Genomic DNA, 57,671 nt, shown 5'->3' on the forward strand with positions numbered 1-57,671 from the left:
CAGGCTCATAACCTGAAGGCCGCAGGTTCAAATCCTGCCCCCGCAACCAAATCAGAAATAGCCCCGTCTCCGACGGGGCTTTTTGCGTTTAAAGCCAGTGAAAGCCGGGAAAGACAAAGTCATCCCAATAAAGTCACGACGCCAGCAAATCCATATCCCAATATCGTGATAGCAAAGAATTTTGTCGCCCCGCGGCAAACTGATAGAAGCTCAAGCGAAACTATCTCAACGGAGACCGTGATGAAGCTCTATTACAAACCCGGCGCATGTTCATTGGCACCCCACATCGTGCTCAGCGAAGCGGGCTTTTCCTACGACCTTGAAGTGGTCGATCTCAAGGAAAAGAAGACAGCAAGTGGTGCCGACTACCTGAAAATCAATCCTCGTGGTGCAGTACCTGCTATCGAGGTTGAATCCGGTGTCGTGATTACGCAGAATGCAGCAATTCTGCAGTATATCGGTGATCATTCTGATGTTGCAGCCTTCAAGCCTGCCTATGGCACGATTGAACGTGCCCGTTTGCAGGAAGCGCTCGGCTTCTGCGGCGATCTGCATACAGCGTTCGGCGGTCTGTTTGCGCCCAATTTGGCTGAAGAAGCAAAGGCCACAGTGGTTGTCTCCATCAATCGTCGTATGGGGCAGCTTGAAACGATGCTTTCGAGCGACCAGGACTTCTGGCTTGGGGCCGATTTTACGCAACCCGATGCCTATGTATCCGTCATCATCGGTTGGGGCCTCATGATGAAGGTCGATCTTACGGCCTATCCGAAGGCCCTTGCTCTGCGCGAACGCGTCATGGCGCGCCCTGCCACCCGAAAGGCCCTCAAAGAAGAAGGCCTGCTCTAGAGCGCATTCCGAAAAGTGTGAAACGGTTTTCGGACAAAGATGCGCGTTAAATCAGATAATCAGAGTGCCGATCTGATCCAATCAGATCGAAACGCGCTCTAAGCACTCAAAGCCCGGTGGCAAACTGTCGCCGGGTTTTTTGATTCCGAAGCGATGAATTGAGCTTTGCTTGCACACACTCAATGAAAACGACGGTGCGGCAGCTCTAACTATTCTCAGGAACGTGCGACGGGTTCGGTGTCAGGGCGTTCGATGAAGGGGCAGCTTCAGCTGTCTGAGCTGTGGCTGCAGCCGTGCCTTCCAGTTCGAATTTATCGACATGCATTGACTCGTTCTTGCGCCATCCCCCATGAAGATAAAGCGCGCCAGCCATAAGCATCGTCGAAAGCATGGCAACAGGGAAGCTGAGCCACAGGGCATCCGGTCCGAGCCAGTCTCTCATACCGACGGCAACACCAAGTCGCACCGGATACATCGAAACAAACAGAATGATAAGCGGCCACATAACCTGGCCATTGGCTCGGACGGTACCAAACAGGACCATGGAAACGCCAAAGGCGATAAAGCCCCATGTTGCGATCTTGCCGATGTGCTGACCTATCGGAATGGCAGGGCTGTCAGCACCCAGGAATATCTGCATGGCTTGCCTGTCCGCGGTGAGTAGAACAACAACGAGAATACCGGTCATCAGGATTGCATAGAAAACTCCGATGCGAGTAATGCGGCTGACGCGGTCCCACTTGCCTGCGCCAATATTTTGCGCTGCCATGGCGCTTACCGCTGCGCCAAGCGCCATGGCTGGCATCTGAACATAGGTCCATAATTGTTGTGTTGCGCCGAAGGCTGCGGTCGTGTTGACGCCTTCCTGATTGACCAATCGCATCATTGTCAGCATGGCGCTTGATACCACGATCATCTGGATACCCATCGGAAGTCCTTTGCTGAAAATCAGCTTCAAGACCTTGAGGTCTGGCACCAGAAGCCAAAGCTCCTGTCCCTTGAGACGCAAAGGCAAATCTCGGCGATAGACATAGATGAGCATGGCAGCGAGGCTGATATAATTGGCTACGGCTGTGGCGAGTGCTGAGCCTGATATGCCGAGCGCGGGAATAGGACCGATCCCAAGAATAAGCAGCGGGTTAAGTGCTATGTCGAGGATGACGGCGAGACCCATGAACATGAGCGGAGTCATGGAATCGCCACTGCCGCGCAGCGCCATCATCAGAATGGTCTGCATGAGAATGGCAGGCATCGCGACGAAGGTTACCTGCAGGAAGGCGCGCGCCAATGGCTCGATGGTTTCGGGCGTTCCGAGAAGCCCCAACACAGAAGGCGCAAGAAACCAGCCAACGATTGAGACTATGATGCTGACCGGAATGAATGCGCCCAGCGTTGTGCCTGTGATGGCGCGCGCTGTTTCTATATCGCGGCGTCCGAAAGACTGACCAATGAGAATAGTTGATGCCATCCCAAAGCCAAAGACAAAGGCTGTTAGCAAAAACATCACCAGATTGCCGTTGGTGGTCGCGGCAAGCGCATCTGTCCCGAGCAGCTGTCCGATCCAGATTGTGTCAATGGAGCCGTTTGCTGATTGCAGGATCGAAGATCCGAGTGTGGGCAGAGCAAAGAGCAACAATGCTTGATTGATAGGCGCTGTCGTCAGATCAATGGTGTTTTTCATCCGGCCTCAATCTGGTTCGCCTGTGTTGCAGCTTCACAAGCATCGATAATGCTTCCAAGTTTCAAACAATTCAAATCGCTATCTTGAACGATTGAGTTGAATTGCAGTCAAGAAACAACAAAACCAATGTTTTGGCTTTAAAATGAACGTTTGGCTGCTATCTTGTGCCGGAATCAGGCCGGGCCTCTTTAGTCAATGCTCTGCTTCGTCTGCAAGAATATCGATTTTGGAATGGATGGTATGATCTCTCGTCTTCTCGTGGCCGGCATGACATTGGCGTTTGCAACCTCTGCGAATGGTCAAGCACACACTACCCCATCAACTCAACCCGATAAGTTCATCCCCGTTTCGCAGGTCAGTGGTGTTGATATTGTGCGCTTAGCAGAACTGCCGAAAGTTCCGAAAAAGAGTCACGAAGCGGAATCCTGTGATACCCCAGCCAGCAAAACTCCAAGTGTCGAGGCGCGCGCGGTTGAACAGCAGGGCTGGACCGTAACCGGTGAAGCGAAACTTGGTTCTCTGCAGGCTGTCAGCTTCGTGGCCGACATGGAACAAGGAACGAGCGGATCGTGCCTGTTGAAGGAAGGCAATCTTGCCTTTTATGAAGACGGCAAACTTGTTGCACTTGCATATGCGGCCAAAAATGCCGCGCTCAGTCTGGGTCGTGTTGAACAGAATGGCGACGGCCTGCGCATTTGGGACGGCGACTGGGTACAGCAGCCGGTTGCTGATGTGAAGCTGGTTGGTGGCAAAGGTATCATTATCACCGCATTACCGGGCGAAGAGAAATTCTGTTCCGGCCAGGTGACGGTACCTAATATTTATCGACTGCCGATTAGTCTGGCGCGTATCATGCTCAATGAACATGGCTGGCAGCCAGAAGAAAGCAAGGATGAGCTGGACATCATATCGAAGGGTTTGCGAGAGATGGGTATCAGCGAGGTTGATGGCTGCTCAGGAACCGGCTTCGGCTATTGCGGCTTCTCCTATAAGAATGCTGACCACAGCCTGTCTGTCACAACGGTAGGTGATACGCCATCGGTCCTGTCTTATGATGTGAAGTGCTCGAATTGAGCGTAATGCGCATCTCGAAAAGTGCGAAGCGGTTTTGCAGAACAAGATGCGCGCAAAACAGATTGATAGAGCAGTTCCAGCGGTTCAATGAAAACTGGAAATGCTCTAATGCGTGCATCTCAACAAGTTGAGGGCACTGATCTAATCAGCCACGATCTTTGCTTTCACGAAGACATCGTAGCGGGTGCTTTTACCGAGAATCTGATGGGAGGGCTTGCGTAGCCCTGCCATCGGCTCTGCACGCAAGGGCCATTTGAGCACGACGCGATTTTGCGCATGCTCCAGCGCGACCTGCATCAGCTTCTCAGAGTCTGCGTCGGTGCCGACGATCTCGCGGATTTGGCGCATTTCCTTTTTGACCAGTGCTGAATTCCCTCGCGGTGGGTGCATGGGATCAACCAGAACGACCATTGGCTTCAATTCCGGTATCAGCAGGCAGGAATCGCCATGTAATAGCGTCATGCGCGCCACGGTTTCCGCATACTGACCGCCTTCAGCTGCAGCGCGCGCCAGCCCTTCAGCCAGCAGACTGTGCATTTTCTCTGATCGCTCTATCAGCGTTACTTTCGCCCCCAGTGCGGCGAGCAGAAAAGCGTCGCGGCCAAGACCGGCTGTTGCATCCACGATGTCTGGCGTGATGCCACTTACAAGACCCGCCGCCTTTGCCAGAGCCTGTCCGCGCCCCTCGCCAGAACGAAAGCGATGCCCGACGGCACCGCCGACAAAATCAACAACCAGTTCCGATGTGTCTATTTTCTGCGACATGGGTATTTCCGAAACATAGCCATTGTTAGAAAGGGCAAGGGGCCGTGAATTGCACATGCCGACCATCCGGGTGATGGAAAGCGACTACTTCTGCGTGAAGAAGCAAGCGGTCTGCAGCGCCAAGTGCCTCACCTTCGGCATAAAACTCATCACCGAGAATAACATGTCCCAGCGCTTTCATGTGAACGCGCAGTTGATGAGTACGACCGGTCAGCGGAAACAACTGAATCCTCGTGCTCTTTTCATGACGTTCCAGCACCTGCCAGCGTGTCTGGGCTGGCTTGCCGTTATCAAGATCGACCCGATGACGCGGTTTATTGTCCGGATCGATTGCCAGTGGCAGATCGATCAGTCCCTCGTCTTGTTCCACCCGACCCCAAACCTCGGCAATGTAGCGCTTCTCTGTTGTGCGCGCTTCAAACTGCGCTGCAATAGCGGCGTGGGCTTTGCGATTGAGCGACATGAGCACGAGACCGGACGTGTCCTTGTCCAGACGATTGATCATCAAAGCTTTTGGAAACTGTTTTTGGGCGCGTGTGGCCAGGCTGTCAGAAAGCGCCGGATGACGTCCGGGCACGGATAACAGTCCGCTTGGCTTATCCAGAACCAGAATATCCGCATCGCGATGGATGATCGAAACATACGGCTCTAGCGGCGGATTATAAACGGGAGAAATATCAGACAACACACTCATGTCGGTCATCTAGCATGGTTTGGCTCTCTACGAGAAGCGCGAAGACCGCGTAATTGAGTATGCTGAACTGGCGCGGTTTGGCCATGAGTGAGCTATGCTGAGAGTTAGTGTCGATAACGAATTTGCCGCGTCGTTGAGCATGACTCATATATAGTTTATCTTCATAAGCAGTACCTTAATAAACGGATCCTTTCGGATATGATGGTATGACTGTCATTGTTGCTGCAACAGTAGAGAATATTAATGTCCATCAAGGATGACGCTGCGCTGAGCCAGTTGAAAGACGAGTTGGAGCGGCTGCGGCTCGACTTAGAAAACAAAGAAAAGCTCATCAATGAGCAGGCGCAAACGCTTTCACACTTCAAAAAAATATATGGGCAATCTTCTATTGTCGCTCAAATCGGTATCTGGGAGTGTACATTACCCGACGAGGCGTTGACGTGGTCAGACTATGTCTATGATATATTTGAGCTTCCACGGGGCGCGCCGCTTAACCGATCTCAGACACTGGATTGCTATACCGAGAGTTCCCGGCAGGAGCTACAAAAGCGCAGGTCGGGTGCCATAGCAGAATGCAGCGGTTTCACACTGGAAGCCGAAATAACAACATTCCGTGGTAACAAGCGCTGGATACGGATCACGGCTTCTATCGAATGTCAGGATAACGTGCCGGTTCGAATTTTTGGTATGAAGCAAGATATCACAGATCAGAAAGCTTTGTTTGACCGCATCATATATCTCGCCGAATATGATCAAATGACGGGACTGGCCAATAAAAGCCAGTTCCATTTAAAACTGACTTCAGCGTTGGAATATGCGGCCATCGACAGCAAATCTGGATTTCTTTTGCTTATCGATCTGGATGGGTTCAAAAGTATAAATGACGATTATGGTCACCTCGCTGGTGATGCGTGTATCAAGACGATGGGTGAGCGCCTTAGTGCAATAAATCACACAGGCAACAGTATTTTCAGAATAGGTGGAGATGAGTTCGCAGTTATCGCGCCGAGCTCTTATGATAAAGAAGCGGCTGAAAAGCTTGCACAAATCATAATTGAACGTCTCTGTGAACCGATAAAGTTTGGCAATAAAATGTTAAAGCTCGGAGCATCAATTGGCATAGCAGAGATATCAGGAGATTCTGCATCCAGTGTCTTTATCAATGCGGATACGGCGCTTTATTCTGCTAAGGCTGCGGGAAAGACGACATTTCGTTGTTATCAGCCGGGCATGAAAAGCGGCCCATCCCGAATTGAATTTTGATCAGAGTTGAGTTTCTGCTGTCAATTGTTGTGTGCTGTCTTAGCTTATAAGGCGAGTGTGTTTTGAAACGGCTCGTATTGCTGCAACAAGGGAGAAAGCGAATGTCACAGTTGAATGTAGCTGTTCTGGTTGGAAGCCTGAGAAAAGATTCGTTTAATCGCCGAGTGGCTTTGGGGTTGAGTTCCGTTGTGCCGAAGGACATGACTCTAAGGAGCATTGAGATCGGCGATTTGCCGCTTTATAATCCTGATCTAGATGAGAATACGCCACCCGCAGAATGGATGCGGTTTCGATCAGAAGTGAGTAAGACAAATGCCGTTCTTTTCGTGACACCAGAATATAATCGATCTGTGCCGGGTGCTTTGAAGAACGCAATCGATGTGGGGTCGCGTCCTTACGGTCAGAGTGTCTGGAGCGGAAAGCCTGCAGCGATTATCAGCGGTTCGCCGGGAAATATTTCTGCCTTTGGCGCCAATCATCATCTGCGGCAATCGCTGGTATTCCTCGATATGCCGACCTTGCAACAGCCCGAGGCTTATCTCGCGCATGTTGATAAACTCGTTGATGAAAGCGGCAAGCTTATGCCTGATACGGCAAAGTTCTTAGGCGAATTCCTCAAAGCATTTGATCGATTTGCCCAGAAGAATATTTGAGGTTTCGGTAACGGAATCTCGCATATCGGGTGTGCTGCATGGGGACCTCAGAACGACAGGATGCTGTCTTCTATTTATTTTCCCTTATTTTTGGTTCTCGTCAGTCCCACTAAGGAATATTCGATATTCTATCTAGCCGCAGATTTACAGTCACCAGAGATGTTCAAGCCGCGCACTCCGCTATCGGCAACTGCACGACGAGCCGGATGGCAGGGGGGTATGTATCATACACAAACAGTTGCGGATCACTTCGTCAGGTTAATCTAGATGGAGATGCCGCAAGCTTGGCCTGTATTGGAAATTGTCAGTTAGCGGTGCAGCTTAAATCGGGCGAATAGAATGCGTTGTCTTTGGAATATTGGCTTCAATAGAAAGGTGGCGGGATTAAAACTTGCGGTGGAGTTTCCCTCACGTCGCATTTCAAGGGTATTCCGCATCTGCGGACGTGCCAGCATCCTCTGGATTTGCGTCTGTTGACAGTGTTTACGTGCGGCCCTAATTTATATTCAAGAATTCTTAAATACATATTTTAGTTTTCATGGTGATATGATGATTACACGCCGCCAAATCTGGCTGGGCGCCACTGCAGCTGCAGTTGGTATGTCGATGCAGTCACGATTGGGTAAGGCTGCTGGTTCGTCGGCTGGTGCTGCTGGGTTTTGGTATCCTGAAGAAACAGAACCACATGAGCGCACCTTCATGCAATGGCCGGTGAATCCCGCTGTGCATGACGATCCCGATTTTCTTTATGATATTCAGATAACTATAGCGAAAATCGCCAACACAATCGCGGATTTTGAACCAGTGGTAATGCTAGCGGCGGCACAGCACCATCGTGCAGTCCGCAAACTGGTTTCCGGCAAAGTTGAATTATGGGACATTCCGACCGACGATTTGTGGTGTCGCGATTCCGGCCCGTCCTTTGTTGTCAATGGCAAGGGAGGTCTGGCTGTCACACAGTTCAACTTCAACGGCTGGGGTAACAAGCAGACCCACGGCGCAGATGGCCAGATTGCTGCGCGGGTAGCCGAACGGTTGGGGTTGCAGGTTTTCGACGCAGGTTTGGTGGGGGAAGCGGGAGGTGTTGAAACAGATGGACACGGCACGCTGATAGCCCACGAAAGCAGCTTCATCAATGCCAACCGCAACCGGGGCAGCAAAGCTGAAATTGAGCAGATGTTGCTGGACACGATGGGAGCGAGAAAGATGCTCTGGGCACCCGGAATTATTGGTGCTGATATCACCGATTATCATATCGACGCGCTTGCCCGTTTTGTTAAGCCCGGACAGTTGCTGATCCAGATGGGAGATAAGATCGATCCCGACGACCCTTGGTCGGCTGCCGCCTTTGAAACGCATGACATACTGGCTGCAGCAACCGATGCCGAGGGGCGCAAGCTGGATATGGTCATTTTGCCGGAACCTTATGAAATACGTTCGAGCAACAGCGATTTCGTGTCTTCCTATGTCAATTACTATGTTTGTAACGGCGCGGTGATTGCTGCTGAGTTTGGGGATCGGGAAGCCGATGAACGGGCTGCGGCTATTCTTGGCAAACTCTATCCCGGTCGGGAGATTGTTACATTGAATATCGATCCCTTGGGCGAGGTTGGTGGTGGCATCCACTGTGCTACCCATGAGCAACCCAAGGTCTGATCATGTGGAACTGGCTGCGACGCAATACTGAGCCCTTGGCCGCGTTGGGCGGAATAGCTACGGCCTTTGCCGCGCTTTCCGCATTGGTCATTATTCCGTATCAGATCGGCCAGACTGATCTGATACAGCGTGATCAGACAGCGCGCGAGATATATCGGGAATTTCTAAATCTCACGGTGCAAAAACCCGAACTGGCGCAGGCCGATTATTGCTCGCTGAGAGGCACGACCGAGCTCACCGCCTATGGGGCATATGTCGAGTATCTGCTTTATACGTCTGAACAGATGATCGAAACGTCACCGGACTGGCGTGCGCCGATGGCCGGATACTTGAGTGATCACATGGAATATCTGTGCGATGCCGAGGGGCTGGGCGCGCGGGACGGCGTGGCTGATCTGCTGGCGCAGGCCGGACTGGTCTGCAAGCCCGAAAATACCTGTCAGGAAAACACGCGACCTTGAAGTGATATGGCGGAGAGGGTGGGATTCGAACCCACGGTGGAGTTACCCCCACGCCGCATTTCGAGTGCGGTACTTTCGACCACTCAGCCACCTCTCCGCATTGTGCACTACGGTAAAACGATCTATGAAAATCGCGCCGTCGGTAAGCATCTAAAGCGAATGCTAAGTGTGTAGCGGCTCAATAACGGGCCAAACACAATTAGACAAGACCTAATTTGCATTCCGGGACGAAAATTCTTGACTTTTCCGCTACCTCATATCTATAAGCACCTGACTTTATGTGTGGGGTAGTCCGCGCTTATTGTTTTGATTGGAGATTTCCGGTTTTCCGGGCTCTGATCAGGAGGCTGAGAAGCTTCCAAAATCAATCGACTGATAAAAAGACGGCCCGTGCCCAAGGCGCTTGCGTTGCTGGGTATGAGAGCTGGACCGAACGACCCGAAAGGAAAACAAATGTTCGCAGTCATTAAGACTGGTGGCAAGCAGTACCGCGTTGCCGCAAACGACCTGATCAAGGTTGAAAAGGTTGCTGGCGAAGCTGGCGACATTGTAGAATTTGCAGAAGTTCTGATGGTTGGTTCGACCATTGGCGCGCCAGTTGTTGAAGGCGCTCTGGTAACGGCAGAAGTCGTTGAACAGGGCCGCGCTCGCAAGGTTATCGCGTTCAAGAAGCGTCGTCGTCAGAACTCCAAGCGTACCCGCGGTCATCGTCAGGAACTGACGACTATCCGTATCTCGGAGATCCTCACCGATGGTGCGAAGCCTTCCAAGAAGGCAGAAGCCAAGAAGGCAGCTCCGAAGGCAGACGCCGCTGAAGGCGAAGCCGCAAAGCCAAAGAAGGCAGCGCCTAAGAAGGCTGCAGCCAAGGCTGAGTCGGCTGAGTAAGTAGAAGAGATTAAAGGAGAAATCCAATGGCACACAAAAAAGCTGGTGGTTCGTCGCGTAACGGTCGCGATTCAGAGTCGAAGCGCCTTGGCGTGAAGAAGTTTGGTGGCGAAGCTGTGCTCGCTGGCAACATTATCGTGCGTCAGCGCGGCACCAAGTGGCATCCGGGCGCCAATGTAGGCATCGGCAAGGATCACACCTTGTTTGCGCTTACCCAAGGTTCGGTGTCTTTCCGCGCGAAAGCCAACGGCCGCACCTACGTGTCGGTCAATCCGATCGCGGAAGCAGCAGAGTAAGCCGGACCTCTATAAAGTACCGGCGTCCCATGGACCCGGTACATATGGCGACCTGCCAGAAGATCGAAGGGAAGATGGGACAACCATCTTCCCTTTTTTCATCTGGAGGACAGAACAATGGTCGTCGAAGTTTTAGAAGAAGATTATTACGAGAGCTGTAGTGAGCGGGAGGACAGCTATGCTGATCTCTCGCCCGGATTAGCAGATCAGTTAGATTGCCCCGTCCTTGTTACCGAACGGCTGGTGCTCCGCCCGCCGCACACTGAAGACGTGGATGCAATTTCCTATCTTGCCGATAACACCCGCGTCTCCGCTATGCTCGCCCGTATGCCTCATCCGTACACCCGCGAAAATGCAGTCGACTTTGTCGAGCGCGTGCGAAAAGGCGAGATGGGCAATTGCATTTACGCAATTACCCAAGCTGAAACTGGCATATTTATGGGCTGTTGTGGCATCCACGCGCATAAACACGGCGAAGGGCTGGAGATCGGGTATTGGCTCGGTGAGCCCTTTTGGGGGCATGGTTTTGCCACCGAAGCCGCGCACGTGCTGATTGATCTGGCTTTCCGGGCAACGCCTATAGAACGGCTGCATGTTTCGTGCCGTGTCAGCAATGACGGTTCAAGACGGGTGATCCATAAGTGCGGCTTCCAGTTCAGCGGAATGGGCATGTCGGATTCGCTTGCCGTTGGTAACGTTCCTGTCGAACGTTACGTTCTTGACCGTCGGACTTGGATCGGCCTGAGAAGCTGGCAGTCATAATTATAAAAATGGCCCTGTGGCTTCAGTTACAGGGCCGATAATGATCGGGGAATGAAATGATTGATATTCACGCGTTAAGCCGCGACCGGCTGACGTTACGTGCACTCGACAAAGGCGATCTGCACAGGTTTCGGGCAATCCGACTTTCGGCGCTACAGCTTGCGCCGCAGGCATTCGGATCGAGTTTTGATGAAGAAAACGCCTATTCCGACAGCGTGTTTGCACGTCGTCTGGAACAGGTGAATGGCAATGTTATTTTCGGTGCCTTTGATGGCGAGAACTTGATGGGCATTGCCGGGCTTTATCGGCACGAGCGCAAGTCGGAGCGGCATCGCGGCACTCTGGTAAGTGTCTATGTTGCGCCGGAAGCACGTGGATTAGCTCTTGGTAAGGCGCTTGTTGAACGGATTATCGAACACGCGGCGCAGCACGTCGTGATACTGGATGCGAAAGTCGTGGCGACCAATGAGCCTGCGAAGCGCATCTATTATGAGCTTGGTTTCAAATCCTATGGCGTTGAGCCAAAGTCGCTTTTCGTGCAGGGGCAGTATCTGGATCAGGAACTGCTCTATATCGATTTCAGCGATCCTGCGTGGAAACAGAATTTAGGCTGAAAACCAGTGTCGTCGAGTGGATTGAATTTGACATTTGTTCGTTACCTGCAGCGGAGTGATGCAAATGTCGGAATCGGAGCACTAGCTGTTTGCAGGACAAGGGTTTTGCTGTAATTGCAAATCGGATTGCACGAGATTGCGTGCGGTCCCAAGTTTAAGACGCGCTACGATACAAGTTTCGGATGCGTCACAAGAGGTAAGTTCAATGAAATTTCTCGATCAGGCCAAGATTTACATTCGCTCCGGCGCGGGCGGTGCAGGCGCTGTTTCGTTTCGGCGCGAGAAATTTCTTGAATTCGGTGGTCCTGACGGCGGTGATGGCGGTCGTGGTGGTGATGTGTGGGTCGAGGCGGTAGACGGTCTCAATACGCTGATCGATTATCGCTACCAGCAGCATTTCAAGGCCAAGACCGGCATGCATGGCATGGGCCGCAACATGACGGGTGGCAAGGGCGACGATGTCGTGCTTAGAGTGCCTGTTGGTACGCAGATTTTTGAAGAAGATAATGAAACGCTGATTTGTGACATTACTCAACTCGGTCAGCGTTATCGTCTCGCCAAGGGTGGTAATGGTGGCTTTGGCAATCTGCATTTTACAACGTCAACAAACCGTGCGCCGCGCCGCGCCAATCCGGGCCTTGACGGTATCGAGCGCACGATCTGGCTGCGCCTGAAGCTGATTGCCGATGCCGGTCTGGTCGGATTGCCGAATGCGGGCAAATCCACATTCCTCGCAAGTGTGACAGCGGCCAAGCCAAAGATTGCCGATTATCCTTTTACCACACTGCATCCTAATCTTGGTGTTTCGCGTGTTGATGGTCGTGAGTTTGTGATTGCCGATATTCCTGGGCTTATTGAAGGCGCAAGCGAAGGTGTGGGCCTTGGTGACCGCTTCCTTGGCCATGTCGAGCGCACGCGTGTGCTGTTGCATCTGGTATCGGCGCAGGAAGAGGATGTGGCAAAGGCTTACGCCGTTATTCGTGGCGAGCTCGAAGCTTACGAGCACGGTCTTGCTGAAAAGACGGAAATTGTAGCGCTATCGCAAATTGATACGCTTGATCCGGATGCACGCAAGATCAAGATCAAGGCACTGAAAAAGGCCTGCGGGCGCGATCCGTTGCTACTTTCTGCTGTCAGTCATGAAGGTCTGAACGATACGCTGCGTCAGCTTGCAAGCGTTATTGATAAGAGCCGGGCTGCAGAGGCGGGTACGGGTGAAGCCGAAGACTGAGGATAAATTATTATCTTAAGCGCATCTTGTCCGAAAACAACTTCACCCTTTTTGGGGATACGCTTTCGGTGCGGCGAGGAAATGAATGCATGCTGAAACAACTCAAAGACTATCGCCGCATCGTCATAAAAATCGGTTCCGCTCTGCTGGTGGACCGATCAACTGGTCTCAAGCAGAGCTGGCTTGAGACATTGGGTCAGGACATTGCCAATCTGGCGCGTGCCGGGGTGGAAGTTCTGGTAGTTTCTTCAGGGGCCATTGCACTTGGCCGCACAGTTCTTGGGCTGCCGAAAAAGTCGTTAAAGCTTGAGGAAAGCCAGGCGGCAGCTGCCGCAGGTCAGATCGCGCTCGCCAAGGCTTATGCCGACGTGCTCGGCAGCCACGGCATCAAGTCTGGCCAGATTCTGGTGACACTTTCAGACACCGAGGAGCGCCGCCGCTACCTCAATGCGCGCGCGACCATTGAAACGCTTTTGAAACTTGGCGCGGTTCCGATCATCAATGAAAACGATACGGTCGCGACAACCGAAATTCGTTATGGCGACAATGACCGTCTGGCAGCGCGTGTAGCCACCATGATGGGTGCTGATCTGCTGATCCTTCTTTCGGACATTGACGGGCTTTATACGGCACCTCCGCACAAGGACCCGAACGCGCAGTTTCTGCCGCTCGTTACAACGATTACTCCTCAGATTGAGGCTATGGCGGGTGCGGCTGCATCCGAACTTTCGCGCGGTGGCATGAAGACCAAGCTTGATGCTGGCAAGATTGCCAATGCTGCAGGCACCGCGATGATTATCACCTCCGGCACGCGTATGGCGCCACTTTCAGCCATTGATCGTGGAGAACGCGCAACCTTGTTTGAGCCGTCGCGTGCGCCGGTTAATGCTTGGAAGACCTGGATTTCCGGCAATCTGGAACCTGCTGGAAAATTATTGGTCGATGCCGGTGCGGCTAAGGCGCTGAAGTCTGGAAGATCGCTACTGCCTGCGGGTGTGAAAGAGATTGAAGGTCAGTTCGAGCGCGGTGATACGGTTGCAGTGCTGAATGAAGAGCGCCGCGAAATCGCGCGTGGACTGATTGCTTACGATGCTGACGATGCGCGCAAAATTGCTGGGCATAAAAGCGATGAGATTAGTGCCATTCTTGGTTATGATGCGCGCGCTGCGATGATCCACCGTAATGATCTGGTGGTACGAGGTGTGACCACTACCGAGACGGAAGAAGCGTAAGGGGAAGAGGATGTTGAACAAAGTGGATGCCGGAACTGACATCGCAGCCATCATGGCAGAAGTTGGTCGTAAAGCCAGACAGGCAGCGGCTCCGCTTTCCATCGCTTCGCCTCAACAGAAAAACAAAGCCCTGCTTGCTGCTGCAGATAGCATCCTTGCAAGCAAAGACGCTATTCTTGAAGCCAACAAGCTCGATCTTGCCAATGCTGCGGAAAGCGGGATGGCAGCTTCGTTTGTTGATCGGCTGACACTGGATGACAGTCGTATTCAGGCGATTGCTGACGGCATTCGCGCTATTGCTGAATTGAATGATCCGGTCGGTGAAGTGATTGCCGAGTGGGATCGTCCGAATGGCCTCCATATCGAGCGTGTTCGCACGCCGTTAGGTGTGATTGGCGTGATCTATGAAAGCCGTCCCAATGTGACGGCGGATGCTGGCGCATTGTGCCTCAAAGCCGGTAATGCCGTGATTTTGCGTGGCGGTTCGGATTCCGCCCATTCGTCGGCTGCTATTCATATGGCTCTGGTTGCGGGACTGGAGGCAGCTCAATTGCCTGCCGATGCAATCCAGATTGTGCCGGTTACAGACCGCGCGGCAGTTGGCGAACTGCTCAAAGGTCTCAATGGTGCGATTGACGTGATCGTGCCACGGGGCGGTAAAAGCCTCGTTGCGCGGGTGCAATCGGAAGCGCGCGTGCCGGTTTTCGCGCATCTTGAAGGCATCTGTCATCTCTATATCGATAAGTCCGCTGAACTCGACATGGCGCGTGCGATTGCTGTGAATGCCAAGATGCGCCGTACCGGTATTTGCGGTGCGACCGAAACCTTGCTTGTGGATCGTGCGGTGGCTCAAACGCATCTGGTGCCGGTTCTTGAAGATCTGGCTTCGAAGGGCTGCGAAATTCGGGGCAGCGATGAAGTCGTCGCACTTTATGAAGCCGCGACGCCTGCCGCGCAAGAAGACTGGTCTACCGAATATCTCGATGCAATCATTTCGGTGGCGCTGGTCGATGGTGTTTCGGGCGCGATTGAGCATATCAACCGTTATTCCTCGCACCACACCGAAGCTGTTGTGGCTAGGGATGCGGATGTCGTTGCACGCTTCTTCAACGAGATCGACTCGGCCATTCTTTTGCACAATGCTTCGACGCAGTTTGCTGATGGCGGCGAGTTCGGCATGGGTGCGGAAATCGGTATCGCGACTGGCAAGATGCATGCGCGTGGTCCGGTTGGCGTCGAACAACTGACCTCCTTCAAATATCGTGTTCGTGGAAACGGACAGGTTAGAGGTTAGGCTCGACATGATCGTATCCGAAAACCGGTACCCCCTTTTCGGGATCATGTGCTAATGCGGTTCGGCTTTGGGCTTTCCGCATTAAAGGCGAGTTATCCGGACGTTGATGCGCAATATTTGCGCATGCCGCATGTCGAAAAGGGCATGACGGTCGGCCTGTTTGGGGGCTCGTTCAATCCACCGCATGGTGGTCATGCGCTGGTCGCTGAAATCGCCATACGGCGGCTGAAGCTCGATCAGCTCTGGTGGATGGTGACGCCCGGCAATCCACTGAAGGACAAGCGGGAACTTGCGCCGCTTGCTGAACGCTTAGAGCTCAGTGAGCATGTCGCAAGCGATCCGCGCATCAAGGTGACGGCGCTGGAAGCAGCCTTCAATGTGCGCTACACAGCCGACACTCTGGCGCTGATCCGCAAGGCCAATCCCGGTGTGCATTTCGTCTGGGTTATGGGTGCAGACAATCTGGCTTCTTTCCATCGCTGGCAGCGCTGGCGGGAGATTGCGCAGAACTTCCCGATCGCAGTGATCGACCGGCCGGGTTCGACTTTGGCTTATCTGTCGTCACGGATGGCGCAAACATTTTCCGATAGCCGGCTAGATGAACATTACGCGCCGATCCTTGCACGGCGTAATCCACCGGCCTGGACGTTTATTCACGGGCCGCGTTCTTCGCTTTCTTCAAGTGCGCTGCGTAAACAAAAATCGAACAAATGAAGGATGTCTTGAGCACATCCGAAAAGTGTAAAGCCACTTTACGTCTAAGATGCGCTTCAAAAGAAGCCAAGACTCTTGAAAGAATACAGGGACTCTGCCTATCTTAGGTATGTGCGGTGCTTATGACTGCCGTACGGCGTTGTTCTTGTCGGAAAGGAACTACACTGAGAACAGCAATTGAGAAGAAGGCTCACCACGCGCCTTCACCGGTCGGGATGAACGAAACAGCTTTCGTGTCCCAGACCTTCGACGCGGCTTTGGCCAGTCTCGAAAACTCCAAAGCAGAATCCATTATCCCCATCGACATTCGCGGAAGATCTTCGATCGGCGATTATATGATCGTCGCTTCTGGTCGTTCGCATCGTCACGTGACGGCTGTCGCTGACCATCTTTTGCAGGCGCTCAGTCAAATGGGCTGCAAGAATGTCCGGGTCGAAGGGCTCGAGGGCGGTGATTGGGTTCTCATCGATACAGGCGATATTGTCGTCCATATTTTCCGTCCGGAAATCCGTGATTTCTATAATCTGGAAAAAATCTGGATCAACGACGATACCGAAGATCAGCGCGCATCGGGAACGGTGCACTGATCAAGTCGTAAGAGGGCACTATGCGTGTGAGTGTGATGGCCGTGGGCCGGATGAAAGCCGGCCCCGAGCGGGAGTTGGTCGAGCGTTATTTCGACCGCTTTTCCAAGGCGGGACCGCCATTAGGGCTCGAATTTGCGGGTGTGAATGAAATACCCGAAAGCCGCGGACAAACAGCTGATCTGCGTAAGGCCGAAGAAGCACAGCGCATCAATGAAGCACTTGATAACGGGGCAGCCCTTATCCTGCTCGACGAGCGCGGCAAAGCGCTCGGCTCAGAATCTTTTGCTGAACGCATTGGCCGCATGCGTGATGATGGCAAGCGCCAGCTGATTGTTGCCATTGGCGGCCCGGATGGGCACGATCCTTCGTTACGATCGCGCGCAGATCTGGTTCTGGCGCTAGGCGAGCTCACATGGCCGCATCAGATCGCGCGTATATTGATAGCTGAGCAATTATATCGTGCTGCAACAATTCTTGCAGGCCATCCGTATCATCGGTCCTAGTTCTTTCATGTTTTTCAAATAGGTGGCGAAATCGGCCCTGTTTTTTGGCCGATTTTATAACTGCCTCTTGCATCACCTGCAGAAAACCATGTCACATAACTCACTTACCGAGACGTTGCCACAGATCGCTTTCGTGACGGATAGCGGCTTTCTCAAACCCACTCTTGTGGCTATGTGGGGCGTGCTCCGTCACTTGACCCTACCGGGTATCATTCATTTCTGGGGTGACGGCCTTAGCGACCAGGACTGGGACGCGGTCAGGCGTGTTGCGATGACAAATCCGGCTGTTACACTTAATTGCCTCGCTTTGTCGGCCGATGATCTGGATGGCGCCAAGGGGCCGACCGCACATATTTCAGCTGCAACGATGGGGCGTCTGCATATTCCAGCTCGAATTTCTGGTCGCGTTCTTTATATCGACGGCGATACTCAGGTCGTCGGTGATGTTGCACCGCTTTTCTCGCTCAATCTCAATGGTTGTCCGATTGGTGCAGTACGTGATTGCGTCGTGGCGAAGTGGTCGGCGCGCGGTCTTAAAGTGCGCGATAAATGTCTGGTTCGCGTAAGCGAGTTACAGGGACTGATGGAGCAGACCGATATATCGCGCTATTTTAACGCCGGTGTCTTGCTGCTTGATACAGATGCGATCCGCGCCGAGCCAGAACTACATCAAGCAATGCACGATCTCGTTCGAGCTTCGGCATTCCCGCTAGGTGATCAGGACCACCTCAATAATGTGTTTCGTGGTCGTGTGCATCTTATCAATCCGGCTTACAATTCTTCATGGCGCGATGCATCCCGACAACGCAGACATATTGTCCGACTTGGTGGAGACGCCGAGGAAAGCAAGACGGTTCCGGATATTATCGTGCATTTCCATGGCCCGGAAAAACCGTGGAAAAGACCGCGCCGCGATCTTTGGAAAAGTCGCGCACGAGCCGTCTGGCGCTATCGCCGTGAAATGCAGGAATATGCGAGCAAATACCCTGACCTTGCCCTTTGAGTAATCTTCTTGCCTAATACTGCCACGAACAATGGTTGGACAAGCACGGATGCATATCACTCGGCTCGATCATATACAGCTGGCGATGCCAAAGGGCGAAGAAGAAAAAGCTCGTGCTTTTTACGAAGGACTTCTGGGAATTCCTGAAGAGCCGAAGCCATCAAATCTGGCGGTAAGAGGTGGTTGCTGGTTTGAGCGAGGTTCGTTGAAAATTCACCTCGGTATCGATCCCGAATTTGTTCCCGCCCGCAAAGCGCATCCGGCCTTCATTGTTAAGGAGCTGGCAAAGTTGATCGAAACGCTGACCGCCGCCGGTGTCTCTGTTGTCGACGATGAACCGCTGATTGGTTATGCAAGATGCTATATCTCCGATCCATTCGGGAATCGTATCGAATTGATGGAACAGCTCGCGTCATGACGGCTATAATCGGCTCTGCCGGGTTATGGTTGATGGTTCGTTAACAGTATGCGGCTAGTTTTGGCCTTGTTTGTTCCTGATATAGCGCGCCATGAGTCCTTTTCGCCTTCCAAAAAAGTCTTTGCTGTCTGCCTTGATGCGGGCTGGCCTTGTTGCGACTGCGCTTACGTCGGGCGCAACGCTGGCTTTTGCGCAGGAAGGAATCCAGCAGCAGCGTGACAAGGCAGCAAGTGAATATGAGCAGCTCAGCACCGAACTCTCGGTATCAAGCGACAAGCTGAAGCAGCTCGAAGACGAGGTAGCCAACCTTAAGAAAGACCAGGCAACGATTACGGCAGCACTTATCCAATCTGCAAAGACTGACAAGAAATTGCAGCAGGATATTGCTGATAGTGCCGACAAGCTGGTTTCCTTGCGTGAGCAGGAAGACGGCATTCGCAATTCCTTGCGTGCGCGGCGCAGCATTCTGGCTGAAGTGCTGGCAGCCCTTCAAAGGATGGGTTTGAACCCGCCGCCTGCCATTCTTGTACGGCCCGACGATGCCTTGGCATCGGTACGCAGTGCGGTGCTGCTTGGCGCGGTTGTGCCTGAAATGCGCGAGCAGGTGGAAGAACTCACAAGCGATCTCCAAGATATGCAGCGTGTCACGGCCTCGATTACTCAAGAGCAGGACAAGCTCAAGGAAACACGCACTGCGCAGGCCGAAGAGCAGAAGCGTCAATCACTTCTTCTTGAAGAAAAGAAGAAGTTGCAGGCACAATCCGAGCAGGAAATAGAGACACAGCGCAAGCGTTCGGAAGAACTTGCGGCCAAGGCGGGTAGCATCAAGGAACTGATCGACGGGCTCGATGAGCAGATGGCAGGGGTCCGGGATGCGGCTGATGCTGCGCGCAAGGCGGAAGCCGAACGTCTTGCAAAAGCGCAAGAAAAGGCCGGAGAAGCAACGCCTGGCGAGAACCGCTTGCATGCTCAGATCGACTTTGCATCATTGCAGGGAAAGTTGGGATTGCCTGCTGCGGGCAAGACAATCCGACACTTTGCTGAAAAGGATGGTGTTGGCGGCAACATGATGGGGCAGGTGGTCGAAACCTTGCCCGCTGCCACGATTACGTCACCTTCCGATGGCGTTGTGCTTTATGCAGGTACATTCAGATCGTATGGGCAGCTCTTGATCCTGGACGCTGGCGGCGGATATCATATCGTGATGGCTGGCATGGGTCGAATCGATGTGGCGCAAGGTCAGTTTGTGTTGGCGGGTGAACCTGTCGGCGCAATGGGTGAAAAACTTCTCGCAAGTGTTGCACCGATAGAGGTGGGCAATGGCGCGCCATTGCTTTACATTGAGTTTCGAAAGGATGGAAAACCCGTTGATCCGGCCCCGTGGTGGACTGAACGGCTTTCTGGAAGGACACAAAATGATACGTAAACTGTCGCTGCTGTTCGCCGGAGCCCTTATGGGGGCGTCAGCCATGGTGATGGTTCAGGGCGCGCCTGCTTCCACTGCCTTTGCGGCAGCGGGGAAAGACAGCGATGTCTATAAGGACCTTGCACTCTTCGGTGATATTTTCGAGCGTGTGCGTCAGCAATACGTGACGCCGCCCGATGACAAGAAGCTGACCGAAAGCGCGATCAACGGCATGTTGACGTCGCTGGATCCGCATTCCTCCTATCTCAACCCGGAAGCCGCGCAGGATATGCGCGTGCAGACCAAAGGTGAGTTCGGTGGTCTTGGTATCGAAGTGACAATGGACAATGATCTTGTGAAGGTCATCGCGCCGATTGATGATACGCCTGCCTCCAAGGCCGGTGTTCTCGCGGGCGATCTGATCAGCAAGATCGACGGACAGGAAGTCCGTGGACTGAGCCTCAGCGACGCCGTTGAAAAGATGCGCGGTGAAATCGGTTCGCCGATTGAGCTCACACTTATTCGTCAGGGTGCTGATAAGCCTATCACGCTCAAGATCGATCGCGCTGTGATCAAGGTCAAGGCGGTTCGCTCGCGGATTGAGAATGATGTTGGCTATCTGCGCGTGATTTCCTTCACCGAGCAGACTTCGGAAGATCTCAAGAAGGCGATCAAGGACATTCAGGAGAAGCTGCCGGGCGACAAGCTCAAAGGCTATGTGCTCGACCTTCGCCTCAATCCAGGTGGACTGCTTGATCAGGCCGTGGCTGTTTCAGACACGTTCCTCGATAAGGGTGAAATTGTTTCGACCCGTGGACGTGACCCGCAGGATGTAACCCGCTTTGACGCGCGCAAGGGTGATCTTGTTGATGGCAAGCCAGTGATCGTGCTGATCAATGGCGGCTCGGCCAGTGCTTCGGAAATCGTTGCCGGTGCATTGCAGGATCATCGTCGTGCGACCGTGCTGGGCACGCAGTCTTTCGGCAAGGGTTCCGTTCAGACGATCATCCCGCTTGGTGAAAATGGCTCGCTGCGTCTGACGACAGCGCTCTATTATACGCCGTCGGGCAAGTCGATCCAGGGCAAGGGCATCACGCCGGACATCAAGGTTGAACAGCCATTGCCGCCAGAACTGCGCGGTGAGGATGTTGTTCGCGGTGAGTCCGAGCTCAAGGGCCACATCAAGGGCAATGCTGAAGACGATCAGGGATCGGGTTCGGCAGCTTATGTTCCGCTTGAGACTAAGGATGACGTTCAGCTCAACGAAGCGCTGAAGCTTCTGCGCGGTGAGGAAGCCAATGCTGCGTTCCCACCAGACCCTAAAAAGGGTGTGCTGAACTGATCTATCTGTGACGACGACTGAAACAACAAACGCGGAAGCCTCGGCTCCCGCGTTTTCTTTTTGTCGCAGTTTAATAACATTGAAACGCTAAGAGCTGCCGCATATCAATGGGTGCGCATACCTGCGAATACACGGAGATTACGATGTCGAAGCATAAAGGTCCTGTCGATCCCGAAAGCCTGCCTTATCGCCCCTGTGTTGGGTTGATGGTGCTCAACAAGGAAGGTCTCGTCTGGGCCGGGCGGCGCATCGTTATTCCAGGTGATGAGATGGATGGGGCAACACAGCTTTGGCAGATGCCGCAAGGCGGTATCGATAAAGGCGAAGATCCAGCAGTTGCATCGCTGCGTGAGCTTTATGAGGAAACCGGCATGAAGTCGGTCTCACTGCTTGCAGAAGCACCAAACTGGATCAACTACGATCTGCCGCCACGTCTGGTCGGGCAGGCCCTCAAGGGTAAATATCGCGGCCAGACCCAGAAGTGGTTTGCTTATCGCTTTGAAGGCGACGAGAGCGAGATTGCGATCAATCCTCCTCCCGGTGGTCATACGGCTGAATTCGAGGAATGGGCGTGGAAACCGATGCAGGAACTGCCGGATTTGATCGTGCCCTTCAAGCGTAAGGTCTATGAAGATGTGGTTGCCGCTTTCCGGCATCTGGCGCCTTAATTCTCATAGCCTCTTGTCTGACAGGCCAACATATTGTCAACTCATTGCAGATGCGTCGCGGGATGCATGATGAGAGGGAGAATTGCTTATGGATGGTGGAAGTCTTCTCGTATTTCTATTGGTCGGCCTGATCGCCGGCTGGCTTGCTGGCAAAGTGGTTCAGGGTGGTGGTTTCGGCCTCATCGGTAACATCATTGTGGGTGTGATCGGCGCTTTCTTCGCAGGCTGGCTTTTGCCGCGACTGGGTTTTTCGGTCGGCGGCGGTATTATCGCGGCTATCGTCAACGCCTTTATCGGTGCTGCGATCCTTCTTGTTATTCTGCGTATCGTTAAACGCGTCTGAGGGCGCGTTCCAATCTTGAATTAAGGCCCGGTTTTTTCAAAAGCCGGGCCACTCTTTTTCAAAGTTCAATCCCATGACACCGAATTCGCGACTGTCTCTCGGTCTGGCTCTGACCGCATCGGCGGGCTTCATTGATGGAATTGCTTTTCTCGAACTGGGCGGCTTTTTTGCCTCTTTCATGAGCGGCAACACCACACAGCTCGGTCTCGCTATTGCCGGGCAGTCGGATGCGATGGGACGGGCAATTATCTGGCTTCCGGCGGCTCTTATCGCCTTGTTTTTCACCGGAGCTTTTTTAGGTACGTTGACCGTTCGCGCTCATGGCAAGAACGGTAGTCTTGCAGTTATGGCTAGCGTGGCGGCGATACTTCTTCTGGTCAGTGTCTTGCGCCACGAGGGGCTCAATCTTATCCATCCGGTGTTGCTTCTGGCAGCCGCCATGGGTGCGCAGAATGCCGCCGTACAACCGATCGGCTCAGCGCGCCTCGGTGTGACTTATGTGACAGGAACTTTGTTTAATTCTGCTGCCGATCTTGCCGGATCATTGCGGGGCGAAGCACCACGGTGGCGCTGGTTGCAACATTTCGCCGTTTGGCTGTCACTGATGATTGGTGCCGTTCTGGGCGGCTTTGCGCATTATTTCATTGGCCTTGATGCGCTGTTTATCCCAGCAGCTATGATCCTCAGTGTGATGGCAATTTACTGGCGAGCGAATTAGAGCGCGTTTCTACGTGCATCCCGAAACCGTTTCACATTTTTCGGGATGCGCTCTAGCTAAACAGCGACTTCTCGCTCTCTACCAGCTCGGAAATCAAAGCTGAAACGGCAGTAACGCGCCGCAGGGTGCGCGCGGATTCGTGATAGGTCAGCCAATAGGATCGACGGATGATGCGATCGGGCAGAACAGGCACCAGATTGGGATCAGCGCGTGCGATGAACGCGTGAAGAATGCCAATGCCAGCACCCGCACGAACTGCCTCTACCTGTCCCAGCGCACTTGAAACTTCAAAAGCAGGCTTCCAGTCGCGGCTGATTTCCGGCGCATATGCCAGAGACGGATTGATCACCAGATCTTCCACATAGCCAATGGTCCGATGCTTGTTCAGATCTTCGACGCTTTCCGGCATGCCATTCGCTTCAATGTAGGAGCGATGTGCAAAAAGACCGAGCGTATAATCGACCAGCCTGCGGGCGATCAGCCGCCCCTGTTCCGGGCGTTCGACCGTGATAGCTATATCTGCTTCACGCCGCGACAATGAGAAGGAGCGCGGCACCGGCACAAGCTGGATCGTGAGGTCGGGATATTGCTGTGTCAGCCTCGCCAGCCTTGGAGCCAGAAACGTAACGCCAAAACCATCGGGCGCACCGATCCGCACTGTACCTGAAACAGCGATATCCGCATTGCCGACCTGCGAACGCGCGGAAAGCATTTCTGCTTCCATGCGTTCGGCTGCAAGCAGAAATTCCTCGCCCGCCTGCGTGAGCGTCGAGCCGTTGGTTCGGCGCGTCAGCAGAGTCGTGGAAAGTGCAGCCTCAAGTGCAGTCAGTCTGCGGGCAACTGTTGTATGATTGAGGCCAAGCCTTTTGGCTGCGCCCAGAATCTGCCCAGAGCGCGCAACGGCAAGGAATATGCGGATATCGTCCCAGTTCATGGCGTTCTTTGTTTGAGCGTGATCTTACAGCGGTTCCAGTTAATATTGAATCGTTGGAGCCGCTGTAACTATTTGTTTTTACGCATTTCCGAACGCAAAAGCGGTTCCCACTTTTGCTGGAAATGCTTTAATTTGAGCATGACCTTGTCCGAAAACCGCTACGCACTTTTCGGAATATTGCTCCATCGTACTATAGAAAATGCACAACGGATACGCTTTTCAGCGCCTTGCAATTGTGAATTTGCAGAGCCAGGATGGATATCAAGATGGCAGTTTTGAATCTGCCAGATGGAACCGGAATTCAGGGAGGTCTTTTCAATGCGCACTGTAGGACATTTCATCGGCGGCAAGCATGTCGCTGGCAAAAGCGGACGTACATCGGATATTTTCCAGCCGCTTGATGGCACGGTGCAGGGTACTGTCGCTCTCGCCACAAAAGACGAAGTCCGCGAAGCGGTGGAAAATGCCAAGGCCGCACAGCCTGCATGGGGTGCAACCAACCCGCAGCGCCGCGTTCGTATTTTGCGCAAGTTCCTTGAACTGGTTGAAGCCGAATATGACAGCCTTGCCGAACTGCTTGCACGTGAACACGGCAAAACCATTGCTGACGCCAAGGGCGATATTCAGCGAGGTCTTGAAGTGGTCGAGGTTTGTCTTGGCTCTGCGCATATGCTGAAGGGCGAATTCACCGACAATGCAGGAACCGGCATCGACACCTATTCCATGCGCCAGCCGCTGGGTGTGGTTGCTGGTATTACTCCGTTCAACTTCCCGGCAATGATTCCCCTTTGGAAGGCCGGACCTGCGATTGCTTGCGGCAATGCTTTTGTGTTGAAGCCATCCGAGCGCGATCCAGGTGTGCCGATGCGCTTGGCCGAACTGTTCATGGAAGCCGGTCTTCCAGCCGGCATTTTCAACGTCGTCAATGGCGACAAGGATGCCGTTGATGCGCTGCTTGATGATCCTGATGTTCAGGCTATTGGCTTTGTCGGCTCAACACCGATTGCGCAGTATATCTATGGTCGCGGCTGCTCGAACGGCAAGCGCGTCCAGTGTTTCGGTGGTGCCAAGAACCACATGCTGATCATGCCGGATGCGGACATGGATCAGACCGTGGATGCACTGATCGGCGCGGGTTACGGTTCGGCAGGCGAACGCTGCATGGCGATCTCGGTAGCTGTTCCGGTTGGTGAAGACACTGCAAACCGCCTGATGGAAAAGTTGATCCCACGCGTTGAATCGCTGAAGATTGGTCCTTCGACTGATAATTCAGCTGATTACGGTCCGGTTGTTACCAAGGCTGCACTAGATCGCATTCGTGGTTATGTCGATCTCGGTGTCGAAGAAGGTGCAAAGCTCGTCGTCGATGGCCGCAACTTCAAGATGCAGGGTTATGAAAACGGCTTCTACATGGGTGGTTGCCTGTTCGATAATGTCACGTCGGATATGCGCATCTATAAGGAAGAAATCTTCGGTCCGGTTCTCTCGGTTGTGCGCGCTAAGACCTACGAGGAAGCGCTGGCCCTTCCGAATGAACATGAATACGGCAACGGCGTTGCCATTTTCACCCGCGACGGTGATGCAGCCCGGGATTTCGCAAGCCGTGTTCAGGTCGGCATGGTTGGTATCAATGTGCCGATCCCTGTTCCGATTGCTTATTACACCTTTGGTGGCTGGAAAGCTTCTGGCTTCGGTGATCTCAACCAGCATGGCCCGGATGCATTCCGCTTCTATACCAAGACCAAGACAGTCACCTCGCGCTGGCCGTCAGGCGTCAAGGACGGAGCCGAATTCGTTATTCCAACGATGAAGTAACGACCGCATTTTATGGAATATCGACCCCGCCCATCGTGGCGGGGTTTTCTTTTCTAACGGCGTGCCGGAAAGGGAACAGAGTTTCTTTCCATTCGTTTAAAACAAGCACGAAGATTTCCGTGCGGTCGTTTCGCAGTCGAAGCGATTCACTTACGTTCGGATCAAGAGTAAGGGGCATAATGCCTTTTGATCAGCCAGAATGTGCAGGGAGTTTTCCATGGCCACGAAAGTCAATCAACGTATCGTCCTCGCATCGCGTCCCGATGGGCAGCCGGTAGCTGAGAATTTTCGACTTGAGGAAGTGGCAATCCCAAGCCCGGGCGAAGGTGAACTGCTTCTGAAACTCCGTTACCTTTCGCTTGATCCCTATATGCGTGGGCGCATGAGTGCTGCCAAATCCTATGCTGCACCTGTCGAGATCGGCGGCGTCATGGATGGTGGGACCGTGGGCGAAGTGGTTGAAAGTCGAAGCGCTGGTTTTGCGCCGGGCGACCTCGTGCTTTCCCATTCGGGCTGGCAAAGTTATGCGCTGGCAAAAGCCACCGATGTTCGCAAGCTTGATCAGAAAGCAGCGCCCGTAACCACGGCACTTGGCATTCTTGGAATGCCGGGCTTTACCGCTTATTCGGGCCTTCTCACAATTGGTCAACCGAAAGAAGGTGAGACCGTTGTGGTCGCCGCAGCAACAGGACCTGTGGGTTCAGCTGTTGGCCAGATTGCGAAGCTGAAAGGCGCGCGCGCTGTCGGCATCGCGGGTGGTGCAGATAAATGTCGTGCGCTGATTGAAGAGTTTGGCTTTGATGCAGCAATTGATCATCGTAGCGATAACTTTGCAGAAGAGCTGGCCGCAGCCTGCCCCAAAGGCATTGACGTCTATTTTGAGAATGTGGGCGGCAAAGTCTTTGCGGGAGTTTTCCCGCTACTCAATCAGTTTGCGCGTGTGCCGGTCTGTGGTCTGATTGCCCAATATAACCAAAGCGGAGCGTTCGATGGACCGGATCGACTGCCGGTTTTCATGCGGGACGTTTTGTCAAAGAGCCTTACCATTCGCGGTTTTATCCAGCGTGATTTCGTGGAGCAGCGCCCGGCCTTCTATCATGATATGGCGAAGTGGATTGCCGATGGTCATGTGCGCTATCGCGAGGACATTGTTGACGGGCTTGAAAATGCACCAAAAGCCTTCTTCTCGCTGCTTGAGGGCGGTAATTTTGGCAAGCTGATCGTGAAAATCGCATGAGTGCATTTCGAAAAATGCCAATCTGTTTGCAGACGAGTTACGTTTGATCAAACATTCTGCTTGCAGAACGGCGCTTCGGGCGTGATGCTGTGGTTCTTCTCTGAGACGCGAGTCTTTTCTTGAGGGCAGGCAGGTCATGGGTGAACGCCAGCAGGCGGGTATAGGCGAGGGCAGCGGTCCGGGACGCGAGCGTCAGGACGAGGCGCAGCGTATTCTTGATCGGCTGCAGCGTGAACAGATTGGTGCCGAGGGCATTGTGCGGCGTGGGCTTTCTCGCACCGCCGATCATCTCTCCGCCAGCGACGCACCAGAGAATGATCCAATCGAACTCTGGGCTACGCGCGTTGGGCGCGGACTCGGCCTCATCATCACGCTGGCGATTATCGGCTGGCTCCTTTTCTATCTCATGCAAAGCTAGGTTCAACATGACGCTCTCAGCGCCGTCGGATGCGACAACCGTTATTGTCATTTCAAGTCATGTCGTTCGCGGTTCGGTGGGCAATCGCGCCGCGGTTTTTGCATTGGAAACGCTGGGTTTTCCTGTTTGGGCCGTACCAACTGTGGTGTTGCCATGGCATCCTGGTCATGGGCCTGCTGGGCGCATTGTGCCGCCGCCGCAGGAATTTGCGACATTGATGCAGGATCTGGAACGCGCGCCGTGGCTGGGTGAAGTGGGTGCGATCCTGACCGGATACCTCGGGCATCCCGAACAAACAGAAGCTGTAGCCGGACTGATCAAGGCGGTGAAAGCGCGCAATCCAAATGCGCTCTATCTGTGTGATCCGGTTATCGGCGATCAAAAGGGGCTGTATGTTCCTGAAGCGACGGCCGTCGGCATCCGCGACAAGTTGTTGCCGCTTGCCGATATTGCCACGCCCAATCGATTTGAGTTGTCCTGGCTGACCGGCGTGCCGCTTGAAGATAACAAGGCACTGATGGAAGCAGCACTTGATGCGGGGCCTGCGACGATGCTGGTGACATCTGCTTTCCCGCTTATGACGGGCAGTATCGGTAATATTTTGCTGACGCCTACGGCCGCATTGATGGCGGAGCATCGTTGTGTCGAAGGCCCCACCAATGGTCTTGGAGATCTAACTTCGGCGGTGTTTCTGGCGCGCAAGCTTTCCGGTCTTTCCGACGAGAAGATGTTGCAAAGTACGACAGCTGCAGTGTTTGAGATCATGGCTCGTTCTGCGAAGCGCGGGGCTGATGAACTGATGCTGGAAGCAGATGCGTCCAGTCTCGCAACGCCGATGGCAATGGTACAAACCCGACGGTTGGTACATCCAACCAAGGGATTGCGCGCATAATACCTAAATCCCATGAGAATCACTCATGGGATTTTGATTAAAGCATTTCCAGCAAAAGTGGGAACCGACTTTGCGTTCGGAAATGCCTAAAAACAAATAGTTACAGCAGTTCCAACGATTCACTATTAACTGGAACCGCTGTAAGCGCCAGTGATTGAACTTTTCAAGTCGTGATGCGTCAGCAGCATCTTGAGCCGCCTTGGTATAAGAGTTGGGTTAAGTGGCAACGGGTCGCAAGTTGTCGCCTCACGTTTTTAATTGCTCTGCGTTTTCGATAGGGATAATGGAAAGCCATGGCTGATATTCCAGATACACTCCTCGCCGGTTACCAAACCTTCATGAGCGAGCATTTCGCGTCTGAAACGGCACGTTATAAGGAACTCGCTGAAAAAGGTCAGGCACCAGAAACGCTGGTCATTGCCTGCTGCGATTCCCGCGCCGCTCCGGAAACAATCTTCAACACGGCACCGGGCGAAATATTCGTTTTGCGCAATGTTGCCAATCTTATTCCGCCTTATGAGCCGGATGGTGAATTCCATGCGGCTTCTGCTGCGCTCGAATTTGCAGTGCAGAGCCTCAAGGTGAAGAATATCGTCGTCATGGGCCATGGTCGATGCGGCGGTATTAAAGCAGCGCTTGATACGCAAAGCGCGCCGCTTTCACCAAGCGACTTTATCGGCAAGTGGATGAGCCTGATTGCGCCAGCGGCGGAGACCATCAGTGGCAACCAGCTGATGACACCGACCGAGCGTCAGACTGCGCTGGAGCGTATTTCGATCCGCTACTCGCTCAACAATCTGCGCACATTCCCATGTGTCGACATTCTTGAGAAGAAGGGCAAGCTTACTCTTTATGGCGCGTGGTTTGATATTTCGACCGGCGAGCTTTGGGTGATGGATCAGCAGACCGGTGACTTCAAGAGACCTGAAGGTTCGGTCATAGACGCACCGGAAACAGCAGCATAAGACGAAAAAAGCCCCGAATTTCGGGGCTTTTCTCTGTTCGTTTTATGGCGAAACAATGTTCTCACTTCGCCATAAGTATGATTATTCGTCGATTGCCTTGCCCATTTCGGCAATGGCGCGCTGGTAAACGCTTGCAGCATTCCAGCCCTGGATCGCGCCGTAGTTGGCTTCACCTGGCTGGTAGCCAGCGCCGCGTCTCCAGCCGTGACCGACGAGGAAGTTAGCAGTCGAATAGAGTGCATCCGCCTTAGAGCGAGCCATGTCAATATGACCGCTGCCATCGCCGTCCACGCCGTATTTCAGAACGTTAACAGGCAGGAACTGTGTCTGGCCGATTTCGCCATGCATGGCGCCGACAGCATTTGGATCGAGATCCTGATTGTCGATCAGCTTGAGCGCTGCATAAAGCTGCTGGGTGAAATAGTCGCTGCGGCGGCAATCATAGGCGAGCGTTGCAACAGCCGAAAGCGTGTGCTGCTTGCCGAGATAGGCACCGAAGCCAGTTTCCATACCCCAGATTGCAAGCAACGGGCCGGCAGGAACGCCATAGCGCTTTTCGATTGCAGCAAAGAGCGCTGCATTCTGCTTCTTCATCGAACGTCCGCGCTGGATGATCGTGTTTGCGCCACGCTTCTGCATGAACTGCTCGAAGGAAAGCTTGAAGCTCTTCTGATTGCGATCAGCATTGATCGTGGCCTGCGCATATTTTGTATTGGTCAGTGCGCTGATTGCACGCTTGCCAATACCACGTCCCTGCGCTTCCTTGATCGTCTGCTGGAGCCAGGCATTATAGCCAGCGCCGTTGTTTCCGCACTGGGCTGCCTCGGCTAGGCCAGTTCCGGCCATCATGCCCACTGCAAGAACTGCTGCTGCCGTCCAAGACCGGCCCTTGGCAAACAATGCCATTCGTTTCTCCTTCGGAGTTGATTCTACCTCGGCGCGAATTTGCCATTCTTTACGTCAAATGTCATGCCGGAACCGGGCATCAAGTCCCACCATTTCAAGTATTTTATCGCTAAAATAGGGGAGTTTGACAAGTTTAGGGCTTGAGAACGAGCATTTTCGCCCCTGTTGACAAAGTGCTTCATACCTATGAACTATAGCCGAGGTGGTAAAAACTATTTACCACTATGATTACAATTTGATCTTTTAGGCCACGACATTGACGAGGGAGGACGCCACGTGTCGAATGGATTTCTTGCGTTATTTGCATTTTTGCCGATTTTCGTAGCCGGTGTAATGCTGGTTGGATTTCGTATTCAAGCCCGGACCGCCATGCCGGTCACTTACATTGTCACAGTCATTATTGCCATGGCCCTATGGGGTATGAGCGGCAATCGCATCATCGCTTCTACCATTCAGGGCTTGATCCAGACTGCCGGATTGCTCTGGATCATCTTCGGAGCGATCCTGCTGCTTAACACACTGAAGCATTCGGGCGGCATTTCTGCGATCCGGTCTGGTTTCGCACAGATTAGTCCCGATCGACGCATTCAGGTGTTTCTGATTGCGTGGCTTTTCGGTTCCTTCATTGAAGGGGCGTCTGGCTTTGGAACGCCTGCGGCCGTTGTCGCTCCATTGATGGTTGCCGTTGGCTTCCCAGCGCTTGCCGCCGTCACATTCGGTCTCATTATTCAATCGACGCCCGTTTCCTTTGGAGCGGTTGGAACTCCTCTCATTGTGGGCGTTCAGTCGGGCCTCAATCGCGAGGCATTGACGGAGCAACTTCAGGGCGCTGGTTCAAGCTGGGAATACTTCTTTCACGTCATCACGTCGGAAGTAGCCATTCTGCATGCAATGTGCGGCACTTTCATTCCGCTCTTTCTTGTTCTTATCATGACGCGTTTCTTCGGGCGCAACCGGTCGTGGACAGAGGGGCTGGCCATTCTGCCTTTCGCGCTCTTCGCAGCCATTTCATTCACAATACCTTACGCTCTAAGCGCAGTGTTTCTGGGTGCGGAGTTCCCGTCAATGATCGGCGGTCTGGTCGGTCTGGCTTTCGCCACGCTTGCAGCACGTGCCGGATTTCTGATGCCAAAAGACACGTGGGATTTTGCGCCAGCGTCTGAATGGCCGGAAGGCTGGATGGGCAGCGTCGAGATGAAACTCGATGAGCTGACATCACGGAAAATATCGTTGGGACTTGCCTGGACGCCCTACATACTTCTGGCGCTGTTCCTTGTGATAAGCCGTACATTCCCTGCTGTTGGCAGTGCATTGAAGTCGGTGACTTTCGCTGCAACCAATATCATGGGGGAAACCGGAATAAGCGGTGACTTTGCGCCCTTGTTCCTACCTGGAGGGCTGCTCGTCATTGTCTGCCTGATCACGTTCTTCATTCACCGCATGTCTGTAACACAACTATCCAAGGCGTTTGGGGAGAGTACAAAGACGTTGCTCGGCGCTGGCTTTGTGCTGCTCTTCACCGTCCCAATGGTTCGAGTGATGATCAATTCAGGCGTCAATTCAAAGGAGTTGGTAAGTATGCCGCTGATGGTTGCGGATTGGGTGGCTGTCGAGGTCGGCAATATCTATCCATTCTTCGCTCCATCCGTCGGTGCTCTCGGCGCGTTTCTTGCGGGTTCCAATACTGTTTCCAATCTCATGCTGAGTCAGTTCCAGTACGGTGTTGCGGAAGGGCTGGGAATATCCGGGGCTTTGATGGTTGCAGGACAGTCGGTTGGTGCTGCGGCGGGCAATATGATCGCTATTCATAATGTCGTTGCTGCTTCTGCAACGGTCGGATTATTGGGCCGCGAAGGCTTGACGATGCGCATGACCATCATTCCGACGATCTATTATGTGACGCTGGCAGGCACGTTGTTGTTAATCGGCTTCTATGTGCTGGGCATCGGCGATCCACTTGTCGGAGCAGTTGCACAATAACGCTTGAGCAAGCGGCTCTGTGCTACATTGTACAGGGCCGCTTCCCGCCTTTTGCTTGACATTGCAGGTTTATCGCCTTAGAGCCTACCCCAATCTATCCGCGATCTTCAGAACGCGAGCCGCCGACCGGGACCCATTGTGGTATAAAACGATCCCGGAGGTCCACATCCGACAGCGCGATGCGCCCTCGGGTGCTGTACCTCTTTGATTGGTTTTATAACTGGGCTGCTTCTTGAACTGGCAGATATGTGGGACGATCTATCCCTGATGAAGCATTAAGCCTCCTCTCGGATTAAAAGGAAATTCGATGTTTGAATCACTTCAGGAGCGTCTTGGCTCCATTCTGAACGGCTTGACCGGACGCGGCGCTCTCTCTGAAAGCGACGTGACGGCTGCGCTGCGCGAAGTGCGTCGTGCGCTGATTGAAGCCGACGTCTCGCTGGAAGTGGTTCGTTCGTTCACTGACAAGGTCCGCGAAAAGGCTGTCGGTGCGGAAATCCTCAAGAGCATCAAGCCCGGTCAGATGGTCGTCAAGATCGTCCACGACGAGCTTATCGAAATGCTGGGCACTGAAGGTGTCACGGTTGATCTGAATGCGCCTGCACCTGTCGTCATTATGATGGTTGGTTTGCAGGGTTCGGGTAAGACGACCACCACCGGTAAGCTTTCCAAGCGCCTCACGGAGCGTCAGCGCAAGAAGGTGCTGATGGCGTCGCTTGATACGCGTCGTCCGGCAGCGCAGGAACAGCTCCGTCAGCTCGGCATTCAGACGTCTGTTGATACACTGCCGATCATTGCTGGTCAGTCGCCCGTCGAGATTGCCAAGCGCGCCGTTCAGGCTGCGAAACTTGGCGGTCATGATGTGGTCATCCTAGATACCGCAGGCCGTACGCATATCGACGAGCCGCTGATGGTGGAAATGGCGGATATCCGCAAAGCCGCCAATCCGCATGAAATTCTGCTCGTAGCCGATAGCCTCACTGGTCAGGACGCCGTCAATCTGGCACGCAACTTTGATGAGCGCGTTGGCATTACCGGTATCGTTCTGACCCGTATGGATGGTGATGGCCGTGGCGGCGCAGCACTTTCGATGCGTGCCATTACTGGCAAGCCGATCAAGCTGATCGCCACCGGCGAAAAGATGGATGCGCTTGAGGAGTTCTATCCCAAGCGTATTGCCGACCGTATTCTCGGCATGGGCGACATTGTTTCGCTCGTCGAAAAAGCTGCCGAAAACATCGATGCGGAAAAAGCTGCAGCGATGGCCAAGAAGATGCAGTCGGGCAAGTTTGATCTCAATGATCTTGCTGACCAGCTTGGCCAGATGAAAAAGCTCGGTGGCATGGGCAGCATCATGGGTATGATGCCCGGCATGGGCGGAATGAAGGACAAGGCGGCGGCAGCCGGTCTTGACGACAAGGTATTTGATCGTCAGATCGCAATCATCGGTTCGATGACCAAAGCCGAACGCGCCAATCCAGACCTTCTCAAGCATAGCCGCAAGCAGCGCATCGCCAAAGGTTCAGGCACGAATGCTGCCGACATCAACAAGCTTCTCAAGATGCACCGACAGATGGCCGACATGATGAAAGTCATGGGCAAGGGCAAGGGCGGAATGATGAAGCAGATGATGGGCGGTCTGGCTGGCAAGATGGGGCTTGGTGGTCTTGGTGGTGGTATGGGTGGCATGCCTGATCTCTCCAAGATGGATCCCAAGCAGCTCGAAGCGCTGGCCAAACAGGCGGAAGCAGCTGGTCTAACCAAAGGCGGCGGTCTTCCAGGATTGCCCGGTTTAGGTGGACCTAAGCTTCCTGGTCTTGGTGGTGGTCTCCCCGGGCTACCTAAGAAGAAGTGAGTATCATGGCCGACGAACAGAACACCGTACCCGCTGAACTTCTGTCCTTGCGCGCGTCCATCGATAATATCGATGCAGCACTCATCCACATGCTTGCGGAGCGGTTTCGCTGCACCAAGGCTGTAGGTGTCTTGAAAGCCGAGCGCGGCCTTGCTGCTGCTGACCCGGCTCGTGAGAAGCGTCAGGTCGAGCGCCTTCGTGGCCTCGCTGTTGATGCCCATCTCGACCCAGATTTTGCCGAAAAATTCCTGAACTTTATCGTGAAGGAAGTCATACGGCACCATGAGCATGCCGCTGCCAACCACAGCGGAAACTGAATAACCGAACAGAGCGGTTTCAGTGAAAATGAAACCACTCTGTTTGTTTAATTTACGCATTATCCGACGCAAAACCGCTTCGCACTTTTGCTGGAAATGCTCTACCGGATTAACCAATTGCCCGTCAGGGTAGAACTTTTGTCTAAAGGAAAGAAAAAATGGCTCTTAAGATCCGTCTCGCCCGCGCTGGCTCCAAGAAGCGTCCTTACTACCACATCGTTGTTGCTGATGCTCGCGCTCCACGCGACGGCCGTTTCATCGAAACCGTTGGTGCATGGAACCCAATGCTTGCCAAGGACGCTGAACGCGTAAAGCTCGATGGCGACCGCATCCAGCATTGGATTTCGCAGGGCGCACAGCCAACCGACCGCGTTCTTCGCTTCCTCGACCAGGCTGGTCTTGCAAAGCGCCCAGAACGCAGCAACCTGACCAAGGGTGAGCCAGGCAAGAAGGCTCAGGAGCGTCTCGCTCTCGCCAAGCAGGCTGAAGAAGATGCAGCAGCCAAGGCTGCCGCTGCTGCTGAAGCTGCGGCCGCAGCAGCTGCCGCTCCTGCTGAAGAAGCTGCAAGCGAATAATTTTTCGCAATTCGCGATTGGAAAAAAGCGGCGGAGCAATCTGCCGCTTTTTTTATGTGCTGCCACAGGATTGCCCAAAGAGGCCGGATGCGTTCTAGAGCGCCGTGCGCCCTCTTGGGCGCACAAAGGTCGCTCTAACACTTTATATTTACAGCATAGTTTTACCTTAAACTGATTCAAGTTTAAGGATTTATGCTGTAGAGCGTGTCGCGTTTAATCGCACCCATGGTGCTCGCTCTAGATTCTTTTGATTGTCGCATGTTCGCGAACGTTAAATGAATCCATTTAACTGCGACATGCTTTAGAGATCCAGCTCCCATGTCTGGCCAATGAGATCTGCACCGAAAGAATGGTGTGGCTTTTCGTCGATAAGTCGGAAACCAGCTCGTTCATAAAGACGCCGGGCTGCCTTCAATATATCGTTCGTCCATAGTGTGAGGCGGTCATCGCCGACCTTGCGCGCATGTTCAATACAAGTGTTCACAAGCTTGGCACCTACGCTAGAGCCTCGCGTCTCCGGTTCTACATAGAGCAGGCGTAGCTTGCCCAGTTTCGGTCTGTCGCCTCGTACCAGAAATACCGATCCCACGATGCGTCCATCGTTTTCGGCCACCCACGCGGCATCGTGGTCTGGATCGAAGGATTCCATGAAATCGGCTATGATACGGGAGACGAGTGCCTCGTAGTCGCTGTTCCAACCGTATTCATCCGTATAGAGCACAGCCTGCCGATGGATGATCCAACCCAGATCGCCAGGACGCAAGTTACGCAGCTGCACTTCAGCACGCTCTTGTTTGTCGAATAAGCGCGTGATCGTTCCTGCCGCCGTCAGCAGGTCCTTGCGCTGATCCGGTCGCAATTCATCGAGCAGTTCGCCCACGGCCTCGCAGGTGTTTCGTTCCAATGCTGCGAATGTTCTCCGTCCCATCTCCGTCAGTTGTATCGGACGGCTGCGCCCGCCTTCGGGATGCTGCGATGTTTCGATCAATCCACGTTCGGAGAAGCGCTTGAGCGTCCTGCTGAGTTGGCCACGGTCGAGATCGAGAGCGCGCATGATGTCCGCCGCTGTAGGCGCCGGGCGGTGCGCGATTTCATAGAGAATGCGCGCTTCGGTCAGCGTGAACGGGCTGTTGTCGAGATGTGCATTCAGCAAGCCGAGGCGGCGGGTGTAGGTACGGTTGAAGGCACGCAACGTGCCGATGTCGGTTTGGTTGTCCGTCTGTTTCATGCCTCTTTACGCCACGTGCGGCGCCTCCGTATGTTGACACAATCAATATCCAATATGTTGACTAAGTCAACATCCTAATAATGACTGAGCTTACTCCCCGATTTGAATCGTCGGTGAAATGCTTGAAGCCGGCTTTCACGTAGCCTCTGGTTGCTTTCGGTAAACGGGCTGGACGACGAGCAAATTTCGTCTATCTTATTGATTTGACGGCTCGCATTCTCGTGAACACAGATATGCGGGCTCAAGAAGAATTAGTCAGGCGCTTAGAAGGCGCCTTTTTCAGGAGAACACCATGTCGGCCGTGACCGCTATCCGTTCTTTCTCACTTTCAATATTGGGTCGCCGCATTTTCATAGCTCTTGGGCTTGCGGTCCTTGTGCCGCTACTTTCGGCCTGTGGTTTTAACACCATTCCGACCAATGAAGAAAAGGCCAAGGCTGCATGGAGCGAAGTGCAGAACCAGTATCAGCGCCGTGCCGATCTCGTACCTAATCTGGTCGAAACCGTGAAGGGCTATGCCGCTCATGAAAAGGAAACTCTTCAGGCGGTAATTGATGCGCGTGCCAAGGCGACACAGGTGCAAATTACGCCGGAAACGCTCAATAACCCTGAACTCTTCAAGCAGTTTCAGGATAATCAGGCCAACCTTACCAGCGCGCTTTCACGCCTGATGGTGGTTGTAGAGCGCTACCCCGACCTCAAAGCCAACCAGAATTTCCTCGCGTTGCAATCGCAGCTGGAAGGCACCGAAAACCGTATTGCCGTAGCGCGCCGGGATTATATCGAAGCGGTACGTGTATATAATACGGCGATCCGCACCATGCCGACGATGATCTGGACATGGATCTGGTACCGCGATGCTGCGCCGATGCAGACATTCAGTGCGGATGCGGGAAGCCAGACAGCACCCCAGGTCAACTTTAACAATTGATCGGGTTTTCCGTGGCAGCTTTGCTTCCCATGCGTGCGGCGTTTCGCGGCCTGAACCGGCTGCGAAACCTGTTTGCTTTTGTCGCGCTTCTGTTTGCGGTCTTTGCGGCGGTGGGTGCAAATGCGCAGGACACGGCAAAGCCTGCGCAAGTTTTGACCGGGCGCGTGGTTGATGCAGCCGGTATTATTGACCCGACAGCACGGCAGCAACTCACGCAAAAACTCGCCGATTTTGAAGCGAAATCGTCCGATCAAGTGGTGGTGGTGACGGTTCCGAGCCTGAATGGCGAGGATATAGAAACCTATTCCAATCGCTTGTTCAGGGCCTGGGCGCTGGGTCAACGCCAGGAAAATAATGGCATCCTGCTGGTCGTAGCACCCAATGATCGAAAAGTGCGCATTGAGGTCGGATATGGCCTCGAAGGCACGATGACGGATGCGCTTTCGAGCGTCATCATCAATGGTACGATCATTCCGGCGTTTCGCGCCGGAGATTATTCCGGTGGTGTGGTTCAAGGCGTTGACGGGATTTTGTCGGTGCTTTCCGGTGATGCAGCTGAGCTTGAAGCGCGTGCAAAACGCAACGTTCAGACAAGTTCTGGTTCCGACGACGTCGATTGGATTTTTGTCGTTTTCATCACTTTTTGGTGCCTGATCTTCTTCGGAGGCTTTGGCATGGCGATCCTGACGCCAATCTTTGGGCGCAAGATCGGTCCCGGTAAGTATCGCTGGCTGGGTATGGTGGTCGATTTCAACTCACGCGGCGGGTCTGGCGGCGGCGGTTTCTCCGGCGGTGGCGGTGGATGGTCATCAGGCGGTAGTGGCGGTGGCGGCTTTTCTGGCGGCGGTGGTTCGTCAGGCGGCGGCGGCGCTTCGGGTAGCTGGTAGGGGAGGAATCTGTGACAGGTAAAAACCTAATCGGCGGACAAGATCACAAGCGTATCGCTCATGCGATCCGCGATGCCGAGGCCAATACGAGCGGCGAAATCTATGCCGTTCTGGCGCGTTCCAGTGATGATTATTTCTTTGCTGCGGGCTTCGTTGCAACCTGCGGCATTCTCATAACCTCGGTCATTCTTGCATTTCTCGCGCATTGGTACTGGTTCGATATCCGGCTACCGATGTTTGGTCTCGCTATTCTGGCCGCTTTCATTTCGGCGATGCTGGTTCTCTGGTTTCTGCCTTCGATCCGTATGTTGCTGGTGCCGCGCCGCATTCGCTATAAACGCGCCCATCTCAATGCATTGCAGCAGTTTTTAGCGCGCAATGTGCACATCACAGAACACCGCACCGGTATCCTGCTTTTTGTCTCTATGGCGGAGCATTACGCCGAGGTTATCGCCGATGCAGGCATTCACGCGCGGGTCGAGCAGGAAGAATGGAACGGGATTGTTGCAACCCTCATCCATCATGCTTCACGCAAGGAAGTAGCCGAAGGTTTCGTATTGGCCATTGGTCAGGCAGGCTTGTTGCTGGAGAAACATTTCCCCGCTGGTGACAATGATATCAACGAGCTGGACGATCATTTGATCGAGCTTTGATCGGGATTTTCACGGCTCAGATTCGCCCCTGATTTGTGGCAAAATTTAGCTGTTATGACGCTTACGTAAACCTGTTGTGTCACCTGAAGTGTGATTGACGCGAAGCGAAACGGCATATTTCGAAATTTCCCGGAGAGTTTTCGAAGTTTTGTTCCAAATTAAATGGATTAGATGCGAGTTTTCTGACTTTCACGGAAATTTTTGGTTGTTTTCAACGATTTGTCATCGAAACGGATACCCAATCTGCTAGTTTGGCGCGCATTGCCATCATGACAGGAGTATCCGACGTGACTGCAAAGCAGGATCGGTCGAGCAAAATTAAAGGTTCCAAGGCAAGCAAGGAGGAGAGGAAGGGAGGAAAGTCAAAGGCGCTAACCGCGTTTTCGCAGCTTCTCTTCGAATGGGCTCCGCCCGAAGATCTTGCGGCCTACGATGCTGCAGCGCTCGATAAATCTGCCCAATATGGCTACGAGGCGCTTCAATCCTATCGTAAGGGCAAGAGTATTATCAGCGTCGATAACAGCATCGAACGCCATGGCCGCCCCGTCAGCGTCATCACCATCGTCAACGACAATATGCCGTTCCTGCTCGACTCAATCATGGGTGAGCTGAACGATCATGTCAGCCAGATTTTTATGGTCGTGCACCCGGTTTTCGATATCGAGCGGGAAAAAGACGACCTCACAATTCTAGGCGAAGCATCGCAGCTCGCACCCGCCAAGGGCGTTGAGCGCGTAAGCCTTGTGCAGATTCATCTGCCAGCACTCGACAAGCAGGCGAAAGCTAATCTGACCGCCGCGATCAAGCGTGTGCTCGGACAAGTCCGTTCCGCTGTCAGCGACTGGAAGCCGATGATGAAGCGCCTTGATGGCGCTATCGCCGATTACAAGCGGGTTCAGGAATTGACGGGTAATGCCGCAATGCCGGAAGCAATCGCCTTTCTCGAATGGCTGCGCGATGATCGTTTCATCTTCCTCGGCATGCGTGAGCTGACCTTCAAGGGCAAGGGGGACAACCGCGAACTGGTTCCTGTCAAGGAAACACTGGGTATCCTGAACGACAGCGAAGTGCGTATCCTCCGCAAGGATGACGACGACACGGTGACACCACGCGAAATCACCGACTTCCTCGACAGCAATGAACCACTGATCGTGACCAAGGCAAATTCGCTTTCGCTGGTCCATCGCCGGTCTTATCTTGATTATGTCGGCGTGAAGATTTTTGGTCCGAAAGGTGAAGCCATCGGCGAACTTCGTCTCGTCGGACTGTTCACCTCCGTTGCCTACACGAGCTCGGTCGCGGGTATTCCTTTCATTCGCTCCAAAGCCGACGCAGTTATCAAGCATCTCGGCTTTAACCGCGAAGATCATTCGGGCAAGGCACTTATCAATGTGCTTGAAGAATATCCACGCGATGAGCTTTTCCAGATCGATACGGAAAGCCTGACGGCCAATGCCGAATTGATCCTGGCATTGGGTGAGCGTCCGCGTGTGCGCGCCGTTCCGCGCCTTGATCGCTTTGGCCGCTTCGCAACTGTGCTGGTCTACATCCCGCGTGACCGTTATGACTCGGTCGTGCGTGAGAAGATCGGTCGTTATCTCGTCGAGATTTACAGTGGTGACAGCTTCGAATTCCATCCGGTTTTTCTGCAAAACGGCCTGACCCGTGTGCAGTTCGTCATCCGCCGTCATGAGCGCTCGACGCCACATGTGGATCGCGAAGAACTGGAGGCGGAAGTGCGTGCCATCGTGCGCACTTGGGAAGACGCGGTGCGCGAAAGCTCGGATAGTGCGGATGCGAAGACTGTCGCATTAGCTGCAAGCTTCCCGCAATCTTATCGAGAAATCTTCACTGCACCTGAAGCCCTGATTGACGCAGAGCGCATAGCTGGCCTCAGTGCCGAGGCACCGCTTTTCGTGGACTTCTATCGCTATCGCACCGATGGGCCGGATGCGGTTTCGCTGAAGCTTTATCATCATGGTGCGCCGGTTGTGTTGTCGCAGCGGGTGCCGCTTCTGGAAAACATGGGCTTCCGTGTCGTCAGTGAGCAGACCATTGATTTGCCGCAAGCAGGCAAAGACAGCGCTCCGGTCTATGTCCATGATATGCAGCTTGTGAACGCCTATGGTGCTCCGGTCGATCTGTCTGACGATGGCGAGATGCTGGAAGATGTGTTCCGCAATGTCTGGGATGGGCTGGCGGATAATGACGGCTATAACGCACTGGTGCAGACAGCACGTCTGACCGCGCGCCAGATCATGATCCTGCGCTCTTATGGCCGTTATCTGCAACAGGCAGGTATCGCCTATTCGCAGGGCTTTATCGCAGCCGCATTAAACCGCTATCCAGAAATCGCCAGCGACCTTTATTCGCTGTTTGACTTGCGCTTTAACCCATCGGCCAAGCGTCGCGAATCTGCAGAAAAGAAGCTGGTTGATGGTATCGAAACGGCACTGCTCGGAGTACCGAGCATTGATGACGACCAGATACTGCGTCGTTTCCGTAATCTGATCGAAGCCACGTTACGTACCAATGCCTATCAGCCGGATGGCGAAGGCAAGCCACGCGTGACCTTTGCGTTCAAGCTCAATCCACGGCTTGTGGAAGGGCTGCCTGATCCGCGTCCATATCGCGAAATCTTTGTTTATGGTCCTGAAGTGGAAGGCGTTCACCTTCGCTTTGGCGCTGTTGCGCGCGGTGGCCTACGCTGGTCGGACCGCGCACAAGATTACCGCACAGAAGTCTTGGGTCTTGTGAAGGCCCAGCAGGTCAAGAATGCGGTGATTGTGCCAGTGGGTGCCAAGGGCGGCTTCTATCCGAAGCGTCTGCCGGTTGGCGGCGATCGCAATGCGGTGTTCGAAGCCGGTCGTGATGCCTATAAGGTTTTCATCTCTACGCTTCTGTCGGTCACCGATAACATCCATGACAATGATGTTGTGCCGCCTGCGGAAGTCGTGCGTCATGACAATGACGATCCTTATTTCGTTGTTGCTGCCGACAAAGGCACAGCTACCTTCTCGGATACAGCTAACGCGATCAGTCAGGCGCACGATTTCTGGCTGGACGATGCTTTCGCATCGGGCGGCTCTGCCGGTTACGACCACAAGGGCATGGCGATTACCGCGCGTGGAGCATGGGAAGCCGTGAAGCGGCATTTCCGTGAGTTCGACAAGGATATTCAGACCGAGCCGTTCACGGTTGCGGGTGTGGGCGATATGTCGGGCGACGTGTTCGGTAATGGTATGTTGTTGTCGGAGCAGATCAGGCTTGTTGCCGCATTTGATCATCGCGACATCTTCATCGATCCCGATCCGGTTCCTGCAGACGGTTTTGCAGAGCGCAAGCGTCTGTTCGATCTGCCGCGTTCAAGCTGGCAGGATTATGATCGTTCGAAGCTTTCGGCTGGTGGTGGCGTCTATAGTCGCAGCCAGAAGACGATTACGCTGTCGGCAGAAGCTGCAAAAGCTATCGGCCTTAGCAAAACCACAGCATCGCCTCAGGAGATTATGACGACGATCCTGAAGGCGCAGGTCGATCTTCTGTGGTTCGGCGGCATTGGTACCTATATCCGTTCGACGGCGGAAACGGATGCTCAGGTTGGTGACCGAGCCAATGATGCAATTCGTATCACGGGTTCTGAAGTGCGGGCGCGGGTGATTGGCGAAGGTGCAAATCTTGGCGTCACGCAGCGCGGCCGTATCGAATATGCGCTTACTGGCGGCCGCAGCAATACCGACGCTATCGACAATTCAGCAGGCGTGAATTGCTCGGACGTCGAGGTCAACATCAAGATCGCACTGGCCGCGGCAATGCGTTCGGGTAAGTTGAAGCGTCCTGCACGCGACAAGCTGCTGGTAAGCATGACGGATGAGGTTTCGGAGCTGGTGCTGCGTAACAATTATCTGCAGCCGCTCGCGCTTTCCTTGAGCGAACGTCAGGGCCTTACAGAGCTGCCTTATCAGGCACGCTTCATGGCCGAGCTGGAAACCCGAAAGCTGCTTGACCGCAAGGTTGAGTATCTGCCTTCGGATGCGCTTCTGAATGAACGCCAGAAATCTGGTCAACCGCTGACACGTCCAGAACTTGCTGTGTTGCTTGCCTATGCCAAACTGTCGTTATCGGATGATCTGGTAGCAAGCAGGCTTCCGGACGAGCCTTATTTTGATCAGCTGCTGTTCGGTTATTTCCCCAAGCGCATGGTCAAAAACTATGCCGAGGAAATTTCCAACCACCGTCTGAAGCGGGAAATTGTTGCTACTTTGCTGGCTAATGATGTCATCAATCGTGGGGGCATCACCTTCATCAGCCGTCTGGCTGATACGACGGGCAAGTCGGCTGCCGATATCGTGCGGGCTTATGTGGCAGTGCGTGATGGCTTCGAGATCAATGCGATTTATGATGCCATCGATGCGCTTGATAACAAGGTGACGGGCGATGTGCAGAACCAGTTCTATCATCTGGTTGGTGAAATGCTGCTGTCGACCACCGCTTGGGTGCTCCGCAACGATACAACGCGAGCCAATCTCACAGAACTAGTGAACACGATCACGACGGCACGTGCAGCTCTTGAGCCACGCTTCGATGGCCTGATGCCAGACTACCTCATCGAGGCCGTACAGGCAGACAAGGCAGCCTTCGTCGAGAAGGGCGCGCCTGAGAAGCTTGCTCAGCGTCTGGCCAATCTGCAGCTTGCAGGCATCATGCCAGATATTGCTTTGATTGCGCATCTTGCGTCTGCTGATCTGGTGGCGACCGCCAAGACCTATTTTGGTGTTTCGGAAGCCTTCCGCATCGGTCGTATCGAGGAAGCGGCACGTACCATCCCCGTCACAGATTATTATGACGGTCTGGCATTGTCGCGTGCGAGCGATACGATCACGCAAGCGGCACGTGGTATCACGATTGCAGCGCTCAAGAAGCACGGGAAGGATAAGGATCCGGCGGCAACATGGTTCGCTGAAGATGCAGCACGCATCGATCAGGTCAAGAACCGTATGGTTGCTTTGACCGAGGGCGGTGATCTGACCGTGTCTCGGCTGGCCGTTGCTGCGGGGCTTATGTCTGATTTAACTCAGTAAGCCACGACAACTCTGGGTTAAAGGGGCGGCTTCGGTCGCCCCTTTTTGTTTATTGTGGGCTTTAGCAGCGCAGTATAAGGTCCAGCTTAATTATGAAGGAGCAGCTTCAAGCATCGGGGGCAAGGAGCAATTCATTGAGCGATCAATCTGTGAGCGCGAGAGGTTATGCTTCTCGACGCGGCGTATGGGGCTGGATATTTTTCGACTGGGCGGCACAGCCCTTTTTTACAGTTGTCATCACTTTTATCTTCGGCCCTTATTTCATTTCACGCATGGCTGAAACGCCTGAGGCGGGGCAGATTGCCTGGGGCTATGGCTTTGCTGCGGCCGGCTTTGCCATCGCAATTCTATCACCCATTCTGGGTTCTATTGCCGATCAGACCGGTGCGCGAAAGCCTTGGATCGCGTTCTTTGCGGTTCTCAAGATCGTCAGTCTGATGACGCTTTGGTTTGCAGTACCCGGAGCCAATCTGTTCTGGGTATTGCTTGCCTTCAGCATAGCGATGGTTTCTGCGGAATTTTCTATTGTCTTCAACGATTCCATGATGCCACGTCTCGTGCCGCGTGAGGATATAGGCAGAGTTTCCAATCTCGCTTGGGGACTTGGTTATCTGGGCGGCATGATTGTTTTGATCTTCGTCGTCTTTTGTCTTGCGGCTTCACCTGAAACCGGCAAAACGATCATCGGTATGAAACCCCTCTTTGGGCTGGACCCGGTCCAGGGAGAAGATGCCCGTATCACGGGGCCGATTTCCGCCATCTGGTATCTGATTTTCGTTCTGCCGATGTTTTTGTTCACACCCGATCAGGCGCGTGGAAAGCCTCTGCGACAGGCGCTTGGCAAAGGTCTGTCGGAGTTAAAGGCGACATTGGGCGAAGTACGCAAGCGTCCAGGCGTTGCACGGTTTCTGATTGCCCGCATGATTTATCAGGATGGCGTCAACGCCATCATTGCCTTGGGTGCAGGCTATGCCGCATCAATGTTCCATTGGTCGATCACGGAGATCGGTCTTTTCGGCATGATAACCAATGTCATGGCGATTTTCAGTTGCCTTGTTGCGAGCCGCATGGATGCACGTTTTGGCTCCAAAGTGATCGTGATGATTTCACTCGTATTGCTGTTTCTCGCCTCCATCGGCATTGTTTCGACTGGAAAGGATTACATGCTGTTTGGCATGGTGGCACTGGAGTATACGGCTGCTCAGGGATTGTTCGCGACCGCTGCCGAGCATGCCTATCTGATTTACGGCATCATGATGGGGGCGGCCTTTGGCCCAGTGCAGGCGTCGTCCCGCTCGTGGTTCGCACGCAGTATCAAGCCGGAAGAGTCGGGTCGATATTTTGGCATCTATGCGTTGGCCGGAAGAGCGACCAGCTTCCTCGGCCCGTTCCTGGTGGCAAGTGTTACGGCACTCACGCATTCAGCGGCATTGGGTATGTCGGTATTGGTATTGTTTTTTGCCGTTGGTTTGGTGCTGACTGCGAGAACCCCATATCCTGCGGACAGATAAGGAACGCAGCGCGCCAAGCGCGCTGCTTTTAAACGCTCACATCATGCCTGCGGCTTTGGCACAGGCAATGGCGACAAGCCCGCCAACTATGGGTGCTGCAACGGGCACCCAGGCATAGGACCAATCCGAACCGCCTTTACCCGGAATGGGCAAGAGAGCATGCGCAATGCGTGGCCCGAGGTCGCGCGCTGGATTAATTGCATAGCCGGTGGGGCCGCCCAGCGAAACGCCAAGCGCCCAGACAAGCAGGCCAACCATCAGCGGACCCAGTACGCCTGTTGCACCAACAGCCTTTGCACCAATGGCAATGACCACGAATACAAGCACGAAGCTGCCTATGATTTCAGTGATGAAATTGGCCGGGATGTTGCGGATGGCCGGGCCTGTGCTGAAAACAGCAAGCTTGATACCCTTGTCTTCAGTGGGTTTCCAATGGGGTAAATAGGCAAGATAAACGAGTATCGCTCCTGCGAATGCACCAAGCATTTGTGCGGCTATGTAAGGCAGTACATCAACAGCGGGAAACGTACCTGCAGCATATAAGGCCAATGTTACAGCGGGATTGAGATGGCCTGCGGCACCTGCTGAAACCGCAACCATGACACCACACAGAACAGCAAAGCCCCAGCCTGCCGTAATCACAATCCAGCCAGAGTTCTGACCTTTGGATTTAGCGAGAAGCACATTGGCGACGACGCCGTCGCCCAGCAGGATAAGCACCATTGTGCCGAGAAACTCTCCGATAAAGCCATGACTCATTATCTGCTCCGAGAATAATTTGATGCTGAAAAGCTGTCCGGTGGGCAGCAACGCTCACCGGCTGTCTAAAAATATATTTTGCTATCATGCGACGGCCGATTGATCCGGCCGGTTTCGTAAACCTCAATCGACCCAGTTGAGCGAGCGCTGAACGGCCTTTTCCCACGAGGTGAACAGGCGGGTTCGTTCCTTTGATGTCATCTTGGGATGCCAGCGCTGACCGACTTGCCAGTTTTCGATAATGTCGTTTGTCGATCTCCAGTAGCCAACGGCAAGACCAGCCGCATAGGCTGCTCCAAGTGCTGTGGTTTCGATGATCTTGGGACGCACGACAGGTACATTCAGGATGTCGGACTGGAACTGCATGAGAAGCTCGTTGATGGTCATGCCGCCATCGGCGCGTAATTCGGTGATTTCGACACCAGAGTCCTTCACCATGGCTTCCAGCACTTCGCGGACTTGATAGCAGCTTGCTTCGAGTGCTGCGCGGGCAATATGGCCCTTGTTTGCAAAGCGGGTCAGACCGGCAATGATGCCACGCGCGGAATCTTCCCAGCGCGGTGCGTAAAGGCCGGAGAAGGCAGGAACAAAATAGACATCGCCATTGTCTTCGACGGTGCGCGCCAGTGTTTCAATGTCGCCACTGGTTTTGATGATGCCGAGATTATCACGCATCCATTGCACCAGTGCGCCGGTGATCGCGATGGAGCCTTCCAGCGCATAGACCGGCTTTTGGTCACCAAGCTGATAGGCAATAGTCGTTAGAAGCCCGTAGGTGGATGGAACCAGTTTCTCGCCGGTATTCATCAGCATGAAGCAGCCGGTGCCATAGGTGTTCTTGGCTTCGCCTGGCTCAAGGCAGGCCTGACCGAAAAGGGCTGCCTGCTGATCGCCTAGAATGCCTGCAAGCTTGACATTGACAAGCGCGGGTAGGGTAATCTCGCCATAGATTTCACTGGAAGAACGAATTTCCGGCAGGCAAGCTGCGGGAATATCGAATAGCCGCAGGATTTCCTCGTCCCATTCGAGCGTAGACAAGTCCATCAACTGCGTGCGTGACGCATTGGTTACGTCGGTGATGTGAATGCCGCCTTTTGCGCCGCCGGTGAGGTTCCAGACAAGCCAGCTATCCATCGTGCCGAATAACGCATCGCCTGCTTCTGCCTTCTCGCGCGCACCGGGAACATTATCGAGTATCCAGCGCAGTTTAAGGCCTGAGAAATAAGTCGAGATCGGCAGTCCGGTCTTATCGCGGAGACGATCTGCGCCGCCATCTTTCACAAAATGATCGACCAGCTCGTCCGTGCGTGTGTCCATCCAGACAATGGCATTGTAAAGCGGTGCGCCGGTTTTCCTGTCCCACAAAAGCGTGGTTTCGCGCTGGTTGGTGATGCCGACCGATGCGATATCGGAAGCTTTGAGGTTGGCTTTCTTCAAGGTCGCGGCGATGACATGCTGCGTGTTGCGCCAGATTTCATTGGCGCCGTGTTCGACCCAGCCAGCCTTCGGGTAAATCTGCTCGTGTTCTCGCTGGTCCATGGCGATAATGTCGCCGTTCCGGTCAAAAATGATAAAACGTGAACTGGTGGTTCCCTGATCGATGGAACCGACGAACTGTGTCATTTACTATGCTCCTCCCGCTCGAATGGCAGAGATCTTGTCAGGATGCGAATATGTATGTCCGTTGCAACCCATTTTCGCTAATTTCGAATGAATATATGCGTCTCTCCAAAAGCCACTGTGCTCTTTTTGAGCAGGTGGCCACTTCAACATAATTCAGGCCCGTATTGCAGCACTCCCAATGCTTTTTTACTGACATCCCTTATTTCATTTATACGTTAAATGAACTTAATCGAAATAATATGAATATCAAACGAAAGCAATAGGGGTATTTTAGAGCGATTATCCCGCCTCTTTGATAAGATTTGCAGGCTAATTAATAGGGTGCACTTTCGTTTGCGAAAATCTACCCAGCTTACCAAGAACTCAAAGAAAAAGCCCCGGCAACATAGTGTTGCCGGGGCTTTTGCGTTCAATATAGATTGCTGTATTAGTGACGGAAGTGACGCATACCGGTCATCACCATGGCAATGCCATGTTCGTCAGCCGCAGCAATGACTTCATCGTCACGCATCGAGCCGCCCGGCTGGATAACCGCCGTGGCGCCTGCCTGGACAGCAGACAGCAGACCATCGGCAAACGGGAAGAACGCGTCGGAAGCGACAACACAGCCCTTGGTCAGCGGCTCTGCAAGACCAGCTGCTTCGGCTGCATCTTCAGCCTTGCGGGCAGCGATACGAGCTGAATCTACACGGCTCATCTGGCCTGCGCCGATGCCGACCGTTGCGCCGTTCTTAACGTAAACGATAGCGTTCGACTTCACGTGCTTGCCAACGCGGAAAGCAAACTTCATGTCGTTGAGTTCGGCTTCGCTTGGGGAGCGCTTGGTCACGACTTTCAGATCAAGATCGTCAACGACGCCATTGTCGCGCGACTGAACCAGCAGGCCGCCAGCAACTGTCTTGGCCGCAATGCCTTTGGCGCGCGGGTCAGGCAGTCCACCTGTTACCAGAAGACGCAGGTTCTTCTTGGCCGCAACGATAGCCTGTGCGCCTTCGGTCGCGTCTGGTGCGATGATGACTTCGGTGAAAATCTTGACGATTTCTTCGGCTGCAGCCTCATCAAGTGTTTTATTAAGCGCAACAATACCGCCGAAGGCTGAAACCGGATCGCAGGCCAGTGCCTTGAGATAAGCTTCGGTGATGGTTGCAGCTTCTGCCACGCCGCAAGGATTGGCGTGCTTGATGATGGCAACGGCTGCGGTGCGGGCCGGGTCAAACTCGGCAACGAGTTCGAAAGCCGCATCGGTGTCATTGATGTTGTTATAGGAAAGCTGCTTGCCCTGAAGCTGGGTTGCTGTGGCAACACCAGGGCGCTGTTCGCCGGTCAGGTAAAAGCCAGCAGTCTGATGTGGGTTTTCACCATAGCGCATGACAGAGTGCAGCTTGCCAGCAACCGAACGGTGGGTCGGAGTTTCTTCATTGATTGCTTCGGCAAACCAGTTGGAAATGGCTGCATCATAAGCGGCAGTGCGCGAGAATGCCTTGGCTGCGAGCTTTTTACGGAAAGAAATCGGGAGCGATCCTTCGTTCTTTTCGAGCTCGGCTACAACGTCCGCATAGTCAGCCGGATCGACAACTGTTGCCACATAGGCATGGTTCTTTGCCGAAGCGCGGATCATGGCCGGCCCACCAATGTCGATATTTTCAACAGTAGTGTCGTAGTCGCCGCCCTTGAAGCGGACTTCTTCAAACGGATAAAGATTGATGACGGCAAGATCGATACCGCCAATGCCGTGTGCTTCCATGGCTGCGATATGTTCAGGATCGTTGCGCACTGCAAGCAGGCCGCCGTGCACTGATGGGTGCAGCGTCTTCACGCGTCCATCCATGATTTCCGGAAAGCCGGTGACTTCCGAAACGTCCTTTACAGGAATGCCTTCTGCGGCAATCGACTTGGCGGTGCCGCCTGTCGAAAGGATTTCAACGCCGTTTGCGTGAAGTGCTTTGGCGAAATCAATGAGGCCGGTCTTGTCGGACACGGAAAGGAGGGCGCGGCGCACCCGATGAAGATCGGGAGCGGGAATATGCTTGGAGCTGACAGCCATAGGGAGTTGGTCTCTTCGTTGCTGAAACATAAGCGTTCAGGAAGGGTGGACGGCTGCGAGTTAGCACAGGAGAGGAACGAATCATACCTCAAAACACCCGAAAACTGCAGAGATGTGGGTTTCTGTGCTTAAGCCAATCTCTTGTCGACTCTCGAAGGCCGGGGAGTGCAAGAGATTGTTCATAAATCCGTGGGGGCGTGAAGCCAGTTAAGCATAGCTTCCGATGGCGACACGGCTGAATTGCCAGTTCACTTCCGGCAGGTCAGAGGCCGGGAAAGACAGCACAATTTGCTTTGATGTCACAGGCCCGCGGAAGCCGGCGAAGAAGATACTGTCTTCCAGCTGTGGCGCCACTTCGAAGCAGGAAAAAGCCCATGTGTCGTCATGGGGCGCACTCAAGATAATCAGACCATTTTCATCAAATGAGATATCGACAGAAGGGTGGATATGAAAACGCACGGCGATGTTATCGCGCCCGTTGGCTTTCAAAGCCTTGGCATCGCCACGATAGAAACGGTCGGCACCCTGAATGACACTGCCATTGTGCGAGAGCACTGCGCGGCGCTCGTGGAAAATTCCAAAAAGCCGAACATAACCGTCATGGCTTGCCACAAACCCTTGTCGGCCCATGTCTTCCACACGATCACGCTGCACTTTGGTCGGTCCCGCAATGATCGGTGTGCCGATCATGTTGGAAAGGCCTGCATTCAAGCTGAAACGGCAGGATGATGTGTCGTTGATGGTTGCGGTCGAGTGTGCGGCGGTCGAGCGTCCCAATGGACGAAATTCCGGTGGACCAAAGCGGTCGACGCCGGAATTGACGATATAGCGCTGACGTCCGGAGGACATTTCAAAGGCGAGACAGCCTGCATGGGCATCGCGCGAAGAGGTAACCGGTGGCGGCAAACCCGTATCGGCGATGATCGTGGTGGAACCCATCGACAGGCGTTCATAACCGGAATAGGGCGCATGGGTCAGCGGTGAGCCTGCGGTTTCATCATGGCGCAGAACCGAGATGATGCGTTCCGACATGGTCGGGCCGACGCCGTTGAACAGTGCAAGGCTGCCGTCCTGATGACGGAAAAAGCGAAGTGCTGGCAACATACGCTCGACGGCTTCGATCAATGCTTTGGGCGGTGATTCCGTGCCATTGGCGTAGGTCTGGCGCAGCGGCAGAAGGTCAGCCAGCAGTTCGAGAATAGTCAAAGGGTTGCGCGAAACATGGCCGCCGTCAGGCAGGATCTGGCGCTTCAGTTCATATTCGAGATTGCGGCGTGCCGCACGCGCAGTCGGTGGTGAAACCGGGAGCGCGAGGGCTGCAAAAGCGAGTGCGATGCGGGCGCGAAGGCGTTCTTCGCCGTCATCCATGGCCGAAGCCACCGTGCGCAGATAGCGCACCTGCATGGCGAGAGAGCGCATGAATTTGCGGTAAGCGGGCAGTTCAGCGCCCGAAAGAATCAGATTGGAATGCTGCAGCCATGCGATGATGCGTTGCGCTGTGACTTCCGGTGACCATGCCAGTCCGCCAATGCGTCTTCCATAAAGGCGCATCCAGTCATCGAGCAAAGCACGTGCATTGGCAGTGGCAAGCTCGCTGTTGGCGCTTTTGAGGTGACGCAGCCAGCTGAAGCTGTGGAGTGCCGCCTCCCATTCAGGCGTTGGTGGTTCAACGGCAAAAGGCGAAAGCCCGCCCGTTTCGACAAGGCGACCGGCAAGCGCAAAGCGGCCGTGATAGAATTCCTGTGCGAGCTGGGGGTCAGCGACGCGAAGATCGGGCGGGGCGATGAGGATGCGTTCCGGCGTGAAGCCGGTGAAACGCCAGCGATAAAGCGGGCCCATGCGCAGGCGACGGCTGAACCTGCGCCAAGCCTGTGCAACAGCCAGTCCCCAAAGATGCGGGGTTTCGCTCAACGCGACTGCCACCCTCTCGTTCTCCGTATTAAAGTTCATTCTCACTGGACCCGATAAGGCAGGTCCGCCCTTTCATGGCATGATTCATTCGAATGCTGTTTCTGCATCGCGGAATCATGCATTAATAGAATCGTATATAATGGTGAACCGAGTGTTAACCATAACGGACGCAGAGCACCCGCTATGGCAATTTCATCGATTTTGATGGTCTAAAGCCGCGTGATCAGGCCTTGCGCTTGAAACGCGCGGCGAAGAAGCCATCCATTCCGGCCATATGCGGATTTCCACCGAAGTGTTCGGCGGGCAAATCGGCAGGTGTTGAGCGCAGGAAGCCTTCTTTGGTGATCAAGCTTTCAAGGCCGGGGCAATCTTCGAGGGTGATCGGATAGGCTTCAATGGCCGGGTTTTTGAGTGCACTGCGGGCCACGTCCTCGCCTTCCTGCGGATGTAGCGAGCAATTGGAGAACAGCACTGTGCCACCGGGTTTCACAAGCGTGATGGCCTGATCAAGCATTTTGGCCTGAAGGGTCGCAAGCTTCTTGATATCCTGCGGTGTCTTGGTCCACGGCACATCCGGGTGACGGCGGACAGTTCCAGTGGATGAGCAGGGCGCATCGAGCAGCACGGCATCGAACAATGCATCTGGCTTAAAGTCCATCATATTGCTTGAAACCGTGCGGGCTTTAAGGCTCAGACGTTCCAAATTGCCTTCAAGCCGCTTGAGGCGGTTTTCGGACATATCAAGAGCTGTCACATCAGCGCCCTGAATCACAAGCTGTGCAGTCTTTCCACCGGGGGCTGCACAAAGATCGGCCACGCGCTTGCCTTTAATGTCGCCCATCAGGCGCGCAGGTAGGCTTGCGGCGGCATCCTGCACCCACCAGTCGCCCTCGGCAAAACCGGGCAGGTCGGTGAGGTTGCCCTCGACTGTCTCAAGACGCACAGAACCGTTAGGCAAGGCTACGCCGCCGAGCTTTTCAGCCCATTCCTTCGGATCACCTTTCACGGTGAAATCGATTGGCGGCTCATAACCATGCATGGTCAAAATGGCTTCGGCTTTTTTCGGGCCATAGGAATCGGTAAGGCTCTTTGAAAACCATTCCGGCACATTTTTTTCAGGCTGCAATGTGTGTTCGAGTGCCCGCTCTTTGTTGCGCGATAGACGGCGCAGAAGAGCGTTTACCAGACCTGCATATTTGCGATTGCGCGGATCGGCATTGGCCGCTTCGACCGCAAGATCGACTGCCGAATGATCGGGCAGGTTGAGGTAGAAAATCTGCGCGATGGCCACATGCAGCAAATGTTTGAGCGCATGTGCATTTTCCGGCAGTGGACGGTCGAGGCGCTTGTTGATTGCGCGTTCAATGCTGCCGCGATTACGCAGAGCCGAACCGAGAATGGCGCGAACCAGCGAGCGGTCGCGCGGTTCCAGCGCCAGATATTGCGGATGGCCATGGCTGTTATCAGTGAGGCCGTCGAGCGATGTGTTCTTTTCGATCACCGCACCAAGCAGGCGTGCCGCGCACAAACGCGCCGCAAGGCCCGGCCGTTGTTCGGCGCGGTCTGCGGCGTAATTGTGTGTCTGCGGCTTGTTATTTCCACGCTTTGGCGCAGGTTTCTTATCGTTCACGCTGTTCTACTTTATCTAACGCACATCCTGCTTTCGGGACGCGCTTTTACGACCAAGGGCCCCGATAGCCGGAACCGCCACTGTTGTTATCGCCTGCATTACCACTACTTTGTCCCCATGGGCCACTGCTTTGTGATGGCGTCGAGGTGCGTTGCGCCATTCCAGCCGAACGAATACCCATTTCGGCAGCCATTTGTTCGAGTGCTGAGATGCGGTTGTCTGTGTCCGGATGCGTCGAGAACAGATTGTCCGCACCACGTCCGCTCAGTGGATTGATGATGAACATATGGGCTGTCGCCGGGTTATGCTCGGCTTCCTCATTCACCACGGTTTTTGCGCCACGCGCAATCTTGCCGAGCGCCGAGGAAAGCCAAAGTGGATTGCCACAGATTTCTGCACCGCGCCGGTCAGCGGCATATTCGCGGGTACGGCTTACGGCCATCTGCACAATCATAGCGGCAAATGGCGCAACGATCATCGCAAGGATCGTGCCGATCACGCCCATGATGCCATTGCCGTTTTCGCGGTTACCACCTAGGAAGAAAGCGAAATTACCAAGCATGGAGATTGCACCCGCGAGGGTGGCGACGATTGTCATGGTCAGGGTATCGCGGTTTTGAACATGGGCTAATTCATGTGCCATGACGCCTGCGACTTCTTCCGGTGTCAGGCGCTGAAGAAGGCCAGTTGTGGCTGCGACCGCTGCATTTTCCGGATTACGGCCCGTGGCAAACGCGTTGGGCTGATCCTCATTGATGATATAGACTTTTGGCATCGGTAGACCTGCATTGGCGGCAAGGCCACTGACCATGCGGTAGAAGTCGGGTGCCGAGCGCTCATCGACTTCCTGCGCATTATACATGCGCAGTACCATCTTGTCGGAATTCCAATAGCCAAACAGGTTCATGGCAACCGCGATTACCAATGCGATCATCATGCCGCCGCCGCCGCCCAATAAGTAACCGATGCTCATAAACATGACTGTCATGAGAGCGATCAGCATGGCAGTTTTCGTCATATTCATGCGTAGGGGTCTCCAGTTCAGCGAAAGTTTATCTCAAACAGGGTTTTGCTTACCCGCCAGATTTACCTATATGATGGGTATGAACGGCCCCAGCTTCAATAATGGGGCTTCAATAATGGATTTGCTGCGGATGACCGATAAATTCAACGAAACCGACATCAATGACAATGTAGCTCCGCGTAAGCTGGACGATCTGCCAGCTGCAGCGCAGCGCGCTCTCAAAGAAGCTGAAGCACGTCGCGCGAGCGAAAATGTCGAAAAGTTACCGCGTGAGATTGGCGGACGGGGCGGCAAAGATCCCGCTCGTTTTGGCGACTGGGAGATCAAGGGGCGGACAATAGATTTTTAAGCCTGAAACAGGCCAGCTTTTTCACCGAACGCCAGAATTTCAGTTGCAGGTGTATTGATCCATTGAGCGAAAGTTTGCGGTTGAGTCGTTTCACGCCAAATGCGCACAAGTTCGAAGCCGAGAGAATAACCGAGCCAGCGGGGAAGCTGTCCACTGCCAAAAAACCAGCTTGCATGATCGTAATCGGCTGATTGCAATGCTGCTGCAGTGGGACTGTCTATTCTTAGCACTTCAGGCGCGATTGCACACTCCCATGGTTCGGGCGGAGTCTTCATAAGGTTGTTCACGAAATGGCCGGCCAACCCTTCGCTGATCAGTGCTTCGCCAAGTGTCCAGCCATATCCCGGTCCAGCCATGCGCAGACAATGATGGACTTCGTGCAGGAGCTGTCGTTGGACTGTACCGTCTGTAAGGGTTGGCCTAAGATTCGTATTATCGGGATCAAAATTCAGCGAAAGAAGGGTGCTGTTATAAGCCCGCCCCAAAATTCCGATTTCCGGAATGGTGTATGCTGAGCGCCCAAGAAGAATGTCAAACTGGGGGGGAGGCGTGAAAGTCTTCAGTGTTTGGAAGGCTTGATCAATCTCAATGGAAATACGCTGCTGAAATTCTTCAAGTCCCCCTGATGCAGTCAGCCAGTGTAAAAACCAAACGTCTTTGAAGGCTGTGGTCATGTCAATTCCCAGTCAGCGATTTAACAACTGTTAAGTGTAGTTAACTCCCGTTTTCAGGCAATCCAAAAGAATAGGGATAAAAGAAAAGGCCGGGAAATCCCGGCCTTTTTGTTACTTCTTGTTCTGGCGATTTTCGATCAGATCGTCCACGACGCCCGGGTCGGCGAGGGTCGAGGTATCGCCCAGTGAGCCGAATTCGTCCTCTGCGATCTTGCGCAGAATACGGCGCATGATCTTGCCTGACCGGGTTTTCGGCAGGCCGGGCGAGAACTGAATCTTGTCTGGTGTCGCAATTGGCCCGATTTCCTTGCGCACGTGGCTGACCAGCTCTTTGCGCAAAGCATCGGCATCCTGTGCTTCAGCGCCAGTCATCAGAGTGACGTAGCAATAGATGCCTTGTCCCTTGATCGGATGTGGGTAGCCAACGACCGCAGCTTCCGAAACGGAATGATGCGAGACGAGTGCCGACTCGATTTCCGCCGTGCCGAGACGGTGACCGGAAATATTGAGCACATCATCGACGCGGCCGGTAATCCAGTAATAGCCGTCGTCATCGCGGCGGCAGCCGTCACCGGTAAAATACTTGCCTTTATAGGTTGAGAAGTAAGCTTCGATGAAGCGCTTGTGATCGCCATAGAGCGTACGCATCTGGCCGGGCCACGAGTCGATGATGCAGAGATTGCCATCGACTGCACCTTCAACAACGGCACCTTCGCCGTCAACCAGCTGCGGCTTCACGCCGAAGAAAGGACGCGTTGCCGAACCGGGCTTGAGGTCGGTTGCACCGGGCAGCGGCGTAATCAAAATACCGCCGGTTTCCGTCTGCCACCATGTATCGACAATCGGTGAATGCTGATCACCCACGACGTTATAATACCATTCCCAGGCTTCGGGGTTGATCGGCTCGCCAACCGAACCAAGCAGGCGCAATGTCGAGCGCGATGAACGGGTAACAAATTCATCGCCCGCCCCCATCAGCGCGCGGATTGCGGTTGGCGCGGTATAGAAGATATTGACGTGGTGTTTGTCGATGACTTCCCAGAAACGACCCTGATCGGGGAAGTTCGGTACACCTTCAAACATCAGCGTGGTAGCACCATTGGCGAGCGGCCCGTAGACGATGTAGGAATGGCCTGTCACCCAGCCCACATCCGCAGTACACCAATAGACATCGCCGTCATGATAATCGAACACATATTGATGTGTCATCGAAGCATAGACGAGGTAGCCGCCGGTGGTATGAAGCACACCCTTCGGCTTGCCTGTCGAGCCGGAGGTATAAAGGATGAATAGCGGGTCTTCCGCATTCATGGGTTCCGGTTCGCAGGTAGGCTCTACGCTTGCCACTTCCTGATGATACCAGAGATCACGGCCAGGGCCCCAGCTGACCTTGCCACCGGTGCGGCGAACGACCAGAACCTTGTTGACCATGACATATTGCTTGGCAGCTATGTCGATAGCCGTGTCGGTGTTTTCCTTGAGCGATACCGGCTTGCCACCACGTACGCCTTCATCAGCGGTGATGACGAAAGTGGATTCACAGTCGACAATACGGCCAGCGAGCGCTTCCGGCGAGAAACCTGCAAAGACGACCGAATGCACGGCGCCAATACGGGCACAGGCGAGCATGGCATAAGCCGCTTCCGGGATCATCGGCAGATAGATGGTGACGCGGTCGCCTTTCTTGACGCCATGCTTTTTCAGCACATTGGAGAGACGGCAGACATTTTCGTAAAGTTCACGGTAGGTGATCTTTTTATCTATGTAAGGGTTGTCGCCTTCCCAGATGATGGCGACCTTGTCACCACGGCTTTTCAGGTGGCGGTCGATACAGTTGTAGGAGACGTTGGTCACGCCATCTTCATACCACTTGATCGATACGTCGCCGTTGAAATCAGTGTTCTTGACTTTGGTAAAGGGCTTGAACCAGTCAATGCGTCGGCCGTGCTTGGCCCAGAAGCCATCCGGGTCGGTTACGCTTTCATTGTACCAGTCGAGATAGGTCTCGTTGTCAATGAGCGTGTTCTTCTTTGCCCCCGGCAGAACGGGGTAAAGCTTTTCCGACATGTGTTCCTCCATAACTGTCCGGCGATCCTCCCGCCAGAATCGACAGCCCGCATCGGGGCAAAGCCATCGCCAGACTCATCTACATTCCGTCGCGTCCAACGTAAATTAGACATTGGGATCGACTATGGTCCACAATGACGCAGCACAAAAATATGAACGGAGCGGCAGCACTCACGTCGTGTTGGTGCTAACATACTGTTTTTACACTTTAAAAACTATTTTTGGCGATTATAATTCCTGTCGGAGCCGCTGAACACCTATAACGGGCTCCCTGTGAAAAGGGGAAATCGCCATGACGAC

Annotated in this window: 53 protein-coding genes and 1 tRNA gene (1 of these 54 running past the window's edge); 39 read left to right on the forward strand and 15 right to left on the reverse strand. The window is 53.9% G+C overall.

Going from position 1 to position 57,671, the window contains the following annotated elements; all coding sequences use genetic code 11:
* The first annotated feature begins 240 nt into the window (after positions 1–240).
* Positions 241–846, forward strand: coding sequence for a glutathione transferase (gene gst, locus QBD00_RS17165; RefSeq protein ID WP_191793418.1), 606 nt, complete (start codon positions 241–243; stop codon positions 844–846).
* Positions 847–1,051: 205 nt separating this feature from the next.
* Here the strand turns inward: gst and QBD00_RS17170 are convergent, their stop codons facing one another.
* Positions 1,052–2,527: an MATE family efflux transporter gene (locus QBD00_RS17170; protein WP_095447449.1), complete on the reverse strand. Its 1,476-nt coding sequence runs from the start codon at positions 2,525–2,527 to the stop codon at positions 1,052–1,054.
* A gap of 240 nt (positions 2,528–2,767) precedes the next feature.
* Between QBD00_RS17170 and QBD00_RS17175 the strand changes: the two genes are divergently transcribed.
* Positions 2,768–3,601 carry a hypothetical protein gene (locus QBD00_RS17175; protein WP_151096099.1) on the forward strand — a complete coding sequence of 278 codons (834 nt, stop codon included), beginning with the start codon at positions 2,768–2,770 and terminating at the stop codon, positions 3,599–3,601.
* Positions 3,602–3,742: 141 nt separating this feature from the next.
* Here QBD00_RS17175 and QBD00_RS17180 read toward each other — a convergent pair whose 3' ends face one another.
* Positions 3,743–4,366: a class I SAM-dependent methyltransferase gene (locus tag QBD00_RS17180; protein WP_095447447.1), complete on the reverse strand. Its 624-nt coding sequence runs from the start codon at positions 4,364–4,366 to the stop codon at positions 3,743–3,745.
* A gap of 25 nt (positions 4,367–4,391) precedes the next feature.
* Entirely contained in the window at positions 4,392–5,060 is a 669-nt protein-coding gene (locus QBD00_RS17185; protein ID WP_318580101.1) for an RluA family pseudouridine synthase, read from the reverse strand.
* A gap of 243 nt (positions 5,061–5,303) precedes the next feature.
* Between QBD00_RS17185 and QBD00_RS17190 the strand changes: the two genes are divergently transcribed.
* From QBD00_RS17190 to QBD00_RS17205, 4 genes are all read left to right on the forward strand, one after another.
* A complete protein-coding gene (locus QBD00_RS17190; RefSeq protein ID WP_318580102.1) occupies positions 5,304–6,323 on the forward strand; it encodes a diguanylate cyclase domain-containing protein in 1,020 nt (339 codons plus the stop codon).
* A gap of 101 nt (positions 6,324–6,424) precedes the next feature.
* Complete coding sequence (locus tag QBD00_RS17195) at positions 6,425–6,976, forward strand: NADPH-dependent FMN reductase (RefSeq protein ID WP_095447445.1); 552 nt, start codon at positions 6,425–6,427, stop codon at positions 6,974–6,976.
* A gap of 546 nt (positions 6,977–7,522) precedes the next feature.
* On the forward strand, positions 7,523–8,632 hold the full coding sequence (locus QBD00_RS17200; RefSeq protein ID WP_412535041.1) for an agmatine/peptidylarginine deiminase: 1,110 nt from the start codon (positions 7,523–7,525) through the stop codon (positions 8,630–8,632).
* A gap of 2 nt (positions 8,633–8,634) precedes the next feature.
* Positions 8,635–9,093, forward strand: a complete 459-nt coding sequence (locus QBD00_RS17205) for a hypothetical protein (protein ID WP_191793425.1) — start codon at positions 8,635–8,637, stop codon at positions 9,091–9,093.
* 7 nt (positions 9,094–9,100) lie between these two features.
* Here QBD00_RS17205 and QBD00_RS17210 read toward each other — a convergent pair.
* A tRNA-Ser gene (locus QBD00_RS17210) sits at positions 9,101–9,190 on the reverse strand.
* Positions 9,191–9,546: 356 nt separating this feature from the next.
* Here QBD00_RS17210 and rplU point away from each other — a divergent pair.
* The 17 genes from rplU (at position 9,547) to QBD00_RS17295 (ending at position 23,108) form a co-directional block, all read left to right on the forward strand.
* A complete protein-coding gene (gene rplU, locus QBD00_RS17215; protein ID WP_095447440.1) occupies positions 9,547–9,978 on the forward strand; it encodes a 50S ribosomal protein L21 in 432 nt (143 codons plus the stop codon).
* 26 nt (positions 9,979–10,004) lie between these two features.
* Complete coding sequence (rpmA, locus tag QBD00_RS17220; protein WP_094578302.1) at positions 10,005–10,274, forward strand: 50S ribosomal protein L27; 270 nt, start codon at positions 10,005–10,007, stop codon at positions 10,272–10,274.
* A gap of 117 nt (positions 10,275–10,391) precedes the next feature.
* Positions 10,392–11,036, forward strand: a complete 645-nt coding sequence (locus tag QBD00_RS17225) for a GNAT family N-acetyltransferase (protein WP_318580103.1) — start codon at positions 10,392–10,394, stop codon at positions 11,034–11,036.
* Positions 11,037–11,092: 56 nt separating this feature from the next.
* Entirely contained in the window at positions 11,093–11,650 is a 558-nt protein-coding gene (locus QBD00_RS17230; protein WP_095447438.1) for a GNAT family N-acetyltransferase, read from the forward strand.
* Between the two features lie 205 nt (positions 11,651–11,855).
* The gene (gene obgE / locus QBD00_RS17235) at positions 11,856–12,881 is read left to right on the forward strand and encodes a GTPase ObgE (RefSeq protein WP_318580104.1); all 1,026 of its coding nucleotides are present in this window, start codon (positions 11,856–11,858) and stop codon (positions 12,879–12,881) included.
* Positions 12,882–12,970: 89 nt separating this feature from the next.
* The gene (gene proB, locus QBD00_RS17240; RefSeq protein WP_095447436.1) at positions 12,971–14,113 is read left to right on the forward strand and encodes a glutamate 5-kinase; all 1,143 of its coding nucleotides are present in this window, start codon (positions 12,971–12,973) and stop codon (positions 14,111–14,113) included.
* A gap of 10 nt (positions 14,114–14,123) precedes the next feature.
* Entirely contained in the window at positions 14,124–15,407 is a 1,284-nt protein-coding gene (locus QBD00_RS17245) for a glutamate-5-semialdehyde dehydrogenase (protein ID WP_318580105.1), read from the forward strand.
* 54 nt (positions 15,408–15,461) lie between these two features.
* Positions 15,462–16,121, forward strand: a complete 660-nt coding sequence (locus QBD00_RS17250; protein WP_095447434.1) for a nicotinate-nucleotide adenylyltransferase — start codon at positions 15,462–15,464, stop codon at positions 16,119–16,121.
* A 215-nt stretch (positions 16,122–16,336) separates the two neighbouring features.
* Positions 16,337–16,708 (forward strand): ribosome silencing factor, encoded by a 372-nt coding sequence (gene rsfS / locus QBD00_RS17255; RefSeq protein WP_318580106.1) that lies wholly within the window; start codon positions 16,337–16,339, stop codon positions 16,706–16,708.
* 20 nt (positions 16,709–16,728) lie between these two features.
* Positions 16,729–17,211: a 23S rRNA (pseudouridine(1915)-N(3))-methyltransferase RlmH gene (gene rlmH / locus QBD00_RS17260; protein WP_191793427.1), complete on the forward strand. Its 483-nt coding sequence runs from the start codon at positions 16,729–16,731 to the stop codon at positions 17,209–17,211.
* 88 nt (positions 17,212–17,299) lie between these two features.
* Positions 17,300–18,214 (forward strand): glycosyltransferase family 8 protein, encoded by a 915-nt coding sequence (locus QBD00_RS17265; protein ID WP_191793428.1) that lies wholly within the window; start codon positions 17,300–17,302, stop codon positions 18,212–18,214.
* A gap of 49 nt (positions 18,215–18,263) precedes the next feature.
* Complete coding sequence (locus tag QBD00_RS17270; RefSeq protein ID WP_095447985.1) at positions 18,264–18,632, forward strand: VOC family protein; 369 nt, start codon at positions 18,264–18,266, stop codon at positions 18,630–18,632.
* A 91-nt stretch (positions 18,633–18,723) separates the two neighbouring features.
* The gene (locus QBD00_RS17275; protein ID WP_412535042.1) at positions 18,724–20,058 is read left to right on the forward strand and encodes a murein hydrolase activator EnvC family protein; all 1,335 of its coding nucleotides are present in this window, start codon (positions 18,724–18,726) and stop codon (positions 20,056–20,058) included.
* On the forward strand, positions 20,048–21,379 hold the full coding sequence (locus QBD00_RS17280) for a S41 family peptidase (RefSeq protein WP_095447429.1): 1,332 nt from the start codon (positions 20,048–20,050) through the stop codon (positions 21,377–21,379). Before QBD00_RS17275 ends, QBD00_RS17280 begins: the two co-directional genes overlap by 11 nt.
* A 143-nt stretch (positions 21,380–21,522) precedes the next feature.
* Positions 21,523–22,047, forward strand: a complete 525-nt coding sequence (locus QBD00_RS17285; RefSeq protein ID WP_095447428.1) for an RNA pyrophosphohydrolase — start codon at positions 21,523–21,525, stop codon at positions 22,045–22,047.
* 88 nt (positions 22,048–22,135) lie between these two features.
* Positions 22,136–22,390 carry a GlsB/YeaQ/YmgE family stress response membrane protein gene (locus tag QBD00_RS17290; RefSeq protein WP_094578288.1) on the forward strand — a complete coding sequence of 85 codons (255 nt, stop codon included), beginning with the start codon at positions 22,136–22,138 and terminating at the stop codon, positions 22,388–22,390.
* Positions 22,391–22,463: 73 nt separating this feature from the next.
* Positions 22,464–23,108, forward strand: a complete 645-nt coding sequence (locus QBD00_RS17295) for a YoaK family protein (RefSeq protein ID WP_095447427.1) — start codon at positions 22,464–22,466, stop codon at positions 23,106–23,108.
* A gap of 52 nt (positions 23,109–23,160) precedes the next feature.
* On the opposite strand, the gene QBD00_RS17300 is transcribed toward QBD00_RS17295, so the two are convergent.
* Positions 23,161–24,042, reverse strand: coding sequence for a LysR family transcriptional regulator (locus tag QBD00_RS17300; RefSeq protein WP_095447426.1), 882 nt, complete (start codon positions 24,040–24,042; stop codon positions 23,161–23,163).
* A gap of 318 nt (positions 24,043–24,360) precedes the next feature.
* Between QBD00_RS17300 and QBD00_RS17305 the strand changes: the two genes are divergently transcribed.
* The 5 genes from QBD00_RS17305 (at position 24,361) to QBD00_RS17325 (ending at position 29,369) form a co-directional block, all read left to right on the forward strand.
* Positions 24,361–25,857, forward strand: a complete 1,497-nt coding sequence (locus tag QBD00_RS17305) for a CoA-acylating methylmalonate-semialdehyde dehydrogenase (protein WP_095447425.1) — start codon at positions 24,361–24,363, stop codon at positions 25,855–25,857.
* 217 nt (positions 25,858–26,074) lie between these two features.
* Complete coding sequence (locus QBD00_RS17310; RefSeq protein ID WP_095447424.1) at positions 26,075–27,094, forward strand: NADP-dependent oxidoreductase; 1,020 nt, start codon at positions 26,075–26,077, stop codon at positions 27,092–27,094.
* Positions 27,095–27,230: 136 nt separating this feature from the next.
* A complete protein-coding gene (locus tag QBD00_RS17315) occupies positions 27,231–27,512 on the forward strand; it encodes a hypothetical protein (RefSeq protein WP_095447423.1) in 282 nt (93 codons plus the stop codon).
* A 7-nt stretch (positions 27,513–27,519) separates the two neighbouring features.
* Positions 27,520–28,404 carry a pyridoxal kinase PdxY gene (gene pdxY / locus QBD00_RS17320; protein ID WP_095447422.1) on the forward strand — a complete coding sequence of 295 codons (885 nt, stop codon included), beginning with the start codon at positions 27,520–27,522 and terminating at the stop codon, positions 28,402–28,404.
* A gap of 293 nt (positions 28,405–28,697) precedes the next feature.
* A complete protein-coding gene (locus tag QBD00_RS17325) occupies positions 28,698–29,369 on the forward strand; it encodes a carbonic anhydrase (protein ID WP_095447421.1) in 672 nt (223 codons plus the stop codon).
* An 81-nt stretch (positions 29,370–29,450) separates the two neighbouring features.
* On the opposite strand, the gene QBD00_RS17330 is transcribed toward QBD00_RS17325, so the two are convergent.
* Positions 29,451–30,275, reverse strand: coding sequence for a lytic transglycosylase domain-containing protein (locus QBD00_RS17330; RefSeq protein ID WP_095447420.1), 825 nt, complete (start codon positions 30,273–30,275; stop codon positions 29,451–29,453).
* 276 nt (positions 30,276–30,551) lie between these two features.
* Here QBD00_RS17330 and QBD00_RS17335 point away from each other — a divergent pair, with 276 nt between their 5' ends.
* The 4 genes from QBD00_RS17335 to rpsP all read left to right on the forward strand — a co-directional run bounded on the left by QBD00_RS17335 (position 30,552) and on the right by rpsP (position 35,002).
* On the forward strand, positions 30,552–32,255 hold the full coding sequence (locus QBD00_RS17335) for an L-lactate permease (RefSeq protein WP_264233630.1): 1,704 nt from the start codon (positions 30,552–30,554) through the stop codon (positions 32,253–32,255).
* A 307-nt stretch (positions 32,256–32,562) separates the two neighbouring features.
* Positions 32,563–34,110: a signal recognition particle protein gene (ffh, locus tag QBD00_RS17340; RefSeq protein WP_095447418.1), complete on the forward strand. Its 1,548-nt coding sequence runs from the start codon at positions 32,563–32,565 to the stop codon at positions 34,108–34,110.
* Between the two features lie 5 nt (positions 34,111–34,115).
* Positions 34,116–34,427, forward strand: coding sequence for a chorismate mutase (locus QBD00_RS17345; protein WP_095447417.1), 312 nt, complete (start codon positions 34,116–34,118; stop codon positions 34,425–34,427).
* Between the two features lie 158 nt (positions 34,428–34,585).
* Positions 34,586–35,002, forward strand: a complete 417-nt coding sequence (gene rpsP, locus QBD00_RS17350; protein WP_095447416.1) for a 30S ribosomal protein S16 — start codon at positions 34,586–34,588, stop codon at positions 35,000–35,002.
* Between the two features lie 301 nt (positions 35,003–35,303).
* Here the strand turns inward: rpsP and QBD00_RS17355 are convergent, their stop codons facing one another.
* Positions 35,304–36,230 carry a helix-turn-helix domain-containing GNAT family N-acetyltransferase gene (locus QBD00_RS17355; RefSeq protein WP_318580107.1) on the reverse strand — a complete coding sequence of 309 codons (927 nt, stop codon included), beginning with the start codon at positions 36,228–36,230 and terminating at the stop codon, positions 35,304–35,306.
* Positions 36,231–36,522: 292 nt separating this feature from the next.
* Between QBD00_RS17355 and QBD00_RS17360 the strand changes: the two genes are divergently transcribed.
* The 5 genes from QBD00_RS17360 to QBD00_RS17380 all read left to right on the forward strand — a co-directional run bounded on the left by QBD00_RS17360 (position 36,523) and on the right by QBD00_RS17380 (position 45,290).
* Positions 36,523–37,161: a LemA family protein gene (locus QBD00_RS17360; RefSeq protein ID WP_318580108.1), complete on the forward strand. Its 639-nt coding sequence runs from the start codon at positions 36,523–36,525 to the stop codon at positions 37,159–37,161.
* A gap of 29 nt (positions 37,162–37,190) precedes the next feature.
* Positions 37,191–38,048 carry a YgcG family protein gene (locus tag QBD00_RS17365; RefSeq protein ID WP_318580157.1) on the forward strand — a complete coding sequence of 286 codons (858 nt, stop codon included), beginning with the start codon at positions 37,191–37,193 and terminating at the stop codon, positions 38,046–38,048.
* An 11-nt stretch (positions 38,049–38,059) separates the two neighbouring features.
* The gene (locus tag QBD00_RS17370) at positions 38,060–38,701 is read left to right on the forward strand and encodes a TPM domain-containing protein (protein WP_095447413.1); all 642 of its coding nucleotides are present in this window, start codon (positions 38,060–38,062) and stop codon (positions 38,699–38,701) included.
* 287 nt (positions 38,702–38,988) lie between these two features.
* Positions 38,989–43,779, forward strand: coding sequence for an NAD-glutamate dehydrogenase (locus QBD00_RS17375; RefSeq protein WP_095447983.1), 4,791 nt, complete (start codon positions 38,989–38,991; stop codon positions 43,777–43,779).
* Between the two features lie 134 nt (positions 43,780–43,913).
* Positions 43,914–45,290 carry an MFS transporter gene (locus tag QBD00_RS17380; protein WP_404901574.1) on the forward strand — a complete coding sequence of 459 codons (1,377 nt, stop codon included), beginning with the start codon at positions 43,914–43,916 and terminating at the stop codon, positions 45,288–45,290.
* 36 nt (positions 45,291–45,326) lie between these two features.
* Here QBD00_RS17380 and QBD00_RS17385 read toward each other — a convergent pair whose 3' ends face one another.
* The 6 genes from QBD00_RS17385 to htpX all read right to left on the reverse strand — a co-directional run bounded on the left by QBD00_RS17385 (position 45,327) and on the right by htpX (position 54,281).
* Positions 45,327–46,049: an MIP/aquaporin family protein gene (locus QBD00_RS17385; RefSeq protein ID WP_318580109.1), complete on the reverse strand. Its 723-nt coding sequence runs from the start codon at positions 46,047–46,049 to the stop codon at positions 45,327–45,329.
* 123 nt (positions 46,050–46,172) lie between these two features.
* Positions 46,173–47,672 (reverse strand): glycerol kinase GlpK, encoded by a 1,500-nt coding sequence (gene glpK / locus QBD00_RS17390; RefSeq protein WP_318580110.1) that lies wholly within the window; start codon positions 47,670–47,672, stop codon positions 46,173–46,175.
* A 427-nt stretch (positions 47,673–48,099) separates the two neighbouring features.
* A complete protein-coding gene (purH, locus tag QBD00_RS17395) occupies positions 48,100–49,716 on the reverse strand; it encodes a bifunctional phosphoribosylaminoimidazolecarboxamide formyltransferase/IMP cyclohydrolase (protein WP_095447409.1) in 1,617 nt (538 codons plus the stop codon).
* Between the two features lie 207 nt (positions 49,717–49,923).
* Entirely contained in the window at positions 49,924–51,666 is a 1,743-nt protein-coding gene (locus QBD00_RS17400) for a heparinase II/III family protein (protein WP_151095047.1), read from the reverse strand.
* Positions 51,667–51,850: 184 nt separating this feature from the next.
* Positions 51,851–53,257 carry an RsmB/NOP family class I SAM-dependent RNA methyltransferase gene (locus QBD00_RS17405; RefSeq protein WP_318580111.1) on the reverse strand — a complete coding sequence of 469 codons (1,407 nt, stop codon included), beginning with the start codon at positions 53,255–53,257 and terminating at the stop codon, positions 51,851–51,853.
* Between the two features lie 46 nt (positions 53,258–53,303).
* Positions 53,304–54,281, reverse strand: a complete 978-nt coding sequence (gene htpX, locus QBD00_RS17410; RefSeq protein ID WP_318580112.1) for a zinc metalloprotease HtpX — start codon at positions 54,279–54,281, stop codon at positions 53,304–53,306.
* A 130-nt stretch (positions 54,282–54,411) separates the two neighbouring features.
* Between htpX and QBD00_RS17415 the strand changes: the two genes are divergently transcribed.
* A complete protein-coding gene (locus QBD00_RS17415) occupies positions 54,412–54,630 on the forward strand; it encodes a DUF1674 domain-containing protein (protein ID WP_095447982.1) in 219 nt (72 codons plus the stop codon).
* Here QBD00_RS17415 and QBD00_RS17420 read toward each other — a convergent pair.
* Positions 54,627–55,304 carry a DUF2268 domain-containing putative Zn-dependent protease gene (locus QBD00_RS17420; protein ID WP_318580113.1) on the reverse strand — a complete coding sequence of 226 codons (678 nt, stop codon included), beginning with the start codon at positions 55,302–55,304 and terminating at the stop codon, positions 54,627–54,629. The two genes, QBD00_RS17415 and QBD00_RS17420, sit on opposite strands and share 4 nt — an antisense overlap.
* A 111-nt stretch (positions 55,305–55,415) precedes the next feature.
* The gene (acs, locus tag QBD00_RS17425) at positions 55,416–57,371 is read right to left on the reverse strand and encodes an acetate--CoA ligase (protein WP_318580114.1); all 1,956 of its coding nucleotides are present in this window, start codon (positions 57,369–57,371) and stop codon (positions 55,416–55,418) included.
* 292 nt (positions 57,372–57,663) lie between these two features.
* On the opposite strand from acs, the gene QBD00_RS17430 reads away from it, so the two are divergent.
* Positions 57,664–57,671, forward strand: partial view of an usg protein gene (locus tag QBD00_RS17430; RefSeq protein WP_095447404.1) — the start only. It continues 280 nt past the right edge of the window; the window shows 8 of its 288 coding nt (coding positions 1–8); the start codon lies at positions 57,664–57,666; the stop codon falls past the right edge of the window.

Source organism: Ochrobactrum sp. AN78 (assembly GCF_029909885.1).
In the GTDB taxonomy this organism is placed as follows: Bacteria; Pseudomonadota; Alphaproteobacteria; order Rhizobiales; family Rhizobiaceae; genus Brucella; species Brucella quorumnocens.

Coding starts and splice junctions, on each gene's coding strand:
- QBD00_RS17415 (WP_095447982.1), top strand. CDS start 54,412: ATGACCGATAAATTCAACGAAACCGACATCAATGACAATGTAGCTCCG.
- htpX (WP_318580112.1), bottom strand. CDS start 54,281: ATGAATATGACGAAAACTGCCATGCTGATCGCTCTCATGACAGTCATG.
- purH (WP_095447409.1), bottom strand. CDS start 49,716: ATGGCTGTCAGCTCCAAGCATATTCCCGCTCCCGATCTTCATCGGGTG.
- QBD00_RS17225 (WP_318580103.1), top strand. CDS start 10,392: ATGGTCGTCGAAGTTTTAGAAGAAGATTATTACGAGAGCTGTAGTGAG.
- QBD00_RS17365 (WP_318580157.1), top strand. CDS start 37,191: ATGCGTGCGGCGTTTCGCGGCCTGAACCGGCTGCGAAACCTGTTTGCT.
- QBD00_RS17185 (WP_318580101.1), bottom strand. CDS start 5,060: ATGAGTGTGTTGTCTGATATTTCTCCCGTTTATAATCCGCCGCTAGAG.
- QBD00_RS17180 (WP_095447447.1), bottom strand. CDS start 4,366: ATGTCGCAGAAAATAGACACATCGGAACTGGTTGTTGATTTTGTCGGC.
- QBD00_RS17250 (WP_095447434.1), top strand. CDS start 15,462: ATGCGGTTCGGCTTTGGGCTTTCCGCATTAAAGGCGAGTTATCCGGAC.
- QBD00_RS17175 (WP_151096099.1), top strand. CDS start 2,768: ATGATCTCTCGTCTTCTCGTGGCCGGCATGACATTGGCGTTTGCAACC.
- QBD00_RS17420 (WP_318580113.1), bottom strand. CDS start 55,304: ATGACCACAGCCTTCAAAGACGTTTGGTTTTTACACTGGCTGACTGCA.
- QBD00_RS17270 (WP_095447985.1), top strand. CDS start 18,264: ATGCATATCACTCGGCTCGATCATATACAGCTGGCGATGCCAAAGGGC.
- gst (WP_191793418.1), top strand. CDS start 241: ATGAAGCTCTATTACAAACCCGGCGCATGTTCATTGGCACCCCACATC.
- QBD00_RS17245 (WP_318580105.1), top strand. CDS start 14,124: ATGTTGAACAAAGTGGATGCCGGAACTGACATCGCAGCCATCATGGCA.
- obgE (WP_318580104.1), top strand. CDS start 11,856: ATGAAATTTCTCGATCAGGCCAAGATTTACATTCGCTCCGGCGCGGGC.
- QBD00_RS17190 (WP_318580102.1), top strand. CDS start 5,304: ATGTCCATCAAGGATGACGCTGCGCTGAGCCAGTTGAAAGACGAGTTG.
- QBD00_RS17290 (WP_094578288.1), top strand. CDS start 22,136: ATGGATGGTGGAAGTCTTCTCGTATTTCTATTGGTCGGCCTGATCGCC.
- rlmH (WP_191793427.1), top strand. CDS start 16,729: ATGCGTGTGAGTGTGATGGCCGTGGGCCGGATGAAAGCCGGCCCCGAG.
- QBD00_RS17300 (WP_095447426.1), bottom strand. CDS start 24,042: ATGAACTGGGACGATATCCGCATATTCCTTGCCGTTGCGCGCTCTGGG.
- rplU (WP_095447440.1), top strand. CDS start 9,547: ATGTTCGCAGTCATTAAGACTGGTGGCAAGCAGTACCGCGTTGCCGCA.
- QBD00_RS17305 (WP_095447425.1), top strand. CDS start 24,361: ATGCGCACTGTAGGACATTTCATCGGCGGCAAGCATGTCGCTGGCAAA.
- ffh (WP_095447418.1), top strand. CDS start 32,563: ATGTTTGAATCACTTCAGGAGCGTCTTGGCTCCATTCTGAACGGCTTG.
- QBD00_RS17355 (WP_318580107.1), bottom strand. CDS start 36,230: ATGAAACAGACGGACAACCAAACCGACATCGGCACGTTGCGTGCCTTC.
- QBD00_RS17360 (WP_318580108.1), top strand. CDS start 36,523: ATGTCGGCCGTGACCGCTATCCGTTCTTTCTCACTTTCAATATTGGGT.
- QBD00_RS17170 (WP_095447449.1), bottom strand. CDS start 2,527: ATGAAAAACACCATTGATCTGACGACAGCGCCTATCAATCAAGCATTG.
- rsfS (WP_318580106.1), top strand. CDS start 16,337: ATGAACGAAACAGCTTTCGTGTCCCAGACCTTCGACGCGGCTTTGGCC.
- QBD00_RS17310 (WP_095447424.1), top strand. CDS start 26,075: ATGGCCACGAAAGTCAATCAACGTATCGTCCTCGCATCGCGTCCCGAT.
- glpK (WP_318580110.1), bottom strand. CDS start 47,672: ATGACACAGTTCGTCGGTTCCATCGATCAGGGAACCACCAGTTCACGT.
- QBD00_RS17385 (WP_318580109.1), bottom strand. CDS start 46,049: ATGAGTCATGGCTTTATCGGAGAGTTTCTCGGCACAATGGTGCTTATC.
- QBD00_RS17280 (WP_095447429.1), top strand. CDS start 20,048: ATGATACGTAAACTGTCGCTGCTGTTCGCCGGAGCCCTTATGGGGGCG.
- QBD00_RS17230 (WP_095447438.1), top strand. CDS start 11,093: ATGATTGATATTCACGCGTTAAGCCGCGACCGGCTGACGTTACGTGCA.
- QBD00_RS17205 (WP_191793425.1), top strand. CDS start 8,635: ATGTGGAACTGGCTGCGACGCAATACTGAGCCCTTGGCCGCGTTGGGC.
- QBD00_RS17315 (WP_095447423.1), top strand. CDS start 27,231: ATGGGTGAACGCCAGCAGGCGGGTATAGGCGAGGGCAGCGGTCCGGGA.
- QBD00_RS17200 (WP_412535041.1), top strand. CDS start 7,523: ATGATGATTACACGCCGCCAAATCTGGCTGGGCGCCACTGCAGCTGCA.
- pdxY (WP_095447422.1), top strand. CDS start 27,520: ATGACGCTCTCAGCGCCGTCGGATGCGACAACCGTTATTGTCATTTCA.
- proB (WP_095447436.1), top strand. CDS start 12,971: ATGCTGAAACAACTCAAAGACTATCGCCGCATCGTCATAAAAATCGGT.
- QBD00_RS17400 (WP_151095047.1), bottom strand. CDS start 51,666: ATGAACTTTAATACGGAGAACGAGAGGGTGGCAGTCGCGTTGAGCGAA.
- acs (WP_318580114.1), bottom strand. CDS start 57,371: ATGTCGGAAAAGCTTTACCCCGTTCTGCCGGGGGCAAAGAAGAACACG.
- QBD00_RS17295 (WP_095447427.1), top strand. CDS start 22,464: ATGACACCGAATTCGCGACTGTCTCTCGGTCTGGCTCTGACCGCATCG.
- QBD00_RS17275 (WP_412535042.1), top strand. CDS start 18,724: ATGAGTCCTTTTCGCCTTCCAAAAAAGTCTTTGCTGTCTGCCTTGATG.
- QBD00_RS17330 (WP_095447420.1), bottom strand. CDS start 30,275: ATGGCATTGTTTGCCAAGGGCCGGTCTTGGACGGCAGCAGCAGTTCTT.
- QBD00_RS17325 (WP_095447421.1), top strand. CDS start 28,698: ATGGCTGATATTCCAGATACACTCCTCGCCGGTTACCAAACCTTCATG.
- rpsP (WP_095447416.1), top strand. CDS start 34,586: ATGGCTCTTAAGATCCGTCTCGCCCGCGCTGGCTCCAAGAAGCGTCCT.
- QBD00_RS17265 (WP_191793428.1), top strand. CDS start 17,300: ATGTCACATAACTCACTTACCGAGACGTTGCCACAGATCGCTTTCGTG.
- QBD00_RS17285 (WP_095447428.1), top strand. CDS start 21,523: ATGTCGAAGCATAAAGGTCCTGTCGATCCCGAAAGCCTGCCTTATCGC.
- rpmA (WP_094578302.1), top strand. CDS start 10,005: ATGGCACACAAAAAAGCTGGTGGTTCGTCGCGTAACGGTCGCGATTCA.
- QBD00_RS17345 (WP_095447417.1), top strand. CDS start 34,116: ATGGCCGACGAACAGAACACCGTACCCGCTGAACTTCTGTCCTTGCGC.
- QBD00_RS17195 (WP_095447445.1), top strand. CDS start 6,425: ATGTCACAGTTGAATGTAGCTGTTCTGGTTGGAAGCCTGAGAAAAGAT.